This window comes from Xanthomonas bonasiae (genome assembly GCF_014836395.1).
Taxonomy (GTDB): Bacteria; Pseudomonadota; Gammaproteobacteria; order Xanthomonadales; family Xanthomonadaceae; genus Xanthomonas_A; species Xanthomonas_A bonasiae.
Window position 1 is genome coordinate 266391 of the sequence record NZ_JACSQX010000005.1, and the last position, 57671, is coordinate 324061.

The 57671-nt window shown below is 69.7% G+C and carries 46 protein-coding genes (1 of these 46 only partly in view); 39 read left to right on the forward strand and 7 right to left on the reverse strand.

All coding sequences use genetic code 11. The features are described 5' to 3' along the window. Positions 1-499: 499 nt before the first annotated feature. Positions 500-1723, reverse strand: coding sequence for a pyridoxal phosphate-dependent aminotransferase (locus tag H9658_RS09980; protein WP_191825225.1), 1224 nt, complete (start codon positions 1721-1723; stop codon positions 500-502). Positions 1724-1931: 208 nt separating this feature from the next. On the opposite strand from H9658_RS09980, the gene H9658_RS09985 reads away from it, so the two are divergent. The 9 genes from H9658_RS09985 to hslU all read left to right on the forward strand — a co-directional run bounded on the left by H9658_RS09985 (position 1932) and on the right by hslU (position 10085). Continuing rightward, entirely contained in the window at positions 1932-4019 is a 2088-nt protein-coding gene (locus H9658_RS09985) for a S9 family peptidase (protein ID WP_191825330.1), read from the forward strand. Positions 4020-4458: 439 nt separating this feature from the next. Next, positions 4459-4842 (forward strand): YbaN family protein, encoded by a 384-nt coding sequence (locus tag H9658_RS09990; protein ID WP_179567427.1) that lies wholly within the window; start codon positions 4459-4461, stop codon positions 4840-4842. A gap of 100 nt (positions 4843-4942) precedes the next feature. Beyond that, positions 4943-5194, forward strand: coding sequence for an LPS translocon maturation chaperone LptM (lptM, locus tag H9658_RS09995; protein WP_179567425.1), 252 nt, complete (start codon positions 4943-4945; stop codon positions 5192-5194). Further along, positions 5187-6041 (forward strand): diaminopimelate epimerase, encoded by an 855-nt coding sequence (gene dapF / locus H9658_RS10000; protein WP_179567423.1) that lies wholly within the window; start codon positions 5187-5189, stop codon positions 6039-6041. Before lptM ends, dapF begins: the two co-directional genes overlap by 8 nt. Next, positions 6038-6709: a DUF484 family protein gene (locus H9658_RS10005; RefSeq protein ID WP_179567421.1), complete on the forward strand. Its 672-nt coding sequence runs from the start codon at positions 6038-6040 to the stop codon at positions 6707-6709. The genes dapF and H9658_RS10005 overlap by 4 nt, the downstream gene beginning before the upstream one ends. Then, positions 6706-7680: a tyrosine recombinase XerC gene (gene xerC / locus H9658_RS10010; protein WP_225209869.1), complete on the forward strand. Its 975-nt coding sequence runs from the start codon at positions 6706-6708 to the stop codon at positions 7678-7680. The genes H9658_RS10005 and xerC overlap by 4 nt, the downstream gene beginning before the upstream one ends. 40 nt (positions 7681-7720) lie before the next feature. Further along, entirely contained in the window at positions 7721-8017 is a 297-nt protein-coding gene (locus H9658_RS10015) for a DUF3079 domain-containing protein (RefSeq protein WP_225209870.1), read from the forward strand. A 48-nt stretch (positions 8018-8065) separates the two neighbouring features. Continuing rightward, positions 8066-8617: an ATP-dependent protease subunit HslV gene (gene hslV / locus H9658_RS10020; protein ID WP_003465879.1), complete on the forward strand. Its 552-nt coding sequence runs from the start codon at positions 8066-8068 to the stop codon at positions 8615-8617. 100 nt (positions 8618-8717) lie between these two features. Next, positions 8718-10085 (forward strand): ATP-dependent protease ATPase subunit HslU, encoded by a 1368-nt coding sequence (gene hslU, locus H9658_RS10025; protein WP_179567417.1) that lies wholly within the window; start codon positions 8718-8720, stop codon positions 10083-10085. Positions 10086-10258: 173 nt separating this feature from the next. Here the strand turns inward: hslU and H9658_RS10030 are convergent, their stop codons facing one another. Together H9658_RS10030 and H9658_RS10035 are read right to left on the reverse strand one after the other, a co-directional pair. Next, positions 10259-11623, reverse strand: a complete 1365-nt coding sequence (locus H9658_RS10030) for a DUF2252 domain-containing protein (RefSeq protein ID WP_191825227.1) — start codon at positions 11621-11623, stop codon at positions 10259-10261. 94 nt (positions 11624-11717) lie between these two features. Then, positions 11718-12893, reverse strand: a complete 1176-nt coding sequence (locus H9658_RS10035; protein ID WP_191825228.1) for a DUF1624 domain-containing protein — start codon at positions 12891-12893, stop codon at positions 11718-11720. Between the two features lie 60 nt (positions 12894-12953). On the opposite strand from H9658_RS10035, the gene H9658_RS10040 reads away from it, so the two are divergent. Then, positions 12954-15122: a TonB-dependent siderophore receptor gene (locus H9658_RS10040; RefSeq protein WP_191825229.1), complete on the forward strand. Its 2169-nt coding sequence runs from the start codon at positions 12954-12956 to the stop codon at positions 15120-15122. A 13-nt stretch (positions 15123-15135) separates the two neighbouring features. Here H9658_RS10040 and H9658_RS10045 read toward each other — a convergent pair whose 3' ends face one another. After that, the gene (locus H9658_RS10045) at positions 15136-15591 is read right to left on the reverse strand and encodes a nucleoside deaminase (protein WP_179567409.1); all 456 of its coding nucleotides are present in this window, start codon (positions 15589-15591) and stop codon (positions 15136-15138) included. Between the two features lie 270 nt (positions 15592-15861). Here H9658_RS10045 and H9658_RS10050 point away from each other — a divergent pair, with 270 nt between their 5' ends. The 12 genes from H9658_RS10050 to H9658_RS10105 all read left to right on the forward strand — a co-directional run bounded on the left by H9658_RS10050 (position 15862) and on the right by H9658_RS10105 (position 32560). Beyond that, positions 15862-17010, forward strand: coding sequence for a porin (locus H9658_RS10050; protein WP_191825230.1), 1149 nt, complete (start codon positions 15862-15864; stop codon positions 17008-17010). Positions 17011-17142: 132 nt separating this feature from the next. Continuing rightward, a complete protein-coding gene (gene ubiE / locus H9658_RS10055) occupies positions 17143-17904 on the forward strand; it encodes a bifunctional demethylmenaquinone methyltransferase/2-methoxy-6-polyprenyl-1,4-benzoquinol methylase UbiE (protein ID WP_179567405.1) in 762 nt (253 codons plus the stop codon). A 131-nt stretch (positions 17905-18035) separates the two neighbouring features. Next, the gene (locus H9658_RS10060) at positions 18036-19973 is read left to right on the forward strand and encodes a M1 family metallopeptidase (RefSeq protein ID WP_191825231.1); all 1938 of its coding nucleotides are present in this window, start codon (positions 18036-18038) and stop codon (positions 19971-19973) included. 211 nt (positions 19974-20184) lie between these two features. Next, positions 20185-21174, forward strand: coding sequence for an alpha/beta fold hydrolase (locus H9658_RS10065; RefSeq protein WP_191825232.1), 990 nt, complete (start codon positions 20185-20187; stop codon positions 21172-21174). Then, positions 21171-21890 (forward strand): outer membrane protein assembly factor BamD, encoded by a 720-nt coding sequence (locus H9658_RS10070; RefSeq protein WP_053838437.1) that lies wholly within the window; start codon positions 21171-21173, stop codon positions 21888-21890. Before H9658_RS10065 ends, H9658_RS10070 begins: the two co-directional genes overlap by 4 nt. After that, the gene (locus tag H9658_RS10075) at positions 21881-22507 is read left to right on the forward strand and encodes an HAD family hydrolase (RefSeq protein WP_191825233.1); all 627 of its coding nucleotides are present in this window, start codon (positions 21881-21883) and stop codon (positions 22505-22507) included. Before H9658_RS10070 ends, H9658_RS10075 begins: the two co-directional genes overlap by 10 nt. 1034 nt (positions 22508-23541) lie before the next feature. Continuing rightward, on the forward strand, positions 23542-25551 hold the full coding sequence (locus tag H9658_RS10080; protein WP_191825234.1) for a methanol/ethanol family PQQ-dependent dehydrogenase: 2010 nt from the start codon (positions 23542-23544) through the stop codon (positions 25549-25551). Next, positions 25548-27305: a quinoprotein dehydrogenase-associated putative ABC transporter substrate-binding protein gene (locus tag H9658_RS10085; protein WP_191825235.1), complete on the forward strand. Its 1758-nt coding sequence runs from the start codon at positions 25548-25550 to the stop codon at positions 27303-27305. Before H9658_RS10080 ends, H9658_RS10085 begins: the two co-directional genes overlap by 4 nt. Positions 27306-27382: 77 nt before the next feature. After that, complete coding sequence (locus H9658_RS10090; protein WP_191825236.1) at positions 27383-27970, forward strand: c-type cytochrome; 588 nt, start codon at positions 27383-27385, stop codon at positions 27968-27970. Beyond that, positions 27967-28992: a beta-propeller fold lactonase family protein gene (locus H9658_RS10095; protein ID WP_191825237.1), complete on the forward strand. Its 1026-nt coding sequence runs from the start codon at positions 27967-27969 to the stop codon at positions 28990-28992. Before H9658_RS10090 ends, H9658_RS10095 begins: the two co-directional genes overlap by 4 nt. A gap of 46 nt (positions 28993-29038) precedes the next feature. Then, entirely contained in the window at positions 29039-30148 is a 1110-nt protein-coding gene (locus H9658_RS10100; RefSeq protein WP_179567391.1) for an S-(hydroxymethyl)glutathione dehydrogenase/class III alcohol dehydrogenase, read from the forward strand. Positions 30149-30163: 15 nt separating this feature from the next. Next, positions 30164-32560 carry a TonB-dependent receptor gene (locus tag H9658_RS10105; RefSeq protein WP_191825238.1) on the forward strand — a complete coding sequence of 799 codons (2397 nt, stop codon included), beginning with the start codon at positions 30164-30166 and terminating at the stop codon, positions 32558-32560. Positions 32561-33000: 440 nt separating this feature from the next. Here the strand turns inward: H9658_RS10105 and H9658_RS10110 are convergent, their stop codons facing one another. Next, positions 33001-34986, reverse strand: coding sequence for a sigma-54-dependent Fis family transcriptional regulator (locus tag H9658_RS10110; RefSeq protein ID WP_191825239.1), 1986 nt, complete (start codon positions 34984-34986; stop codon positions 33001-33003). Between the two features lie 255 nt (positions 34987-35241). Then, a complete protein-coding gene (locus H9658_RS10115; protein WP_179567385.1) occupies positions 35242-36174 on the reverse strand; it encodes a carbohydrate kinase family protein in 933 nt (310 codons plus the stop codon). A 262-nt stretch (positions 36175-36436) separates the two neighbouring features. On the opposite strand from H9658_RS10115, the gene H9658_RS10120 reads away from it, so the two are divergent. The 13 genes from H9658_RS10120 to H9658_RS10180 all read left to right on the forward strand — a co-directional run bounded on the left by H9658_RS10120 (position 36437) and on the right by H9658_RS10180 (position 53105). Continuing rightward, positions 36437-37483: a rod shape-determining protein gene (locus H9658_RS10120; protein ID WP_003465837.1), complete on the forward strand. Its 1047-nt coding sequence runs from the start codon at positions 36437-36439 to the stop codon at positions 37481-37483. Positions 37484-37652: 169 nt separating this feature from the next. After that, entirely contained in the window at positions 37653-38780 is a 1128-nt protein-coding gene (gene mreC / locus H9658_RS10125; protein ID WP_191825240.1) for a rod shape-determining protein MreC, read from the forward strand. Next, positions 38777-39262 carry a rod shape-determining protein MreD gene (gene mreD, locus H9658_RS10130; RefSeq protein ID WP_179567381.1) on the forward strand — a complete coding sequence of 162 codons (486 nt, stop codon included), beginning with the start codon at positions 38777-38779 and terminating at the stop codon, positions 39260-39262. Before mreC ends, mreD begins: the two co-directional genes overlap by 4 nt. 1 nt (position 39263) lies before the next feature. Then, positions 39264-41321, forward strand: a complete 2058-nt coding sequence (gene mrdA / locus H9658_RS10135; RefSeq protein ID WP_191825241.1) for a penicillin-binding protein 2 — start codon at positions 39264-39266, stop codon at positions 41319-41321. Next, positions 41318-42436: a rod shape-determining protein RodA gene (gene rodA, locus H9658_RS10140; protein ID WP_191825242.1), complete on the forward strand. Its 1119-nt coding sequence runs from the start codon at positions 41318-41320 to the stop codon at positions 42434-42436. The genes mrdA and rodA overlap by 4 nt, the downstream gene beginning before the upstream one ends. A 340-nt stretch (positions 42437-42776) precedes the next feature. Further along, on the forward strand, positions 42777-44111 hold the full coding sequence (locus H9658_RS10145) for a virulence factor family protein (RefSeq protein ID WP_191825243.1): 1335 nt from the start codon (positions 42777-42779) through the stop codon (positions 44109-44111). Positions 44112-44547: 436 nt separating this feature from the next. Continuing rightward, positions 44548-45690: an NAD(P) transhydrogenase subunit alpha gene (locus H9658_RS10150; RefSeq protein ID WP_191825244.1), complete on the forward strand. Its 1143-nt coding sequence runs from the start codon at positions 44548-44550 to the stop codon at positions 45688-45690. Between the two features lie 3 nt (positions 45691-45693). Then, positions 45694-46020 (forward strand): NAD(P) transhydrogenase subunit alpha, encoded by a 327-nt coding sequence (locus H9658_RS10155; RefSeq protein ID WP_179567371.1) that lies wholly within the window; start codon positions 45694-45696, stop codon positions 46018-46020. Positions 46021-46024: 4 nt separating this feature from the next. Continuing rightward, complete coding sequence (locus H9658_RS10160) at positions 46025-47431, forward strand: NAD(P)(+) transhydrogenase (Re/Si-specific) subunit beta (RefSeq protein WP_179567369.1); 1407 nt, start codon at positions 46025-46027, stop codon at positions 47429-47431. A gap of 67 nt (positions 47432-47498) precedes the next feature. After that, the gene (locus H9658_RS10165; RefSeq protein WP_191825245.1) at positions 47499-48890 is read left to right on the forward strand and encodes an NAD-dependent succinate-semialdehyde dehydrogenase; all 1392 of its coding nucleotides are present in this window, start codon (positions 47499-47501) and stop codon (positions 48888-48890) included. 225 nt (positions 48891-49115) lie between these two features. Further along, positions 49116-50252 (forward strand): lytic murein transglycosylase B, encoded by a 1137-nt coding sequence (mltB, locus tag H9658_RS10170; RefSeq protein ID WP_179567365.1) that lies wholly within the window; start codon positions 49116-49118, stop codon positions 50250-50252. Then, a complete protein-coding gene (locus H9658_RS10175; protein ID WP_191825246.1) occupies positions 50249-51700 on the forward strand; it encodes a septal ring lytic transglycosylase RlpA family protein in 1452 nt (483 codons plus the stop codon). Before mltB ends, H9658_RS10175 begins: the two co-directional genes overlap by 4 nt. 193 nt (positions 51701-51893) lie before the next feature. Then, complete coding sequence (locus tag H9658_RS10180; RefSeq protein WP_191825247.1) at positions 51894-53105, forward strand: D-alanyl-D-alanine carboxypeptidase family protein; 1212 nt, start codon at positions 51894-51896, stop codon at positions 53103-53105. A gap of 120 nt (positions 53106-53225) precedes the next feature. Here the strand turns inward: H9658_RS10180 and H9658_RS10185 are convergent, their stop codons facing one another. Continuing rightward, positions 53226-54287 carry a lipid A deacylase LpxR family protein gene (locus tag H9658_RS10185; RefSeq protein WP_191825248.1) on the reverse strand — a complete coding sequence of 354 codons (1062 nt, stop codon included), beginning with the start codon at positions 54285-54287 and terminating at the stop codon, positions 53226-53228. Between the two features lie 281 nt (positions 54288-54568). Between H9658_RS10185 and H9658_RS10190 the strand changes: the two genes are divergently transcribed. The 4 genes from H9658_RS10190 to H9658_RS10205 all read left to right on the forward strand — a co-directional run. Beyond that, on the forward strand, positions 54569-54847 hold the full coding sequence (locus H9658_RS10190; RefSeq protein WP_009606261.1) for a DUF493 family protein: 279 nt from the start codon (positions 54569-54571) through the stop codon (positions 54845-54847). A gap of 53 nt (positions 54848-54900) precedes the next feature. Continuing rightward, positions 54901-55548, forward strand: coding sequence for a lipoyl(octanoyl) transferase LipB (gene lipB, locus H9658_RS10195; RefSeq protein WP_191825332.1), 648 nt, complete (start codon positions 54901-54903; stop codon positions 55546-55548). 22 nt (positions 55549-55570) lie between these two features. Beyond that, positions 55571-56587, forward strand: a complete 1017-nt coding sequence (lipA, locus tag H9658_RS10200) for a lipoyl synthase (RefSeq protein ID WP_191825249.1) — start codon at positions 55571-55573, stop codon at positions 56585-56587. A 238-nt stretch (positions 56588-56825) separates the two neighbouring features. Continuing rightward, positions 56826-57671 carry the beginning of a carboxy terminal-processing peptidase gene (locus H9658_RS10205; protein ID WP_179567353.1) on the forward strand. 1332 nt of this gene lie beyond the right edge of the window, so only the first 846 of its 2178 coding nucleotides appear in the window; it begins with the start codon at positions 56826-56828; its stop codon lies off the right edge, out of view.

Here is a 57671-nt window from a genome sequence, read left to right on the forward strand (position 1 = left end):
ACGGCCGGAGCAACAGCAACGGCCGGAGCAACAGCAACGGCCGGAGCAACAGCAACGGCCGGAGCAACAGCAACGGCCGGAGCAACAGCAACGGCTTTCGCGCCCTTGGCGCGAGTTACTTTTGTCTTGGCAAAAGTAACCAAAACCGCTGTCGCCGACGCGAGCCGATGCGATAAGGCCGCATCGGTTCCCTGCGCTCCTCGGCGCAAGCGGCACGGCGCCCAAACTCGCTTCGCTCAAACAAGGGCGCCTCTTCGGCCGCTTGCGCCTGCGGTGCTCGGCTCGCTCTAAGGCGAAGACAATCAAAAGCCACAGCAACAGCGACAGCCAAAGCCACAACCACAACCACAACCAAAGGCACAACCATAGCCAAAGCCACAACCACAACCAAAGCCACAGCCACAGCCACAGCAGTGTTGGCTATGCGATGTGGCCGCTGACGATGCTGTGTTTGGTTTCGGTCTGCAGGGTCATTGTGATCGGCAGTGCCTGAAGGCGTTTACGGTTCAGCGTGGCGATCCCACCGCGCCAGCCCGCGCGCGATGCGTGCCACCGCTTCCTGCAACCGCGGCAGGCTCTGCGTGTAGGCGACGCGCACGTGTTGGCGCGCGCGGTGGTGGCCGAAGTCCACGCCCGGGGTGAACGCCACGTGCTCGGTCTCCAGGAAATGCGCGCAGAACGCCTGCGCGTCGTCGGTGAAGGCGCTCACGTCCGCGTACAGGTAGAACGCGCCCTGCGGTTCCACTTCGATGCGGAAGCCTAGCGCGCGCAGCGCCGGCAGCAGGTAGTCGCGGCGCTGGCCGAATTCGGCGCGGCGCGCTTCCAGGATCTGCAGGGTTTCCGGCAGGAAACAGGCCAGCGCCGCATGCTGGGCGATGCTCGAGGCGCTGATGTACAGGTTTTGCGCCAGCTTCTCCAGCGACGGCACCGCCGCGCGCGGCGCCACCAGCCAGCCCAGGCGCCAGCCGGTCATGCCGAAGTACTTGGAGAAGCTATTGAGCACGTAGGCGCTGTCGTCGACCTCGAGCACGCTGGGCGCGTCGATGCCGTAGCTGAGGCCGTGGTAGATCTCGTCGACCACCAGGTGGCCGCCGCGCGCCTGCAGCGCCTGCGCCAGCGCGGCCAGTTCGGCGCGGTCCAGCAGGGTGCCGGTCGGGTTGGCCGGCGAGGCGACCAGTGCGCCGACGCTGTCGGCGTTCCAGTGCGCGTCCAGCAAGGCCGGGGTCAACTGGTAGCGGCTGTCCGGACCGACCGGCACCAGCTGCGCCGCGCCTTCGACCAGGCGCAGGAAATGCCGGTTGCACGGATAGCCGGGGTCGGCCATCAGCCAGTGCTTGCCCGGATCCACCAGCAGCGCGCTGGCCAGCAGCAGCGCGCCGGAGCCGCCGGGGGTGATCATGATCCGCGCCGGGTCCAGGTCCACGTCGTGGCGTTGCCGGTAGAACCCGGCCAGCGCCTCGCGCAGCGCCGGCAATCCGCGGGCGGCGGTGTAGCGGGTGTGGCCGGCCGCGAGCGCGGCCTGGCCGGCGGCGACGATCGGCGCGGCGGTGGTGAAGTCCGGTTCGCCGATCTCCAGGTGGATCACGTCGTGGCCGGCGTGTTCCAGTTCGTTGGCGCGGGCCAGCAGCGCCATCACGTGGAACGGCTCGATGTCGCGGCTGCGTTGGCTGTAGGCGGGCAGCGCGTGCGGCGCGGTACGGGGTTCGGTCGGAAGCGGGTTCATGGCCCGATGATAGAGGAGCGCGGCGCACGAAATCGTTGCGCGCGCTTGCCAGGATGCGGCGTCTCGCGGAGACTCGGCCGGCACCGTGCGGCGCCGCGCCGCATGCCTGCCGTCTCCCGGCCCGGGCGGCGCGTCCTTGCTTGCGTTACTGCCGCCGGAGCCCCATTAGATGCATCATCGTTCCCTGCTAGCGAGCTTTCTGCTGCTCATGACCGCGCCCTTCGCTTCCGCCCTCGCCACTGACGCCACCCCGCCGCATCCGGCCAAGCAGCCGCACACGGTCGCCGCGCCGTTCGGCGCCACCCGCCAGGACGACTACTACTGGCTGCGCGACGACAAGCGCGAGAATCCGCAGATGCTGGCGTATCTCAATGCCGAGAACGCCTACGCCGACCAGGTGCTGAAGCCGCTCAAGCCGCTGGAAGACACGCTGTACAAGGAGATCGTCGGCCGCATCAAGCAGGACGACAGCAGCGTGCCGTACCGCGAGCGCGGCTACTGGTACTACACCCGCTTCGAGAGCGGCAAGGACTACCCGGTGCATGCGCGGCGCAAGGGCAGCATGGAGGCGGCGGAGGAAATCCTGCTCGACGTCAACGCGATGGCCGCGGACAAGGGCTATTTCAGCCTGGGCGATGCGGTGGTCAGCCAGGACAACCGCCTGCTGGCCTGGACCGAGGACGATGTCGGCCGCCGCCAGTACGTGGTGCGCTTCAAGAACCTGGACACCGGCGAGATCTACGCCGACCGCGTGCCGGGCGTGTCGCCGGAGGTGGTCTGGGCCGACGACAACAAGACCTTGTTCTACGTCGAGAACGACCCGGAAACCCTGCTCACCGTGCGCGTCAAGAAGCATGTGCTGGGCACGCCGGCCGCGCAGGACGTCCTGGTCTACGAGGAGAAGGACGACAGTTTCTACATGGGCGTGGGCCGTACCCGCGACGACAAGTACATCGTCATCGGCGTGGAGAGCACGGTGTCCTCCGAGCAGCGCTACGCGCCGGCCGCCGACCCGCAGCGCTTCACCGTGCTGGCGCCGCGCGAGCGCGACGTCGAGTACAGCGCCGACCATTTCGACGGGCGCTGGGTGATCCGCACCAACTGGAAGGCCAAGAACTACGCGCTGATGACCGCGCCCGACGGCGCCACCAAGCGCTCGCAGTGGCAGGCCTGGCTGCCCTACGACGAGAAGGTGTTCATCGACGGCTTCGAGCTGTTCGACGGCTTCACCGCGATCGCCGAGCGTTCCGACGGCCTGGAGCGGATCCGCCTGCACTTCGCCGACGGCAAGGAGGACTACGTCAAGGCCGACGAGCCGGCGTATTCGATGGGCCTGTCGGTCAATCCCGAGCCGGACACGCCGTGGCTGCGCTACAGCTACACCTCGCTGACCACGCCGGCCACCACCTACGAACTCAACACCCGCACCGGCGAGCGCAAGCTGCTCAAGCAGCAGCCGGTGATCGGCTACGACGCCGACAAGTACCAGACCGAGCGCGTGTGGGTGACCGCGCGCGACGGGGTCAAGGTGCCGGTGTCGCTGGTGTACCGGAAGGGCTTCAAGAAGGACGGCACCGCGGCGCTGTACCAGTACGCCTACGGCAGCTACGGCATGTCCACCGATCCCAACTTCAACCTGCCGGTGGTCAGCCTGCTCGACCGCGGCGTGGTCTACGCCATCGCGCATATCCGCGGCGGCCAGGAGATGGGCCGCGACTGGTACGACCAGGGCAAGCTGCTCAACAAGAAGAACACCTTCACCGACTTCATCGACGTCACCCGCGGCCTGGTCAAGCTGGGCTATGCGGCGCCGGACCGCGTCGCCGCGGCCGGCGGCAGCGCCGGCGGCCTGCTGATGGGCGCGGTGGCGAACATGGCGCCGCAGGATTACCGGGTGCTGGTGGCACAGGTGCCGTTCGTCGACGTGGTCACCACCATGCTCGACCCGAGCATTCCGCTGACCACCAACGAATACGACGAGTGGGGCAATCCGGAGCAGAAGCAGTACTACGACTACATGCTCGGCTATTCGCCGTACGACAACGTCACCCGCCAGGCGTATCCGGCGCTGTTCGTCGGCACCGGCCTGTGGGATTCGCAGGTGCAGTACTGGGAGCCGGCGAAGTGGGTGGCCAAGTTGCGCGACGACAACACCGGCACCCGCCCGATCGTGTTCCGGGTCAACATGGAAGCCGGCCACGGCGGCAAGTCCGGGCGCTTCCGCCGCTATCGCGAGCAGGCCGAGTCGTACGCGTTCATGCTCGACCAGCTGGGTGTGGAGCAGGCGGCGAAGTAGCGCCGGCTGGTCTGGCATCCTGTCGCGGCTGAAGCCGCTCCTACAGTGCACCCGGCCGGTGCGCCGCCAGCGTTCTTTAGGACCGGCTTCAGCCACGACGGTTCCCAAGGTCAGCCAGGCTTCCGGCTTGGCTCGTCGCGACTGAAGTCGCTCCCACAGTGGCGTGCGCTCGGCTGGCTGGGTGCACTGTAGGAGCGGCTTCAGCCGCGACCACGAGGTTCCGGAGCCGGCCCGGTTTCCGGCTTCGTTCGTCGCGACCGACGTCGCTCCTGCAAGAGGCCGCTGCGGCGAGTGCCGGTGGGTGCACCGTGGGAGGGACTTCAGTCCCGACGGCATCCAGCTTCGGCCAGCGCGCTGCGTCGTTCCGGGCGCACGAAGCGACGGCGTCCGGCACCGCGAGGTCCGCGTCGCCATCCGGCCGCGGCTTTATCATGCGCCGATGGAACCCCCTTCCCGTTTCCGCTGGGCCTGGTGGCTGCTGGCCTACGTCAGCCTGGCGACGGGCATCGTCGGCATCTTCGTGCCGGGCTTGCCGACCACGGTGTTCGTGCTGATCTCGGCCTATGCCGCCTCGCGCGGCTCCGAGCGCCTGCGCCGGCGGTTGCTGGAGGATCCGCGTTTCGGCGCCAGCATCCGCGACTGGGAAGCGCACGGTGCGGTCAGCCGCCGCGGCAAGTGGATGGCCACGCTGACCATGGCGGTGTGTGCGCTGGTGCTGCTGCTGTTCGTGCACACGCCATGGGTGCAGGTGGTGGCGATCGGCTGCATGAGCTGCGTGGCGCTGTGGCTGTGGCTGCGCCCGGAGCCGCCGCCGCGCGATTGAAGCGGGAGCGCGCGTCTGCATCGGCCCAGGCGTGGCTGCGCCTGGCCGCAGCGTGGCAGGCGGCACAGCCGGTTCATGCCCTTCTGGCTATACTCGGCGCATGAGCACATCGTTCCGTCATCCGATCCGTATCGCCCTGTTCGGCGCCGCCCTGCTGGCGCTGTCCGGGTGCGGCAACAAGGGCCCGCTGGTGATGCCGCAGAAGCCGGTTCCGGTGGAAGCCGCACCGGCCGCCGCGCCCGACGCGACGCCGCCCGCCACCACCGATCCGGCCGGCCAGGCGCAGCCGGTCGATGGCCAGCAGAAGCCGGCCGACGACACCAGCACCACGCCCACCGATGGGAATGAGTGAGGCCAGCGTCGCGGCGCGCCTGCGCTTTTCCAAGATGCAGGGCGCGGGCAACGATTTCGTGGTGCTCGACCTGCGCGACGGCACCCCGCCGCCGGACGCCGCGCTGGCGGTGCGCCTGGCCGACCGCCATTTCGGCGTCGGCTGCGACCAGCTGCTGACCATCGAGGCGCCGCGCACTGCCGAGGCGGTGGCCAGCTACCGGATCTGGAATACCGACGGCAGCCTGGCCGGGCAGTGCGGCAACGGCGCGCGCTGCGTCGCCGCCTGGCTGGTGCGCGACGGCGCCGCCGGCAGCGATCCGTTCGTCATCGACAGTCCGTTCGCTTCGCATCGCATCGAACGCGGCGCCGACGGCCAGTTCGCGGTGGCGATGGGGGTGCCGCGCTTCGCCCCGGAGGACGTGCCGCTGATCGGCTTCCCGCGCATGCGCGAGGAATATGTGCTGCCGCTGCAAGGCGGCAGCGTGCGCTTCGGCGCGGTGTCCATGGGCAATCCGCATGCGGTGCTGGAAGTGGGCCTGGTCGATGCGGCGCCGCTCGAACGGCTGGGGCCGTTGCTGCAGCAGCACGCGTCGTTTCCCGATTCGGTCAACGTCGGCTTCGCCCAGGTGATCGACCGCGGCCATGTGCGCCTGCGCGTGTACGAGCGCGGCGTCGGCGAGACCCTCGCCTGCGGCAGCGGCGCCTGCGCGGCCGCGGCGGTGCTGATCCAGCGCGGCCGCGTGGACCGCGACGTGCGCGTGGTGCTGCCCGGCGGCGAGCTGCGCATCCGCTGGCCGCACGACGCGGCGCCGGTGGTGATGTCCGGGCCGGCCGCATTCGTTTTCGATGGGGAGTGGATCCGATGAGCGAGACCCAGGACAAGATCGGCGCGCACGAAATCGCCGCATGGCTGCGCCGCCATCCGGCGTTCCTGAAACAGTTCCCCGACCTGGCGCTGACCCTGGTGGTGCCGCGCGACGACGGCCCGACCGCGTCGCTGGCGAGCTATCAGCTGGAAGTGCTGCGCGACAAGAACCGCGAGCTGTCGCGGCGCCTGTCCGAGCTGGCCGGCAATGCCCAGGTCAACGAGCGCCTGGCGGTGCGGACCCATCAGCTGACCCTGGCGCTGATGCGGCAGACCAGTGCCGCCGACAGCGTGCGCGCGATGGCCGCGTCGCTGCAGGAGGATTTCCAGGGCGACCTGGTCAGCATCGTGCTGCTGCGGCCATTGCCCGGGCTGGAGCAGGCGCCGTGGCTGCAGATCCTGGCGCAGGACGATCCGCGGCTGGCGCCGTTCCGCGACTGCCTGAAGGACGGCGAGCCGATCTGCGGCCGCCTGCAGCCGGAAAAGCAGGCGCTGCTGTACGCCGAGCGCGTCGAGGACGTGCAGTCCACCGCGCTGCTGCCGTTGCCGGGCGTGGGCCTGCTCGCGGTCGGCAGCCGCGATCCGAACCGCTTCTATCCCGGCATGGGCACCTTGTTCCTGCGCATGATGGGCGAGTCGCTGACGGTGGCGCTGCAGCGCTTCGCATGAAGGGCGGGACGCGGGACGCGGGACTCGGGACCCGGAAAAAGCGGGCCGACGCGCGCGCCGAGACTTCGGCCGACGCAGCCGAATCCCGAATCCCGAGTCCCGAGTCCCGCTTCCTCGCCTATCTGCAGGTCGAACGGCGCATGTCCGCGCACACCCTGGACGCCTACCGCCGCGATCTCGCTGCGCTGGCGGCCTGGGCGGCGGACAATGCCGGGGTCGACATCGCCGCGCTCGGCGCCGAGCAGCTGCGCCATTTCATCGCCGCCGAGCACCGCCGCGGGCTGTCGCCGAAGAGCCTGCAGCGGCGCCTGTCGGCGTGCCGCAGTTTCTATGCGTGGTTGCTCAAGCATGGGCAGATCGCCGCCAGTCCGGCCGCCGCGCTGCGTGCGCCGAAGGCGCCGCGCAAGCTGCCGCAGGTACTGGACGCCGACGAGGCGGTGCGCCTGGTCGAAGTGCCGACCGACGTGCCGCTGGGCCTGCGCGACCGCGCACTGCTGGAACTGTTCTATTCCTCCGGGCTGCGCCTGAGCGAGCTGTGCGCGCTGCGCTGGCGCGACCTGGATTTCGCCAGCGGCCTGGTCCGCGTGCTCGGCAAGGGCAACAAGCAGCGGCTGGTACCGGTCGGCTCGCACGCGCGCAAGGCGCTGCTGGAATGGCAGGCGGAGACCAAGGCGGCGGCCGAGGCGCCGGTGTTTCCGGGCCGCGGCGGCGCGCCGATCGGCGCGCGCGCGGTGCAGATCCGGATCAAGCAGCTGGCCGGGCGCCAGGGCCTGTTCAAGCACGTGCACCCGCACATGCTGCGGCACAGCTTCGCCAGCCACATCCTCGAATCCTCCGGCGACCTGCGCGGCGTGCAGGAGCTGCTCGGCCACGCCGACATCGCCACCACGCAGATCTACACCCACCTGGATTTCCAGCATCTGGCCAAGGTCTACGACGCCGCGCACCCGCGCGCCAAGCGCAAGTCCTGACCGGCCGGAACGGAGACGGCGCGGGCGTCCGTTCGCGCGCTTGTTCTGGATCAAGGCGCGCGCCGCTGCGGGCGGGAACACTGTCCGCCGGAACATGCAGCGAGGCAGGTCGATGGCGAAACCCTTTCCGTTGCAACCCGCACATCCCGAGCGGATCTGTTGGGGGTGCGACCGCTACTGCGCGGCGGCGGACCTGGCATGCGGCAACGGCTCCGGACGCGTCATGCATCCGATCGAGATGCAGGGCGAGGACTGGTACCTGCTGTGGGGCATCGAGCCGGAGCCCGAGCACCCGGGCCGCGCGAAGATCGGCGGCGATCGGCAAACCCATGCTTGAACCGGCCGCGGCATGCCCCCACACCTGAAGAACCGCTCAGGAGGCCGCATGGACCCCAGTCAGAATCCCAACGTTTTCCACGCCACCACGATCCTGTCGGTGCGCCGCAACGGCCATGTCGCCGTGGCCGGCGATGGTCAGGTGACGCTGGGCCACACCGTGATGAAGGGCAATGCGCGCAAGGTGCGCCGGCTCGGCCGCGACGGTCAGGTGCTGGCCGGCTTCGCTGGCGCCGCCGCCGATGCGTTCACCCTGTTCGAACTGTTCGAGGCCAAGCTCGAGAAGCACGGCCAGCTGACCCGCGCAGCGGTGGAACTGGCCAAGGACTGGCGCACCGAACGCCGCCTGGGCAAGCTCGAGGCGTTGCTGGCGGTGGCCGACAAGGAAACCTCGCTGATCATCAGCGGCACCGGCGACGTGATCGAGCCGGAGGACGGCATCATCGCCATCGGCTCCGGCGGCTCCTACGCGCTGTCGGCGGCGCGCGCGCTGCTCGGCCACACCGAACTGGACGCCAAGACCATCGCGGTCGAAGCGCTGAACATCGCCGGCGACATCTGCATCTATACCAATCGCAACGTGGTGGTCGAGGAGCTGTGATTCGGGAGTCGGGATTGGGGATTCGCAAAAGCGCTCCTTTCCCTGTGCTCGGACACGCCTCGATCGTTCCTACTCCGCTCTTACGAATCTCCAATCCCCAATGCCCAATCCCGACACCTCAACCATGACCCCGCGCGAAATCGTGCAGGAGCTGGACCGCCACATCGTCGGCCAGCACGACGCCAAGCGCGCGGTGGCGATCGCGCTGCGCAACCGCTGGCGGCGCATGCAGCTGCCCGATGCGCTGCGCAACGAAGTGATGCCCAAGAACATCCTGATGATCGGCCCCACCGGGGTCGGCAAGACCGAGATCGCGCGGCGCCTGGCGACGCTGGCCAACGCGCCGTTCGTCAAGGTCGAGGCCACCCGCTTCACCGAGGTCGGCTACGTCGGCAAGGACGTGGAGCAGATCGTGCGCGACCTGGCCGACACCGCGGTCAAGCTGTATCGCGAACAGGCCAAGACCCGCGTGCGCACCCAGGCCGAGGAGCGCGCCGAAGACCGCATCCTCGACGCGCTGCTGCCGCGGCGCAGCGCCGGCATCGGCTTCGATCCGGAAGCCGCGCGCAACGAGCCCTCGGCGCAGGACAACGACACCCGCAGCAAGTTCCGGCGCATGCTGCGCGCCGGCGAACTGGACGAGCGCGAGATCGAGCTGGACGTGGCGGTCAACGTCAGCATGGACATCATGACCCCGCCGGGCATGGAAGAAATGGGCCAGCAACTGCGGCAGATGTTCTCCAACCTGGGCGGCAGCAAGTCGCAGTCGCGCAAGCTGACGATCAAGGCGGCGCGGCCGCTGCTGATCGAGGAAGAGGCGGGCAAGCTGGTCAACGAGGAAGACGTGCGCGCCGCGGCGATCGAGGCCTGCGAGCAGCACGGCATCGTGTTCATCGACGAGATCGACAAGGTCGCCAAGCGCGGCGAGGCCGGGTCGTCCGGCGGCGACGTGTCGCGCGAAGGCGTGCAGCGCGACCTGCTGCCGCTGGTCGAAGGCTCCAACGTCAGCACCAAGTACGGCACGGTCAAGACCGACCATATCCTGTTCATCGCGTCGGGCGCGTTCCACCTGGCCAAGCCCAGCGACCTGATCCCGGAGCTGCAGGGCCGCTTCCCGATCCGCGTGGAACTGTCGGCGCTGTCCAAGGACGATTTCATCCGCATCCTCACCGAGCCCAAGGCGGCGCTGAGCAAGCAGTACGAAGCGCTGCTGCTGACCGAAGGCGTGACCCTGAGCTTCACCGAGGATGCGATCGACCGCCTCGCCGAGATCGCGTTCCTGGTCAACGAGCGCCAGGAGAACATCGGCGCGCGGCGCCTGCACACGGTGCTCGAGCGCCTGCTCGATACGTTGAGCTTCGAGGCGCCGGATCGCGACGGCCAGAGCGTCGTCGTCGATGCCGCCTACGTCAACACGCACCTGGGCGAGCTGGTGCAGGATCCGGATCTGAGCCGTTACATCCTGTAACTCCGGCGTGCCGGCTGGGCGCAGGCGAGCCTGCGCCGCAGTGCGCGCAACTGCTTGCTTGCGGTCGGTACAGTTGTGGGAGCGACTTCAGTCGCGACGGTCTTTCCCGGGAAAGCTGCGTCGCGGCTGAAGCCGCTCCTACAGGGTTCGTGGCGGTGCCCCCCCCCCCACGCTCAGTACAGCGGCGTCCCCGCCTGGTACGCAGCCACGAATCCCTGCCAGTCCAGCTGCACCTGCGCCGCATAGTCGAACGCGAACTGGCGCAGTTCCGACTTCAATCCGCTCTTGCTGCTGGCCGCGGCATCGATCTGCTTGTCGATGCTGTAGCTCACCACCGCCGGATCGTAGTCCTGGTCGGACAGCGCGTGCGCCGAGGCCAGCGCCTGGCCCAGGTAGGTGGCGGCGGTGGTCAGCTTGCCGGCGCTGCTCAGCGCGGTCGGGTCCAGGTCTTCCTGGAACGGCGATTTCTCGTGCACGTAGAACGGCACGCCGGCGACGCTGGCGTAGCCGATCAGCACGTCGGCATCCAGGGTCTGCGCCTTGGCGGTGCGCGCCACGCGCTCGCCTTCGTGGTTGTCGTAGCTGGAGGCGGGCATCTGCGACGGCGCGGCGACGGCGACCACGCTGGCCGCTTCCTGCTTCCATTCCAGGATCACGTCGTCGCCGGTCGCGCTGCTCGCGCCTTCGACCAGCACGTACAGGCGCTGCCGGCCCAGGCTGCCGGTGCCCGAGCCGAGCTTCTGGCGCACGTCCTTGATCGTGTAGTAGCTGGTCGCGTAGCGCTTGGATGCCGCGATCGACGCCACATAGCCGTTCATCGCGCTGGCGACCGCCGCGTAGGTGGCGCTGTCCACCGCGACCAGGTTGTCCAGATTCTGGAACGTGCGCTTGCCGCCGCTGACCGCGGTGTATTTGCCGAGCAGGCTGCTGCGGCTCTTGCCGTCGGCGCTGTCGATGGCCTTGGCCACCACGCCGCTGGTGTTGCTCTTGGCCAGCTGGAAACTCTTCTCGGCGTCGCTGCCCTTGAAGTCGCCGATCTTGTCCAGGTAGGCGCCGACCATGGTCTCGATCGCGCTGCCGATGTCGCTGTCGGACAGGCCGTTGTCGCGCCCGGCCAGGACCATGCTCGCCGCCAGCCGGCGCAGGTCCCACACGTACTGGCCGAGATGGCCTTCGTCGAAGTCGGCGACCTTGAACACCGCCTTGCCGCTGCTGTCGCGCGCGGCGTCGAAGTTGCCGATGTGGGTGTCGCCGCCGAGCCAAGTGTAGCCGGTCTGCGGGCTGGTCCACAGCGAGGCCGGCAGGGTCTTCATGTCCTGGTAGAACAGATGGTCGGTGCCGCGATAGAACGCGTAGGCGCTGCCGGCCATCGTCGCCATCTTGGTGTCCAGCTCGGCCTGCTGCGCGGCATAGGGATGGTTGTAGTCGTGGATCTGCTGCACCACCCAGGCGTCGCGCTGGCTTGCGGCGGTGGCGCAGCCGGCGGTGGCGGCGAGGATCAGGCCGATCAGCAGCAGGCGCGGCAGGCGGGTGGGCATCGCAGGTCTCCAGGCGCGGACAGGGCGACCAGTCGAGCATGCCGGCATTGCACGGCGATGAATCCGGGGCCGGGCCGGCCCGGTGCGGGCGTCGCTACAGATAGCGCAGCCAGGCCAGGTCGCGGCGGCGCGCCTTCAGTCGCGCGAACGCCGCCACCGGCCAGTACAGCGCCACGCCCAACACCGCGGCGATCGCCCACAGCGCCGCCACATTGTCCACGCCGAACAATGCGCCGTGGTTCGCGCCCCAATACGCCAGCGCTGCCAGGTACAGCAGCCTCAGCACGTACAGATGCAGCAGGTAGAAGAACATCGGCGCCGCGCCGATCACCGCCAGCGGCGCCAGCGGCGCCAGCGCCCGCGCCAGCCGCGGTTGTTCGTACAGGCGCAGCAACAGCAGGCCCACGCCCAGGGTCAGCAACAGGAACAGCAACGACGGCGGGTACTTGGTCAGGTTGAAGAAGCTCATCGCGGTGTGCGCCACATCGGCCTGGTCGCGCCAGGGCGCATCGCCGTAGCCGTTGTGCCAGCGCAGCAGGTGGAACAGCGCCAGCGCGCCGAGGCCGCAGGCCAGCAGGCGCTGCCGGCGTTGCGCCGGCGCGGTGCCGGCGCCGTACCAGGGGCCGGCCGCATAGCCCAGCGCGATCACCCCGATCCACGGCAGCAACGGATACGAGGTGCGCACGCGCATGTCGCCCAGTTGCAGCCAGCCGCGGTCGTGCAGGACGGCCCAGGCCGTGGCCAGCGGACCGTCGCCGGGCACGTGCACGCCGTCGAGCAGGTTGTGCCCGGCCACCAGCAGCGCGCCGAGCAGCGCCAGCAGCGGCCGCGGCAGCCACAGCAACGCCGCCAGCGCCAGCATGCTCAGCCCGATCGCCCAGATCACCTGCAGGTACAGCACCTGGGGCGGGAACGAGAGGGTCCAGGCGAAGTTGACCAGGGTCAGTTCCAGCACGATCAGGAACAGCCCGCGCTTGAGCAGGAACGCCGCCGCCGCGGTGCGGCCATGCGGCTGCCGCGCCGCGTACAGCCACGCCGACAGCCCGGTCAGGAACACGAACACCGGCGCACACAGGTGCGCCAGCACGCGCGCCACGAACAGCGCCGGGGCGGTGGTTTCCACGTCCACCGGATCGCCGATCGGGTGGTGCAGGTAGAACGTCTCGCGCACGTGGTCGAGCAGCATCAGCGACATCACGGTGCCGCGCAGCAGATCGATCGAGGCCAGGCGCGAGGAGGTGGGGGAAAGAGCGGGGGAAGCGGAAGACATGCGCTGCGGTTCGTGCCAGTATTGAAATAATATAACATTTCTTTTTGGGTGCTTCGCTCCATGCCGCCACGTTCGCCGCAGTCGCTGTCCTTCGTCGCCGCCTTGCTGGCCGGCCTGAGTGCCGGTCCGGCCGATGCCGATGCGGTGCTCGACGCCGCGTCCGAGCCCGCCGAACTGGACACGGTGCGCGTGGTCGGGCGCCGCGATTCGGGCACCTACTACGCCGATGCCACCCAGGGCAGCAAGACCGAGCTGAGCCTGCGCCAGCTGCCGCAATCGGTGCGGGTGCTGCCGCGGCAGGCGATCGACGACCTCGGTGCGACACATCTGGACGGCACCCTGGACTACGTCGGCGGCATCTCGCGGCAGAACGGCTTCGGCGGGCTGTGGGACAACTTCGCGGTGCGCGGCCTGCCCGGCAACGAGAACACCGGCAGCGCGACCCTGCTCAACGGCCTGGCCGGCAACCGCGGCTACAACGCGCCGCGCGACACCGCCAACATCGAGGCGATCGAGTTCCTGAAAGGGCCGGCCGCCGCGCTGTACGGCAGCAGCGAGCCCGGCGGCACGCTCAACATCGTCACCAAGCTGCCGCAGTGGCGGCCGGCGACCGCGCTGGAACTGTCCGCCGGCAGCCACGACGCCTACCGCGTCGCGGCCGACAGCACCGGGCCGCTGGGCGACAGCGTCGCCTACCGGCTCAACCTCGCCGCCGAGGACAGGCACAGCTTCCGCGACGTCGTGCGCACGCAGCGCCGTTTCCTCGCGCCGGCGCTGACCTGGCGGCTGGGCGAGGCCACCACGCTGGACTACAACGGCGAATGGCTGCGCCACCGCGCGCCGCTGGACCGCGGCGTGGTCGCGGTGCGCGGCAACCTGCGCGCGCTGCCGCGTTCGCGCTTCCTCGGCGAGCCGGGCGATGGCGACGTGCAGGTCGAGAACCGCAATCACCAGCTGCTGCTGCGGCACGCGTTCTCCGACACATGGAGCGGGCTGCTCGCCGCGTCGCGGCGCGACGCCAGCCTGCGCGGCTACTCCACCGAACCCAGCGCGGTGCAGGCCGATGCGCGCACGCTGTGGCGGCAGCGGCGCTGGCGCGACTTCGCCTCGCGCGACAGCGCGCTGCAGGCCGAACTGCGCGGCCAGGTGCGCAGCGGGGCTTGGCGCCACGACCTGCTGGTCGGCATGGAGGCCTACGACTTCGTGCTCGATCAACGCATGCTGCGAGTCCGCCCCAGCGCCGCCGCACCGGATGCGCTGGACCTGTTCGCGCCGGTCTACGGCCAGGCGCCGCCGACGCCGCTGCCGTTCGTCGATACCCACGAGCGCCAGCGCAACCTGGCGCTGTACCTGCAGGATGCGGTGGCGTTGAACGCGCAGTGGACGCTGCTGCTCGGCCTGCGCCACGACCGCTACCGGCAGGCGCTGGAGGATCGCCGCAGCGGCGGCCGCTACGCGCAGACCCCGGCCAGGACCACGCCGCGCATCGGGCTGAGCTATGCGCCGGGCGAGCAGTGGTCGTGGTACGTCAATGCGGGGCGTTCGTTTCGCCCCAACAACGGCTCCGACGTCTGGTACGGCACCGGCACCAGCACCACCCCGGCGCCGGAGAGCGGCCGCGCGCTGGAGCTGGGCGGCAAGTGGCAGGCGCGCGACGGACGCCTCGGCGGCACGCTGGCGCTGTACGAGATCGTCAAGGACAACGTGCTCACCGGCGATCCGCTCAATCCGGGCAACCAGATCGCCGCCGGCCGCGTGCGCAGCCGCGGCGCCGAGGCCGATCTGTCCGGCCAACTGAGCGCGCACTGGCGGCTCAACGCCAGCGCGTCGTGGAACCGGGTGCAGGTGCTGCGCGACAACACGCTGCAGGTCGGCGGCAGCCTGATCAACGTGCCCAAGCTCAACGGCAGCGTGCTGGCGGTGCACGAGACGCCGCTGCCCGGCGGTGGCCTGCTCGGCCTCGGCGGCGGCATCACCCATACCGGTGCGCGGCTGGCGTCGGCCTACACCCAGGCGCAGGCCGACGCCGGTATCGCACCGGCGCGGTTGCCGGCCTACACCGTGGCCAAGCTGCTGGCGTACTGGCGCATCGACGACCGGCTGCGCGTGTCGCTGGACGTGGACAACGTGTTCGACCGGACCTACTACACCAGTTCGGTCGCGGCGACGCCGTGGGTGGCGGTGGGCGCGGCGCGCACGGTCAGCGCCGGCGTGCAGTACCGGTTCTGAGCGCGGCGGCGCTTCAGTCCTCGCCGATGTCCTCGTTCCACACGTCCGGATTGGCCGCGATGTAGCCGCCGAGCAGGTCGATGCATTCCTGGCTGTGCAGGTCGATCACGGTGACCCCGCTGTCGCGCAGCCAGTCGATGCCGCCCTGGAAGGTCACCGATTCGCCGACCACCACGGTGCCGATGTTGAACTGCCGCACCAGGCCGCTGCAGTACCAGCACGGCGCCAGCGTGGTGACCATGATGGTGTCCTTGTAGCGGCGCTGGCGCCCGGCCTTGCGGAACGCATCGGTCTCGCCGTGCACCGACGGGTCGCCTTCCTGCACGCGGCGGTTGTGGCCGCAGCCGAGCAGGCGGCCGTCGTTGTGGTACAGCGCCGCGCCGATCGGGATGCCGCCTTCGGCCAGGCCCTGGCGGGCCTCGGCGATGGCGGTGTCGAGCAGGGCGCGGTAGTCGGGCGTGGCGATCATCGGATGCGTTCCTTGGCGGGAGAGCGCCATAGTGCGCATGGCGGCGCGGGCTGTCATCACCGCAAGCCGGGCGTGGGGCAGGGCGCCTGCGGCGGCGGCGTCGTTGCGAGCGCCGGCCCGCGCGCCGCATCAGCGTTCCGGTGGCGCGCGCATGCGGCTTTACTTACCGCGCGAATGGGTCTATGAACGCTCTACCCCCATCCCCCGCATCACCGGCTCGGCGCAGGCCTGGCTGCAGAAACGCTGTTGTCCGATTGCAGGAGACACGCGATGCGCACCACGATGTGGAAAGGGCTCGGCGGGCTGGCCGTGGCCGCGGCAGGGGTGGCGACCGGCGCGCAGGCGCAGGCCCAGGACCAGGAAAAGGCGCAGGGACTGCAATGGAGCGACGGCGCGGCCAGCGCCTCGCTCTACGGCACGCTGGATATCGGCTACGTCGGCCGCCGCGGCGGCAACGGCGCGGTTGCCGACATGGGCACCCAGAACGACCTGCAGAGCGCCGCCGGTTCCGACGGCAGCAATGTCGGCCTCAAGCTCGGCTACGACCTGGGCAACGGCACCCGCCTGATCGGCGAGGTCGAGGTCGGCGTGGACCTGACCGGCGACAAGGACGCCGGCAGCGGCGGCGATACGTTCTACACCCGGCATGCCTGGCTGGGCGCGACCGGCGGCTGGGGGACGCTGCTCGGCGGCACCGTCGACGGCGGGCGCGCCACGGTTCTCAAGCAGTACGATCCGTTCAAGGGCCGGTCGGTCGCCAGCGCCGGCTCCCTGCAGGTGGTGGTGTCCCGGGCCAAGGACGCGGTGGTCTACGTCACTCCCACCTGGCGAGGCCTCAACGCCACCTTCGCCTATACGCCGAATCTGCTCGGCGTCAGCGACCGCGACAGCCGCAGTCCGCTGTATGCGGTGATCCTGGCCTACAGCAACGGACCGCTGAGCCTGGGCTACGACCACGAAGAGGAATGGTGGAACGACGTGCCCGGCCTGACCCGGCTCAGGATCAACCTGTTTGGGGCCAGCTACGACGCCGGCCCGATCAAGCTGTACGGGTTCTACGAACGCATCGACATCCAGCAGCCGTTCGACGTCGCCGCGCTCGGCTTCTATCACGAGCACAAGGGCTATCTGCTGGGCTTCACCGCGCCGATGGGCGCCAACGGCCTGTGGAAGGCGGCCTGGAGCCGGCGCGATTCGTCCTACGTGGACAACACCTGCAACAAGTGGGGCGTGGGCTACCAGCACGCGCTGTCGCCCAAGGCCTATCTCTACGCCGACTACGCGCGGATCGACAACGGCGCCGGCGGCACTTGCACGATCGCCTACAGCAACGAGCAGACCTCGGCCGACCTCGGCCAGGGCGACGCGGGCGGCTACGGCATCGAGGGCGTGGACGTCGGCCTGGTGCTGAAGTTCTGAGGGTCGCGCCCAGCGGCCGCGCGCGCGCCGGGCGGCGGCCGCGTAGCCGGCGGGCCGGGTCGGTCGGCGCAGCGGCGGCTGCGACCGGACGCCGCAGACCATGACGGCGCCAGCAGTGCGATAATCCCCGCCATGAGCGAATCCCCCTACAAGTCCGGCACCACCCATTTCGGCTTCCGCGACGTCGCCGCCAAGGACAAGCAGAAGCTGGTCGGCGAGGTGTTCACCTCGGTCGCCGGCAACTACGACCTGATGAACGACCTGATGAGCCTGGGCATCCACCGGGCCTGGAAGCGCTATTTCGTGGCCACCGCGCAGGTCAAGCCGGGCGACCGCGTGCTCGACCTGGCCGGCGGCACCGGCGACATCGCCGCGCTGCTGAAGGAGCGGGTCGGCGACGACGGCGCGGTGGTCCTGGGCGACATCAACGCCGGCATGCTGTCGGTGGGCCGCGACCGGCTGACCAACCGCGGCCTGGTCGCGGGCCTGGACTACGTGCAGTGCAACGCCGAGGCGCTGCCGTTCCCGGACCAGAGCTTCGACCTGGTCACCATCGCCTTCGGCCTGCGCAACGTCACCGACAAGGACGCGGCGCTGCGCGAGATGTACCGGGTGCTGAAGGTCGGCGGACAGGCGCGGGTGCTGGAGTTTTCCGAGGTCACCGCCGACTGGTTCAAGCCGATCTACGACTTCCATTCGTTCAAGATCCTGCCGCGCCTGGGCAAGCTGTTCGCCAAGGATGCCGACAGCTACCAGTACCTGGCCGAGAGCATCCGCAAGCATCCGCCGCAGGACGCGCTGAAGGGCATGATGGCCGAGGCCGGCTTCGCCCGCAGCCACTACAAGAACCTGACCGGCGGCATCGTCGCGATCCATTCGGGCTACAAGATCTGACGGCCGGGATTGGGCATTCGGGATTCGGGATTCGCAACAGCAGCGCACGCTTTTACGAATCCCCAATCCCCAATCCCCAATCCCGGCTGTCAAGGTAAACTTCCGGTTTCCCCGAACCGGTGCTGTCCGCCATGCGTTCCCCGTTCCTGTTGTTGTCCCTGGCCGCGGTCATCGCGACCGGTTGTTCCCGCCAAGCGCCCACCGAGGCCGCCGCTCCCGCCGCCAAGCCCGCGCCCGCCGCCGTGAAACCCGCCGACCGCAGCCACGACGAAAGCTCCTACGCCGAGCCGGGCAAGGTCGTGATCAAGGACCTGGCGCTGGACCTGAAGCTGGATTTCGACAGCAAGCAGATCGGCGGCACCGCCACCTACACGCTGGACTGGAAGGACAAGAGCGCCAAGCAGCTGCTGCTGGACACGCGCGAGCTGACCATCGAGAACGTGCAGGGCGACGACGGCAAGGGCAACCTGGCGCCGCTGCAGTACGCGCTGGCGCCGGCCGACAAGATCTACGGCAGCAAGCTGACCATCGAAGCGCCGAACCAGCCGCAGAAGGTCACCATCGCCTACCACACCGCCGCGACCGCCTCGGGCCTGCAGTGGCTGGCGCCGTCGATGACCGAGGGCAAGAAACTGCCCTTCATGTTCAGCCAGTCGCAGGCGATCCACGCGCGCAGCTGGGTACCGCTGCAGGACACGCCGAGCGTGCGCTTCACCTACAGCGCGCACGTCGTGTCGCGTCCGGACGTGATGGTGCTGATGAGCGCCGACAACGACCCGAAGGCGGCGCGCGACGGCGACTACACCTTCAAGATGCCGCAGCCGATCCCGTCCTACCTGCTGGCCATCGCCGCCGGCGACCTGGTGTTCAAGCCGATCTCCGAGCGTTCGGGCGTGTGGGCCGAGCCGACCATGGCCGACAAGGCGGCCAAGGAGTTCGAGGACACCGAGAAGATGATCGTCGCCGCCGAGACGCTGTACGGTCCGTACCGCTGGGGCCGCTACGACATGCTGGTGCTGCCGCCGTCGTTCCCGTTCGGCGGCATGGAGAACCCGCGCCTGACCTTCGCCACCCCGACCGTGATCGTCGGCGACAAGTCGCTGGTGTCGCTGATCGCGCACGAGCTGGCGCATAGCTGGTCCGGCAACCTGGTGACCAACGCCAGCTGGAAGGACATCTGGCTCAACGAAGGCTTCACCACCTACGTGCAGGCGCGCATCACCGAAGCGCTGTACGGCGCCGAAGCGGCGGAGATGGAGCGCGAGATCGACCAGACCGACCTGCTCGCCGAGGTCAAGGACATGAGCCCGGCCGACCAGGCGCTGGCGCTGCCGGCGCTGACCGAGCGCGATCCGGACGATGCGCTGAGCCAGGTCGCCTACGTCAAGGGCGCCTGGTTCCTGCAGTTCCTGGAGCAGCGCTTCGGCCGCGCCACCTTCGATGCGTTCCTGCGCGGCTGGTTCGACGACCACGCGTTCCAGAGCGCCAACACCGACCAGTTCGTCGCGTATCTGAAGAAGAACCTGCTGGCCAAGAAGCCCGATGCGGTCAGCGAGGCCGAACTGCACGCGTGGCTGGACGAGCCGGGCATCCCGGCGTTCGCGCAGAAGGCGCGTTCGCGCAACTTCGCGATGGTCGATACCGCGCGCATCGCCTGGGCCGGCAGCGGCACCCTGCCGGGCAAGCAGGTCACCGACGCCTGGAGCACGCAGGAGTGGACGCGCTTCCTCAGCGGCCTGGGCGCCACGTTGAAGCCCGAGCAGCTCAAGCAGCTCGACGCCGCCTACCACTTCACCGGCACCGCGAACGGCGAGATCGCCATGCGCTGGTATCCGCTGGCGATCCGCAGCGGCTACGTCGACGCGCGCCCGGCCGCCGGCGAGTTCATCGCCCGCGTCGGCCGCCGCAAGCTGATCCTGCCGATCTACGCCGAACTGGTGAAGACCCCGGACGGCCTGGCCTTCGCCAAGCAGGTCTTCGCCCAGGCCAAGCCCGGCTACCACCCGATCACCACGGTGTCGGTGGAGGACATGCTGGCCAAGGCCGACAAGGGCGCCGCCGCGCACTGAGGCGGCGCTGCGTGCGAACGCACGGCACGGATCGCGGCGCCGGGAGCAGTCCCGGCGCCGTTTTCGTTTTCGTTTGCGCAACGGCGACGGCCGCCGCGCACTGCCTGCGGCGCGCCGACCCGAGCGCACTGCGCCAGCGTGCAGGGCTTGGCGCAAACCGGGCCGCATGCGAAGGTAGGCGCATGGCACGTTTCCGGTTCCCGGCTCTTCCATGTTGCTGCTGACGTTGTTGCTGCTGCTGGCGTTCACCGCGCTGGCCGTGGGGTTGACGCTGCTGGTGGGCGCGGTGCTGTTGTTGCGCAGCAAGCCGTTCCTGCTGGTGCGCCTGGAAAGCCTGCGCCTGCGCCGGGGCAGCGGCCTGCGGCGCTGCCAGACGCAGGTCGCCGGGCATCGCTGGATCTACCTGCACCGCGCCGCGGCCGATCCCGCCGCTCCTGCGCTGCTGCTGGTGCACGGCTTCACCGGCAGCAAGGAGAACTGGTTGCCGCTGGCGCGCGCGCTGGGCGACCGCTATCACCTGTTCATTCCCGATCTTCCCGGCTGGGCCGAGAGCCAGCGCATCGACGGGCAGGACTACGGCTTCGTCGCGCAGGCCGAGCGCGTGGCCGCGTTCGCCGCGCAGTGCGTGCGCGGGACGGGCAGCGAATGCGTGCTGGTCGGGCATTCGATGGGCGGCGGCATCGCCGCACTCGCCGCCGCGCGCCATCCGCCAGTGTTCGATCGCGTCGGCCTGCTCAACGCCGCCGGCGTGCGCTTCGCCGACAACGCCTTCGGCCAGGCGGTGCTGGACGGCGACAATCCGTTCGCGGTGTACGACGCCGACTCGCTGCGCCGCTACATCGACACGGTCTTTCTGCTGGAGCCGAGCAAGCCGCGCATCCCGTCCTGGGCGGTGTCGTCGATCGTCGCCTGGCGGCGCAGCGAGGCCGGCTTCGAACAGCAGGTGCTGGCGCGGATCGGACGCAGCGAGGAAGCCTTCCTGCCGTTCGAGGAAGCCGCGCGCATCCGCCAACCGGCGCTGCTGCTGAACTGCGTGCAGGATGCGGTGATCGATGCCAGCGCGCTGGCGCTGTACGCGCAGCGCGTGCCGCAGGCGCTGCAGGTGCTGCTCGACGGCAGCGGCCACATGTCCATCGTCGAGAAGCCGGCCGAGGTCGCGCAGGCGATCGATACGTTGATCCAACGAGGAGTCCCCCGATGAAACGCATTCTGCTCGGCGCGCTGTGCGCCGTCGCCCTCGCCGGTTGCGGCGACCACGAGGCCGAGCGCAAGGCGCAGGCCGCCGCCGAGGCGCAGGCCAAGGCGCAGGCCGCCGACGACCTGGCCAAGCAATACGACGCCGCGGTGAAGTCCGGCAACTGGGACCTGGCGCGCATCCATGGCGCGGCGCTGCTGGAGCAGTACCCCGGTTCGGACGCGGCCGAGCGCATCGAGCCCGGCTATGCCGAGGTCAAGGCCAAGGGCGAGGCGGCGCGCGAGCTGCGGCGCATGCAGGCTGCCTGGGAATATTCGCAGGTGCCGGCCGGCAAGGGCACGCAGCGCTCGGCGATGCTGTACAGCCGCGACAAGGTCGATGTGGACGGCAGCGGCCCCAAGCCGGTGCAGCTGGTGTTCCGCGACCATCCCGAATGGAAGCGCAGCGCCTACCTGGTGCTGCAGGCCGGCGATTTCCGTTGCGCCGGCGGCTGCAAGGTGCAGTTGAAGGCCGACGCTGCCGCGCCGCGCGCCGCCGCGGCATGGCGTCCGAACACCGACGAGGCGATCGCGATGTTCATCAGCGACGACAAGGCGCTGTGGAAGCTGGCGCGCAAGACCACGGTGCTGCAGATCGAGTTCCCGGTGAAGGCCGGCGGCACCCGTACCGCGGTATTCGAGACCGGCGGCCTGGACGGGTCGCAGATGCCGGGATGGGATTGAGCGCGGCGGCACCCGGCGCGCGCCTGCGCCAGGTGCGGCACTGGGTGTTCGACATGGACGGCACGCTGACCCGTGCGGTGCACGATTTCGCGCTGATCCGCCGCGAGCTGCAGATTCCGCAGCAGGCCGACATCCTGCAGCACCTGGCCGCGCTGCCGGACGGGGAGGGCGCCGCCAAGCACGCCTGGCTGCTCGAGCACGAACGCGAGCTGGCCTTGGGCGCCGTCGCCGCGCCCGGCGCGCCGGCGCTGCTGCGGACGCTGCATGCGGCAGGTTGCCGGCTGGCGGTACTGACCCGCAACGCGCAGGAGCTGGCGCAGCTGACGCTGCGTGAGATCGGGGTCGAGGATCTGTTCGAGGACGCCAGCATCCTTGGCCGCGACGAGGCGCCGCCCAAGCCGCATCCTGGCGGTCTGCAGCAGTTGGCTGCGCACTGGGGCGTGGCGCCGCATTCGCTGGCAATGCTCGGCGATCACGAATACGACCTGCAGAGCGGGCGCCATGCCGGCGCGACCACGGTGCTGCTGCATGCGGACAATCTCTGGCCGGCGCTGGCCGATTTGCATTTCGCCGATTGCGCGGCGCTGCTGGACTGGTGGCGTGACGCGGCCGGGTAGGGCGTCTTCTCTATGGGAGAGGCTTCAGTCCCGACGCTTTGTCGCTGAAGCCCCGTCGGGACTGAAGTCCCTCCCACAAAGGTGAAAAGCGCGCCAGCTGCGGTCGTTGCCTCTGGCATGCAGATCCGGTTTCTTGTGCGCGTGCGTCGCTTGGCGTGTTGCCGATCTCTGCATCCTTCTGATTCCCCTGCCACGGCCACGGCGAAGGCAAAAGCTGAAGACAAAAGCAGAGCTTTCGCCTTGCGGCGAGTCACTTTTCTTTGCTTGTGCAAAGAAGCGCTTCACAGCAGCCGAAGGCTGATCAAAGTAACCAAAAGAAGCGCTTTACCACAGCCGAAGGCTGGTCAAGCACACCCTGCTTTCGCGCCCTCCGCGCTGCGCGCTCAGGGTCCGCGAATAGGCCGGGATTCGCGGAAGGGGCATCCTGCCCCTGCCGCGAACGGCGCACATCCCTGTGCGCCGCCCCTTCGGGGTTTTTCCCGACCTATTCGCCGCTGCGTAAGGGACCCGGAAAGTCCAAAGCAACAGCAAGAGCAAAGGCAACAGCACGACGAGCACGGGCTGGGGAGTTTGCCGCCGCGGATGCAGCGGTTTGCCGCTCGCGCCGGTGATCTGCGGTGCCGCATTTCCAACAACTGCTGTGCGATGCAATAGCGTCGGGACTCAAGTTCCTTCAAGGAGTCTCGGGCGCCAGTACCCCAACGCGCACCGGCAGCACGGCGACGGATCGGTCCGGGATCTGTCCTGGAGTCTGCCAGGTACGCCCGTCGCTGCCGCGCATGGCGCCTCTGCCCCCGCTGCGCCAATCGCGATACAGGCGGGTGGCGCAAAGTGTGCCGTTCTCGATACAGCGCTGCGGCGCGACAGGGGCGCGGCGGTGTCCATGCCGCGGCCGATGCTTGCGGCTCAACGATGGCGCAGTGCAGCAGCGTGCTGGCACGTCGATTGCTCCCTTTCTCCCGATGTTTCCACATCCCGCCGCGCAGGCCGTTCGACGGTAAGCGCCACGGCTCTTCAACGAGGGGAGTAGAACGATGCACAGTCATCCATGTCGTACCCGTGCCTGGACGCTGCTCGCGCTGGCAACCGCGCTGGTGCTGGCAGGCTGCAAGAAGCAGGAAGACGCCGCGGCACCGGCCGCACCCGCCGCCGCGCAGCAACCCGCCGCTGCGGCGCCGGCCGCGGTGGCCGACACCGACAGCGAGTTCGCCGCCACCGCCAGCAATCCCGACAACTGGGGCGGCATCGGTCGCGACTTCGGCCTGAACCGGCACAGCCCGCTGGCCGAGATCAATCGCGACAACGTCAAGAACCTGAAGATGTCGTGGGAAATGAAGACCGACGCCACCCGCGGCCACGAAGGCCAGCCGCTGGTGATCGGCAGCATCATGTACATGGTCAGCGCGTATCCGAACAACGTGTTCGCGATCGACCTGGCGCAGGAAGACGGCGGCAAGGTGCTGTGGAAATACACCCCGCAGCAGGACGAGCGCTCGGTGGCGGTGGCGTGCTGCGACACGGTCAACCGCGGCGCCTCCTACGCCGACGGCAAGCTGGTGTTCGGCAGCCTCAGCGGCGACGTGATCGCGCTCGATGCCAAGACCGGCAAGGAAGTGTGGAAGCAGAAGCTCGCCTATCCGGAAAAGGGCGAGACCATCACCATGGCGCCGATCATCGCCGACGGCAAGGTCGTGGCCGGCATCAGCGGCAACGAGTTCGGCGTGCTCGGCCGCGTCGCCGCGTTCGCGCTGGGCGACGGCAAGCAGGTGTGGTCCTGCGATGCGGCCGGCAGCGACAAGGCGATCTGCCTGGGTCCGGACTTCAACAAGGCCAATCCGCAGCACGGCCAGCTCGGCGACCTGGGCATCAAGACCTTCCCGGAGGACGGCTGGAAGCGCGGTGGCGGCGCGGCGTGGGGCTGGTACAGCTACGACCCGAAACTGAAGCTGGTCTACTACGGCACCGGCAATCCCGGCCTGTGGAGCCCGTCGTACCGCTGCGGCAAGACCACGCAGAAGGAATGCGATACCGGCGAATACGACAACAAGTGGTCGATGACCCTGTTCGCGCGCAAGATCGATACCGGCGAAGCGGTGTGGGGCTACCAGAAGACGCCGTTCGACCAGTGGGACTACGACGGCATCAACGAGCCGATCCTGGTCGACCTGACCATCGATGGCAAGCAGGTCCCGTCCGTTGTGCAGTTCGACCGCAACGGCTTCGCCTACGTGCTCGACCGCCGCGACGGCACCCTGCTGCGCGCGCACAAGTTCGTGCCGGCCAACTGGGCCGAGAGCATCGACATGAAGACCGGCCGCCCGATCAAGGTCGCCGCGCATTCGCCGCTGGAGCGCGGCAAGAAGGTCGAGGCGTTCCCGTCGGCGATGGGCGGCAAGGACCAGCAGCCGTGCTCCGTGGATCCGGCCAATTCGGCGGTGTTCTTCTGCGGCACCAACAACTGGCACATGGAACTGGAACCGCAGGAACGCGGCAACACCATGATGGGCCTGCCGTACGTGTTCGCCAACGTGATGATGAAGCCGAACGAACCCGGCGCGCTGGGCATCGTCAAGGCGTTCGACGTGGTCGAAGGCAAGTCCAAGTGGGAGATCAAGGAGAAGTTCCCGGTGTGGAGCGGCACCCTGGTCACCGACGGCGGGCTGGTGTTCTACGGCACGCTCGACGGCTGGTTCCGCGCGGTGGACAAGGACACAGGCAAGAAGCTGTGGGAAACCAAGTTGCCGTCGGGCATCATCGGCAACCCGATCGCCTACAAGGCCAACGGCCACCAGTACGTGGCGGTGTTCTCCGGCATCGGCGGCTGGATCGGCCTGCCGGTCGCCGGCGGCCTGGATCCGGGCGATCCGTACGGCGCGTTGGGTGCGGCGGGCCTGGCCTTCAGCAACGGCTTCGACAAGATCCCGTTGGGCGGCATGGTGCATACCTTCCGCATCGACGGCGCCGGCAAGACCGTCACCGCCAGCGCAACCGCCACCGCTGCGGCGGGTGGCGCACCGGCCGCCGCGGCCAAGACCGCGCGATGAGTCGGCGGCGACGCGTCCATGTTGCGAGCGACCGCCCGGGGGAGGCGGTCGCCCCGCGGCGCTTGTATCGGGGCGCGCGCGCCGTGGTGTTGCTTTGCAGCCTCGGACTCGTCGCCGCAGGTTGCACGCGCGAGCCGTCGTCCGCGACGGCTCGCGTTCCTGAGGCCGCCTCCAGCGCGGCCGCCAAGCCAGCGGCGGGCACCACGCCCGCGCCCGCGCTCCCCGCCGATGCGGCGGTGCTGCGGGTCTGCGCCGATCCGGGCAACATGCCGTTGTCCAATCGCGCCGGCGAAGGCTTCCAGAACAAGATCGCGCAGGTCCTCGCCGAGGCGATGGGCCGGCGCCTGGAATACGAATGGCGCACCTACTATCAACGTGGGTTGGCGCGCAGCACGATCAACGCCGGGCGTTGCGACGTGCTGATGGACATGAACAGCGATTTCGAGATGGGCTTGCCCACGCAGCCGCTGTACCGCTCCACCTATGTGCTGGTGACCCGCAAGGGCCTGGCGTTGCAGCCGGCGTCGCTGGACGATCCGGCGCTGAAGAAACTGAAGATCGGCGTGTTCCAGAGTTCGCCGGCGCGGCAGGCGCTGTTCGACCACGGCGTGTCCGGCGATGTGCAGTATCTGTTCTACGATTCGGCGACCTCGCCGCAGGACCATCCGGGCAAGCTGGCCGAACGCGTCGCCGGCGGGCAGCTCGACGCCGCCGAATCCTGGGGCCCGGTCGCCGGCTACTACGCCGCGCGCGGCGGCCTGGGCGTGGTGCCGCTGAACGTCATCGACGACGAAGTGCTGGAGTATTCGATGGCGTGGGCGGTGTCGCGCAAGAACGCCGACCTGCGCGATGCGCTGAACGCGGCGATGCAGCGCAACGCCGGCAAGATCGGCGCGATCCTGCGCGAGTACCACGTGCCGCTGGTGGCCTGCGCCGACTGCATCGTCAACGGCGATCTGCGCTCGCACGGCAGCTACGACACGCCGGCCGACGATGTCACCACGCCGAGCCCTCAGGCTTCCTCGGAGATGCTGGCGCAACTGCAGCTGCGCATCGCCGGCGGTGCCGATCCCAACCAGGAACTGGCGCATGCGCTGGATGCCGGCGATGGCGTGCGCGTGGCCTGGCTGCTGCGCCACGGCGCCAGCGCCGACCGGCCCAACCTGCTGGGCGAGCCGCCGCTGCACCAGGCGATCCGCAACCAGGCGCCGCCCCTGGTCGGCGAGTTGCTGGCGGCCGGCGCCAACGTGGAAAGCCGCGACGGCAGCGGTTGGACGCCCTTGATGAAGGCGGCCTGGGGCAACGACGCGCAGAGCACCAAGCTGCTGCTGGCGCGCCGGGCCAAGGTCGATGCGGTGTCCAAGGACGGCTGGACCGCGCTGGACCTGGCGATCTCCTATGCCGATGTCGAACTGGTGCAGGCGCTGCTCGGCGCCGGCGCCAACGTGCGCCGCAGCAATCCGGCCGGCTTCACCCCGGTGATGTTCGCGGTGGCGCGCAACGATCCGCAGATGCTCGATGCCTTGCTGGCGCGCGGTGCCGAGGCCGACCGGCCCAACCGCGCCGGCGTCACCCCGCTGATGCTGGCCGCCGCGGCCGGCCGCGAGGCCGCCAGCCGCCGCCTGCTCGCCGCCGGCGCCAACGCGGCCACCCGCGACGCCGACGGCAAGACGCCGGCGGCGCTGGCGCAACAGCGCGGCGATGCGTCGCTGGCGCAACTGCTGACGGAGGCCGAACACCGACGCACGCAATGACCGCCACGCCTTACCTGCTCGTGCCGCCGCCGCGGCGTTCACGTCCCCACAGTCCGTCCCGCAAAGGTTCTTTTCCCATGCGCAATGCCGTCGTCCGCCGCTCCGTCGTGCCGAAGCTGCTGCACCTGTCCCTGTTCGCGTTGACCCTGGCCCTGTCCGCTTGCGGCAAGGAGGCGCCGCCCTCCGCCCCCGCCGCCGCCACACCTGCCGCTCCGTCGGCGGCACCCGCGCCCGCAGCTGCGCCCAGCACCGCTCCGGCCGCCCCGGCCGCTGCGCCGGCCGCCGCCGCCGCGACCCCGCCGCCGGCCGCGGTCACCCCGATTCCGAAAGGCCCGCCGGTGAAGGTGACGCCGGAGCTCGCCGCCGAAGGCAAGAAGATCTTCCTGTCCGCCGGCTGCAGCGCCTGCCACGGCGGCACCGGCGGTGGCGGCATGTGCCCGCCGCTGACCAACGACATCTGGGTCTACGGCCACGACGACGACACGCTGCGCACGCTGATCAGCGAAGGGACCGCCGGCATGACCGCGCACGGCAAGGTCCGCGTCGGCCACGAGAAGGTGGTCGGGCAGATGCCGCCGTTCGCGCCGGTGCTCAAGGACGGCGACACCGAGAAGCTGCTGGCCTTCATCCACTCGATCAACAAGACCGCGGGCGCGGCGCCATGATCCCAGGCGCGCGCCGCACGCTGGGTGCTGCTGCGCTGGCGCTGCTGTTGGCCGGTGTGGCCTGCCAGCGTGCGGCGGCGCCTGCCGCGGAGGCGAACGCCGACGCCACGCCGTCCGCCACGCCGGCGGCGGCACTGGCGTACGTGCCCAACCAGCGCGCCGGCACCATCTCGGTGATCGACACCGGCACCGACGCGGTGCTGCGCACGCTGTCCGCGCAGGGCCAGCTCGGCAAGCGCCTGCAGCAGATCCTGCCCGGACCCTCGGGGCGCCTGTACGTGATCGATGCGCAAGGGCACCGGCTGCTGGAACTGGATACGGTGCAGGACCGGGTGCTGCGCAGCGTGGACATCGGCGAGAACGCCGAGGGCATCGCCGCGTCGCCGGACGGCCGCCAGTTCGCAGTCTGCGTGGAAGGGCAGAACCAGGTGATGCTGATCGATCCGGCCAGTTTCGCGATCGGCGCGCGCATCGCCACCCAGGGCCAGGCGCCGGAGCACTGCGTGTACAGTCCCGACGGCGCGCTGCTGCTGACCAGCAACGAAGGCTCCAACGACCTGGACGTGATCGACCTGAAGGCGGGCAAGTCCACCGGCATCATCGCCACCAGCGGCCATCCGCGCGGCATGGCGTTCGCCCCCGACGGCAATACCGTGTACGTGGCGCAGGAAGCGGCCAGCGTGGTCGATGTGATCGATCTGGTCGCACGCCGGCGCGTGGCCAGCATCCCGGCCGGGCAGCGCACCGCCGGCATCGCCATTTCGCGCGACGGCAGCCGCGTCTACGCCTCCAACGGCGGCGCCGGCACGGTCAGCGTGATCGACCCGGCCGCGCGCGCCAGCCTGGCCGAGATCCCGGTCGGGCAGCGCCCGTGGAATCCGGCGCTCAGCGCCGACGGCAAGAAGCTGTACGTGGCCAACGGCCGCTCCAACAGCGTGAGCGTCATCGACACGACCACCATGAAGGAGATCAAGCAGATCGCAGTGGGCGACATGCCCTGGGGTGTGGTCATCGCGCAGTGAGGCGAGGAGCGCATGCGGCACAGCGAGAGGATGCGGGGAGAGGGGAATGAAGACGCGAGCCGCGGTCGCCTGGGCGGCGAACCAACCGCTGGCCATCGAGGAAGTGGACCTGCAACCGCCCAAGGCCGGCGAGGTGCTGGTGCGCCTGGTCGCCAGCGGCGTGTGCCACAGCGACGCCAGCACCCTGTCCGGCGCCGATCCGGATGCCGCGTTCCCGGTGATCCTGGGCCAGGAAGGCGCCGGCGTGGTCGAGGAGGTCGGCATCGGTGTCACCAGCGTGCGCCCCGGCGACCATGTGATCCCGCTGTACATGCCCGAATGCGGGGTGTGCAAGTTCTGCCGTTCCGGGCGCACCAATCTGTGCCAGGCGATCCGCGCCAGCCAGGACCGCGGGTTGATGCCCGACGGCAGCAGCCGCTTCTCGCTGCGCGGGCGGCCGATCCTGCACTACATGGGCACCAGCACCTTCGCCGAGTACACCGTGCTGCCGGAGATCGCGGTGGCCAAGATCCATCCCTCCGCGCCGCTGGACAAGGTGTGCCTGCTCGGCTGCACGATCACCACCGGCATCGGCGCGGTGCTCAACACCGCGCGGGTGCGGCCCGGCGACAGCGTGGCGGTGTTCGGACTCGGCGGCATCGGCCTGTCGGTGGTGCAGGGCGCGGTGATGGCGCGCGCCGGGCGCATCATCGTGGTCGACATCAACCGCGACAAGTTCGAGCTGGCGCGCGCGCTGGGCGCCACCGACTGCCTGGATCCGAAGGACTTCGGCGCGCCGGTGCAGCAGGTGATCGTCGATCTCACCGACGGCGGCGCCGACCACAGCTTCGAGTGCGTCGGCGACGTGCGCGCGATGCGCGCGGCGCTGGAGTGCTGCCACAAGGGCTGGGGCGAAAGCATCATCCTGGGCGTGGCGCCGAGCGCGCAGGAGATCAGCACGCGGCCGCTGCAACTGGTCACCGGCCGCGCCTGGCGCGGCAGCGCGTTCGGCGGGGTCAAGGGCCGCAGCGAACTGCCGGCCTACGCCGAGCGCTACCTGGCCGGCGAGATCCGCATCGACGAACTCATCAGCGAGACGCTGCCGCTGCAGGACATCAACCGCGCCTTCGATGCGATCCGCGCGGGCAGGGGCATCAAATCGGTCGTACTGTACTGACACGTAGGAGCAAACATGGCTTGCAACAAGGAGCGTGGTACTTCGCTGGCAAGCGCGCATGCGCTGGCCGTCGCCATCGTCATCGCCTTGGCCGCCGCGCCGGCCTGCGCGCAGACCACGGTCAATGCCGGCGATGCGCAGATCACCGCGCTGGACCGGGTCGAGGTCACCGCCACGCCGATCCCCGGCACCCTGATCGATGCCGACCACCTGCCGTACACGGTGCAGACCGCCAACGCCGACGACATCGCGCGCAGCCAGGCTAGCAACCTCACCGATTTCATGCTGCGGCAGATGAACGGCGTGGACACCAACGAGGTGCAGGGCAGCCCGTTCCAGACCGATCTCACCTTCCGCGGCTTCCGCGCCTCGGCGTTGCCGGGCGCCTCGCAGGGCGTGTCGGTCTACCTGGACGGGGTGCGCATGAACGAACCGTTCGCCGATATCGTCAGTTGGGACATGATGCCGGAGGCGGCGATCCGCAGCGTGGCGCTGATGCCCGGCTCCAACCCGTTGTTCGGCCCCAACACGCTCGGTGGCGCGCTGGCGTTCACCACCCAGTCGGGCCTGACCGCGCCGGGCCTGCGCGCGGATCTGTCGTTCGGCAGCGGCGCACGCAAGCGCCTGGACGCGTCCTACGGCTATGCCGGTCGCGATGGCCTGCATGCCTTCGTCGCGGTCACCGGTTTCGACGAGGACGGTTGGCGCGACGCGTCCGAAGGCCGCCTCGGCACCGTGTTCGGCAAGCTCGGGCGGCAGGGCGAAAACACCGACTGGGACGTGTCGCTGCTGCACGGGCGCAGCCGCCTGATCGGCAACGGCCTGCTGCCCGGCAGCCGCTACACCGACGACGGCATCGAGCCCGGTCTGTACGAGGCCGATCGCGACGCGGTCTACACCTCGCCGGACCTGACCCGCAACCGCAACACCCTGCTGACCGCGCAACTGGACCACCGCTTCGACGCGGACACGTCGCTACATCTGTTGGCCTATTACCGCGACGGCCGCCGCGACACCGTCAATGGCGACATCAACGAGGACTACGAGGAATTCGTCGAGGACTGCGCCGACGGCTACGCCGCCGACGGCACGCCGCTGGACGACGACTGCACGGTGTCGCGCGCCGAGGCCGACGCCCTGCACAGCGGCGTGCTCAACACCACGCAGATGCGCCAGCACGCCGAGGGCGTGGCGCTGAACTTCAGCCGTCAGGCCGGCGCGCATGCGCTCAGCCTCGGCGCCACCTACGATCGCAACCGGGTGCGCTACCGGCAATACGCACAAGAAGGCTTCGTGGAGGACGACCGCGCCGTCGTCGCCGATCCCGACGAGGAGCGCGAATTCTTTTCCGGGGTCAGCGGCCGCAGCAGCACGCTGGGCGTGTTCGCCGCCGACACCTGGGAAGTGAGCGAGGCCACCCACGTGACCGGCGCGCTGCGCTGGAATCGGGTCGAGGTCAGCAACGTGCTGTCCACCGCCGAGGACGGCGCGCTGCCGCGCGAGCGCTTCGTGTTCGCCAAGGCCAATCCGTCGCTGGGCATCACCCAGCGCCTGGGCGGCGGCTTCACCGCTTTCGCCTCGGCCTCGCAGAACAGCCGCGCGCCGACCGCGATCGAACTGGGCTGCGCCGACCCGGAACAGCCGTGCCGGCTGCCGACCGGGCTGCAGGCCGACCCGCGCCTGGAGCAGATCGTCTCGCGCACCTACGAAGTCGGCGTGCGCTGGAACCCGTCGCCGGAGCAGGCCTTCAACGCCTCGCTGTACCGCGCCGACAATCGCAACGACATCCTGTTCCTGCGTGCGCCGAATACCCAGCTGGGCTACTTCGACAACGTCGATCGCACCCGCTACCAGGGCGCGGACCTGAGCTGGCGCGCCAGCAGCGGCCCGCTGCGCTGGTTCGCCGCCTACAGCTACCTGGACGCGACCTACCGCAGCGACGGCGAACTGCTGTCCGGCGAGCGCACCATCGAGCTGCATCCGGGCATGCGCATCGCCGGCCTGCCGCGCAACACGCTGAAGCTGGGCGTGGAGTGGCAGGCGCTGGCGCAATTGGCATTGGGCGCGGACCTGCGCGCGATCTCGCGGCGCGTGGCCAGCGGCAACGAGGACGGCCTGGTCGAGGATCCCGAGGACGGCGAAGACGCGGTGCGCCACGACCTGTCCACCGGCGGCTACGCGTTGATCGACGTGCACGGCACCTGGCAGATCGCCGACGGCCTGTCGCTGTACCTGCGCATCAACAACCTGTTCGATCGCCGCTACGAGACCTATGCGGCGGTCGCCGAGGACCTGTTCCCGGACGGCGCGCTGGCGCGCCCGCAGGACGCCGCGGTCGAGGACGGCCCCTCGCGCTTCGTCGCCCCTGGCGCGCCACGGCAGTACCAGGTCGGTTTGCGCTGGCGGTTCTAGAGTGGCCGGTGATCTGTGCAGCGCAGCGCATGGCGCCGCGCCGCCTGCTCCGGGCGAATGCTTTTTGTAGGAGCGGCTTCAATCGCGACACCGAAGCCGGAAAGTTTCAGGCTTCGACAGCAGTCGGGGCTGAAGTCCCTCCTACAACGGCACGGATGTGCATCGCCGCACCATGCCACGGTTGTTTGTAGGAGCGGCTTCAGCCGCGACATCGAAGCCGGAAATTCTCAGGCTTCGGAGGCAGTCGAGACTGAAGTCCCTCCCACAACAACGGCATGGATGCGCATCGCCGCACCAGGCGGCAGCTTCTTTGTCGGAGCGACTTCAGTTGCGACACCGAAGCCGCTAGGTATCCGGCTTCGATGTCGCGGCTGAAGCCGCTCCTACAGAGAGCGTTGGTGTACGCGGGATGGCGTGATCGAGCAGCTTCGCGCGCGCACTCAGGCCGTCGCCAACCCATGCTTGCGCAGCTTGCGGTACAGGGTGTTGCGGCTGATGCCGAGCGCGTCGGCGGTGCGGCTGACGTTCCAGCGGTGGCGTTCGAGCTGCTGCTGCAGCACGCTGCGCTCGGCGCTGTCCAGGGCCACGCGGCCGGGCATGTCGTCGGCGGCGACCGCATCGCCGTTGACCAGGCACGGGCCGCTGTCGGCATCGACGATTTCCTGCGGCAGGTTGGAGATGCGGATCATGCCGTCGGCGCACAGCACCGCGGCGGTGCGCAGCACGTTGCGCAGTTGCCGTAGGTTGCCCGGCCAGGCGTAGCTGAGCAGCTTGTGCAGCGCGTCTTCGTTGATGCGCACGTGATGCTCGCCGCTCTCCTCGCGCAGCAGGGTGCGGATCAGTTCGGCCTTGTCGCTGCGCTCGCGCAGCGGCGGCAGGTGCAGCACCACGCCGTTGAGGCGGTAGTACAGGTCCTCGCGGAACTCGCCGGCCGCCACCATCTGCATCAGGTCGCGATGGCTGGCGCTGATCACGTGCAGTTCCAGCGGCATCGCCCGGTCGCTGCCCAGCGGGGTCACGCTCTGTTCTTCCAGCACGCGCAGCAGCCGCGTCTGCAGCGGCAGCGGCATGTCGCCGATCTCGTCCAGGAACAGGGTGCCACCGCTGGCCTGCAGCAGCTTGCCGTGGCGGCCTTCGCGCGCGGCATCGGTGAACGCGCCGCGCGCGTAGCCGAACAGTTCGCTCTCGATCAGCGCCTCCGGGATCGCCGCGCAGTTCACCGCCACGAACGGCCGCGCCGCCCACGGCGAGCCGCGATGCACCGCCTTGGCGAATTCCTCCTTGCCGGTGCCGGTGGCGCCGCACAGCAGGATCGACACCCGATGCGCGGCCAGCTTCAGCGCGTTGTCCAGATTGTGGCGCATGCGCGGATCGGAGCCGACGTGTTCGCGCGAATAGGCCGCCTCGCCGCTGTCGGCACTGGCGGCGCGCGCGTGGCCGGCGGCAGCGTCGCGGCGCGGCGGCTGCGCCAGGGCGAAGAAGCGGCGCCCGTGGCAGGCGCAGCGGATCGACCACAGCGTGCTGGCGTCGTTGCGCGCGCGCTGCTCCACGGTGTCGAAGTCCAGCTGCATCACCTGCGAGATGTCGCGCCCGACCAGCAGGCCGCGGTCGCCCTTGCCGAGCTGTTCCAGCGCGGCATCGTTGACGGCCAGCACGCAGCCGTCGTCGCCGATCGCCATCAGCGCCTCGTGCAGCAGGCCGGCGAACTCCGGGCGGCTGTGGAAGCGCAGGATCCACGCATGCCGGTACTGCTCCAGGAAATACGAACGCGCGATCTGCGCCGCCGACATGCGCACCAGCGCGCTGGTGTGGCGCTGTACCAGCTTGGTGTCGCGCGCGTCCGGGGTGGAAGCATCCAGTACCGCCAGCAATTGTCCGTGCGGGTCGAGGATCGGCGCGCCGCTGCACGACAGCGGCAGATGCCGGACCAGATAATGCTCCCCGCGGTGCACGCCGAGCGCGCTGCGCTCCACCGCGCAGGTGCCGATGCCGTTGGTGCCCTGGTAGCGCTCGGCCCAGCTGGCGCCGCAGAACAGCCCGGTCTCGCGGAATTCGCGCAGCAGCGCCGGGTCCTGCACGCTGTGCAGGAGTGTCGCCTCGGCGTCGGCGAACACCACCGCGTAGCCGCCGCCGGCGATCTGCTCGTAGAGGTTCTCCATCTCCACCTTGGCGATGCGCAGCACCTCTTCGAGCCGCTGCTGGCGCTCGCGCAGCCCGCTGCCGTCGTGGACCATCGGCGAAGGGGGGGCGTCCGGACTCAGGCCGTACTCGTCCAGGCAGCGCTGCCAGGAGCGCGCCAGCGCCGGCGGCAGCGGTTCGATCTGGCGGAAACGGCGCATCCGCGCCAGCAACGCGGATTCCGCCTCGGCAGCGGACGGCGGCCCAGCCGTGGCCTGCGGGAGGTTGGCGACAGTCAGTTCCGACACGTGGCGCATCCTCGGTCCCCACCCGGGACCAGAGTGGCAGTGACGCACAAACCGGGCCTTGGCTCAAACTGCAGTGCAGCAAAAGCCGGGAGTGGGGAGTCGGGATTGGGGATTGGCAAGAGCGGCTTGCCTGGGTCGGATCCCTTCCCGCCCTGGGCCAAAACGAAAAAACCGCGCGATCGCGCGGCTTGTCGTGGCATCAAGGCGCCAGAACCCTGCTTTTACGAATCCCCAATCCCGACTCCCCAATCCCGGCTACAAGGCATACCCGAACTGCTGCTTGAACTGGTCGTTGAACTCGTCGAAGTCGAAGCGCTGGTTCTGGGTGCCCGGGTGTTCCACCTTCAGCGCGCCCATCAGATTGCCCATGCGCCCGATCGTCAGCCAGTCGCAGCCGCGCTCGATGCCGAAGATCAGGCCGGCGCGGAACGCGTCGCCGCAGCCGGTCGGGTCGACCACGCGGCGCTCGTGCGCCGGCGGGACGTCGTAGGTCTTGTCGGGGGTGTACACCAGCGCGCCCTTCGGGCCCTGGGTGGTGATGTAGGCCTGCACCCGCGAGACGATGTCCTGCTCGTTCCAGCCGGTGCGCTCCTGCAGCAGGTTGGACTCGTAGTCGTTGACCACCACGTAGTCGGCCTGTTCGATGAAAGTGCGCAGCTCCGGGCCGTTGAACAGCGGCATCGCCTGGCCGGGATCGAAGATGAAGGGGATGCCGCCGGCGGCGAACTCCTCGGCGTTCTGGATCATGCCCTCGCGCCCGTCCGGGCCGACCAGGCCCAGGGTCACGCCCGGCACGTCGCGCACGTGGTTCTCGTAGCTGCGCATCATCGCGCCGGGATGGAACGCGGTGATCTGGTTGTTGTCGTGGTCGGTGGTGATGAACGCCTGCGGGGTGAACAGCTCGTCGATCACCTTGACCCGCGACAGGTCGATGCCCAGCGTCTCGAAATGCTCGCGGTACGGGCCGAAATCCTGGCCCACGGTGCCCATCGGGATCGGATCGCCGCCCAGCAGGTGCAGGTTGTAGGCGATGTTGCCGGCGCAGCCGCCGAACTCGCGGCGCATCCGCGGCACCAGGAACGACACGTTCAGGATGTGCACCTTGTCCGGCAGGATGTGGTTCTTGAACTGGTCCGGGAACACCATGATGGTGTCGAAAGCGAGGGAACCACAGATCAGTGCGGACATCGGGCAGGCCTTGGCGGAGGGATGAGCCCGCATTCAGGCGGGCAGCGTGCGGGGTCGCCGCGGCGCAAAGGGTAACGGCTGCGGCCGGGCAGGGCCACAAGCACGATGCACGGCGCCCCCTGCGAGTGCATGCAAGGCGCGGTTTTAGCGAGAATTTTCCTTGCTCGCACCCAGGTGGGTTGTTACGCTAGCAGACTTCGTTTTCTGCCCATTTTTTCGCCATTCGGCGACGGCACGCGACTCCCCAGGACTCAATTCCCCGATGTTCAAGAAACTCCGCGGCATGTTCTCCAACGACCTGTCCATCGATCTGGGCACGGCCAACACCCTCATCTACGTGCGTGGCCAGGGCATCGTGCTGAACGAACCGTCGGTGGTCGCGGTGCGCCAGGACCGGGCGATCGGCGGCACCCGTTCGGTGGCCGCGGTCGGCGCCGAGGCCAAGCAGATGCTCGGCCGCACCCCGGGCCACATCACCACCATCCGCCCGATGAAGGACGGCGTCATCGCCGACTTCACCTATACCGAGGCGATGCTGAAGCACTTCATCAAGAAGGTGCACAAGTCGCGCTTCCTGCGTCCGAGCCCGCGCGTGCTGGTCTGCGTGCCGGCCGGCTCGACCCAGGTCGAGCGCCGCGCGATCAAGGAATCGGCCGAGGAGGCCGGCGCGCGCGACGTGTACCTGATCGAGGAACCGATGGCCGCGGCGATCGGCGCCGGCATGCCGGTCACCGAGGCGCGCGGTTCGATGGTCATCGACATCGGCGGCGGCACCACCGAGGTGGCGGTGATCTCGCTGAACGGCATCGTCTACTCGCAGTCGGTGCGCATCGGCGGCGACCGCTTCGACGAGTCGATCACCAACTACGTGCGCCGCAACCACGGCATGCTGATCGGCGAGGCCACCGCCGAGCGGATCAAGCTGCAGATCGGCTGCGCCTATCCGCAGGAAGAGGTGCAGGAGATGGAAATCTCCGGCCGCAACCTCGCCGAGGGCGTGCCGAAGATGATCAAGATCAACTCCAACGAGGTGCTGGAGGCGCTGCACGAGCCGCTGTCGGGCATCGTCTCGGCGGTCAAGCTGGCGCTGGAACAGACCCCGCCGGAGCTGTGCGCCGACGTCGCCGAGCGCGGCATCGTGCTGACCGGCGGCGGTGCGCTGTTGCGCGACCTGGACCGGCTGATCTCCGAGGAGACCGGCCTGCACGTGCAGGTCGCCGACGATCCGCTGACCTGCGTGGCCCGCGGCGGCGGCCGGGCGCTGGAGCTGGTGGATATGCACGGCAACGAGTTCTTCGCGCCGGAGTGATCGTGAAGCCGGGAATGGGGAGTGGGGAATGGGGAATCGAACGGCCCCTCCGCACCGACATTGCCGGCTCCGCAGCCGCTCCCTTGCCTGCGCCCCGGCCTGATCAAGCCGGGGATGCGCTGTTGCTTTCCGATTCCCCATTCCCGATTCCCCAATCCCGGCTTTAACTGTGCCTCCCTACGCCGGTCCTCCCGTCACTGCCCGCCCGGGCGAAGCCGCCAGCACGCCGCGCCTGCTGGCGTACCTGGCCCTGGCGGTGGTGCTGATCGTGCTCGATGCGCAGGCCGGCTGGCTGGCCCAGCTGCGCAGCCAGACCAACCTGCTGGTGCAGCCGCTGTGGGCGCTGGCCGGGCTGCCGGGCCGGCTCGGCTCGCAGGTGCAGGAGAACGCCGCCAGCCATGCGCAGCTGGTCAGGGAGAACCGCGCGCTGCGCAACGAGCTGCTGATCGCCAAGGCGCGGCTGACCCGGCTGCAGACCGCGGCGCTGGACAACGCGCAGCTGCGCGAGCTGCTGGGCGTGGCCGAGCGCCGCGGCCTGGACGTGCAGCTGGCGCCGATCCTGGACATCGACCTGGACCCGACCCGGCAGCGCCTGGTGCTCGACGCCGGCGGCCGCGACGGCGTGCACGTCGGCCAGGCGGTCATCGACGCCGGCGGGCTGATGGGCCAGGTGATCGAGGTGACCCCGCTGCACTCCACCGTGCTGTTGCTGACCGACCCGGACCACGCGGTGCCGGTGACGGTGGCGCGCAACGGCGTGCGCCTGATCGTCTACGGCCGTGGCGACACCCTCGAACTGCGCGACGTGCCGCTCAGCGCCGGGGTCGAAGTCGGCGACGAGATCGTCACCTCCGGCCTGGGCGGCCGCTTCCCGGCCGGCTTCCCGGTCGGCACGGTGGCGACGCTGCGCCCGGACGACACCCACGCCTTCCTGGTCGGCAACCTGAAGCCGGCGGCGAAGCTGGATCGGGGGCGGGATGTGTTGTTGTTGAAGAGCCGGGAGTGGGGAATCGGGAATCGGGAATTGATGAAGCCGGCGGCTGCGGATGCAGCGCCTGTGCCTGCGGCTGGCTCGGCGGCCGGCGCCGCCGCTGATTCCGCCCATGCGGCGCCGCCCACCGCTCCCCACCCCGCGCCGGAAGGCAACCGCGCCAGGGCCGCTACGCCTCCGTCGACGCAAACCACCCCCGCCGGCGCCACCGCTGCTCCCGCACCGGCCAAGCCGGCAAGCGCAGCACCCGATTCCCGATTCCCGATTCCCGATTCCCGTCCGTCTCCACAGGAGACGGACCAATGAGCCGCCCCCGCAGCAAAGGCTGGGTGCTGCCGGTCAGCGTGATCCTGGCGCTGGTGCTGGGCCTGTTGCCGTTGCCGCTGTTGCTGCAGCCGCTGCGGCCGTACTGGCTGGCGCTGGTGGTGGCGTACTGGGTGATCGAGACCCCGGACAAGGTCGGGCTGGGGTTCGCCTTCGCCATCGGCGTGGTCGCCGACCTGCTGTACGGCGGGGTGCTCGGCGAGCAGGCGCTGCGGCTGGTGATCCTGAGCTTCATCCTGCAGCGCTTCCGCGCGCGGATCCGCTTCTTCCCGATGTCGCAGCAGGCGCTGGCGATCGGCGGCCTGCTGGTCAACGACCGCATCGTCGCCGCGGCGGTGCATCTGGCGGTGGGCGAGCCGACGCTGCCGTGGAACTACTGGTGGGCGCCGCTGCTAGGCATGGCGCTGTGGCCGCCGCTGTTCGTGCTGCTGGACGCGCTGCGGCTGGGCCGGCGGAGCAAGTAGCGTGGCCTTCACCCGCCGCACGCAGAAGAACCCGCACGCCGAGGCCGAGCAGTTCCGGCGCCGCGCGGCGCTGGGCTTCTTCGGCGTGCTGGTGGCGCTGGTCGGCCTGGGCGCCTGGTACTTCAAGCTGCAGGTGCTGGACCACGACATCTACGCCACGCGCTCGGACGCCAACCGGATCAAGCCGCGGCCGGTGGTGCCGGGGCGCGGCATGATCTACGACCGCAACGGCCGCCTGCTGGCCGAGAACGTGCCCGCGTTCCGGCTCGACGTGACCCCGGACAAGGTCGAGGACATGGACGCGCTGCTGGCCGAGCTGGGCAAGGTCATCGCGCTGTCGGCGGAGGACATCGAACGCTTCCAGGCCGCGCGCAAGGCCAGCCGCAGTTTCCGCCCGGTGACCCTGAAGCTGCGGGTCAGCGAGGAGGAGCGCGCGCGCTTCGCGGTGGACCGTTGGCGCTTCCCCGGGGTGGAGCTGGAGCCGTACCTGACCCGCCACTACCCCTACGGCGACCTGTTCGCGCACATCATCGGCTACGTCGGCCGCATCGACGAGAAGGACCTGGAGATGCTCGGCGAGGGCAATGCCGCGCTGACCCACATCGGCAAGTCGGGGCTGGAGCGCTATTACGAAGAGGAACTGCGCGGCAAGGTCGGCTACGAGCAGGTCGAGACCAACGTGCAGGGCCGCGCGATCCGCACCGTCGGCCGGGTCCCGGCGCAGTCCGGCGCCGACCTGCGCCTGTCCATCGACGCCGACCTGCAGCGCGCGATGGTCGCCGCGTTCGGCGACTACCAGGGCGCGGCCATCGCGATCGATCCGCGCACCGGCGAGATCCTGGCGATGGTCAGCCTGCCGTCCTACGATCCCAACCTGTTCGTCAACGGCATCTCGCACGCCGATTTCCAGGCGCTCAACAGCGATCCGTCGCGGCCGCAGTTCAACCGCCTGGTGCTCGGCGGGGTGGCGCCCGGTTCGACGATCAAGCCGTTCATGGGCCTGGCCGGTCTGGACAGCGGCACGCGCCGGCCGGAGGACAAGATCCTGTCCACCGGCATGTTCTACCTGCCCGGGGTCAGTCGCGGCTGGGGCGACTCGCACCGCGGCGGGCACGGCTGGACCGACCTGCGCAAGTCGATCGCGCAGTCGGTCAATACGTACTACTACAAGCTGGCCGTCGACATGGGCATCACCAAGGTCGACCAGTACATGAACCGCTACGGCTTCGGCGCGCCGACCGGCATCGACCTGATGGGCGAGATCGGCGGCATCGTGCCGTCGCCGGCCTACAAGGCCAAAAGCCGCAAGGAAGCGTGGTATCCCGGCGACACGGTCAACATCGCCATCGGCCAGGGCGACTGGAAGGTGACCCCGCTGCAGCTGGTGCGCGCGGTGGCCGGCATCGCCGATGGCCAACTGCGCACCCCGCACCTGGTGATGGCCCAGCGCGGCGCGTTCGACCAGCCATGGGCGCCGGTGGCGCTCGGCCCGGGCAAGCCGATCAGCGACAATCCCGGCAATCTGCAGGCGGTGCGCGAGGGCATGATGGACACCATGCGTCCCGGCGGCAGCGGGCATGCGATCGCGGTCAGCGCGCCGTACCAGATGGCCGGCAAGACCGGTACCGCGCAGGTGGTCAGCCGCAAGGGCCTGGCCGCGGTGGATCCGCGCAGCCTGCCGATGCACTTGCGCCATCGCTCGCTGTTCGAGGGTTTCGCCCCGGCCGAGCAGCCGACCATCGCGCTGGCGGTGGCGGTGGAAGGCGGCGGCTACGGCGCCAGCACCGCCGCGCCGATCGCGCGCAAGATCTTCGATGCCTGGCTGCTCGGGCGCCTGCCCGCCGGCATCGAGCCGCTGGACAGCCTGCGCGGCGCCACCGCGTTCGGCAGCCAGCTGTACTACGCCGAGGACCCGGGCTCGCGCGGCGCCGCCGACGCGGTGGCACTGGCCGCCGGCGAGCGCCCGGTGCTGATCGGCCCGGTCGAAGTGGAGGCCGCCGCGGTGCCGCTGCCGGCGGCGCCGCCACCGATCCCCGACGAGATCCCGGACGAACGATGAAGGATTTCCTGCGCTGGCTGGCCGATCTCGGCGGCCGTTTCGCCCGCACCCTGGACTGGCCGATGTGCCTGGCCCTGGGCGCGCTGATGGTGATCGGCCTGGCGGTGCTCAAGAGCGCCGGCGGCCAGGCCGGCGGCAACCACCTGATGCTGGCGCAGGCCATCCGCTTCGCGATCGGCGCGGCGGCGATGTGGGGCCTGTCGCGGGTCTCGGCGCTGCGCCTGCGCGCGTGGACGCCGCTGATCTACGCGCTGTCGATGCTGCCGCTGCTGGCGGTGTTCGCGCTGGGCACCGGCAAGTACGGCCGGCAGTGGCTGGACCTGAAGGTGTTCTACCTGCAGCCGGCCGAGCTGCTGAAGATCAGCATGCCGATGATGGTGGCCTGGTACCTGCACCGCGTGCCGCTGCCGCCGCGCGTGCCCACGGTGCTGGTCAGCGCGGTGATCATCGGCATTCCCACCGCGCTGATCATGCTGCAGCCGGACTTCGGCACCGGCGTGCTGATCGCCGCCAGCGGCGGTTTCGTGCTGCTGCTGGCCGGGCTGCCGTGGTGGTGGGTGGGCATCGCGGTGGGCGGCGTCGCCGCGGCCGCGCCGGTGGCCTGGCTGTGGCTGCTGCGGCCATACCAGAAGGACCGGATCATGATGTTCCTCAATCCGGAGAACGATGCGCTCGGCGCGGGCTGGAACATCATCCAGTCCAAGATCGCGATCGGCTCCGGCGGCCTGCACGGCAAGGGCTGGGGCCTGGGCTCGCAGTCGCATTTGAACTTCATTCCCGAACAGACCACCGACTTCGCGTTCTCGGTGCTCAGCGAGGAGTTCGGCTGGATCGGCGTGGCCACGGTGCTGACCCTGTACCTGGTGGTGATCGCGCGCTGCCTGTGGATCGCCGCGCAGGCGCGCGACACGTTCTCGCGCCTGCTCGCCGGCGCCACCGGCCTGGCGTTCTTCGTCTACGTGCTGGTCAACGGCGGCATGATCTCCGGGCTGCTGCCGGTGGTCGGCGTGCCGATGCCGCTGATGAGCTATGGCGGCACCTCCGCGGTGTCGCTGCTGGCCGGGCTGGGCCTGGTGATGGCGGTCAAGGCGCACCGCCCGGTGCACGGCTACTGAGCCGCACGCACCGCCGGCGCGCGCTGGCTTAACCGCAAGTATGCGGTGATGTGGCAGACGATTGCGGCATGTGTCGGCGCTGCGCACAATTTGCGTCGATGCCACGTCGCGGCGCCGGATTTTCCGGTCCGCTGCGAGCGCAGGATCCGTTCCGGGTGAGCCACGCGCGGCCTCGATGCCGCCCAGCCGACCCGCGTCCACCGAGGGGAGCCAACGCAGCGCAGCGTCGATCCGGGCCAGGCCCGTGTCGTGTCCTTGCGTCCGTCCGTCTGCACCAGTTCCTCTCTCGTCTTCCCCGTGGTTCCTGTCCGCTCGGCTGTGCCGACATGGATGTGTGTCGATGAAATTCCTGAAATTCCTGCTGCTGCTGAGCGTTGCGCTCGGCCTGAGCGGCTATGCGTTGATCCGCTACTACTTTCCTGTCGGCGCGATGCACAGCCACGGCTACGGCCGGGTCGCGCTGACCCAGCCGCCCGGCCCGCCGCAGGGCATGGTGATCCTGTTCGCCAGCGGCAACCGCGCGCAGCGCCAGGCCGCGGCGGCGCGCATCGCCGCGACCGGTGCGGTGGTCGCGACGGTCGATGGCGATCGCTACCTGACGCGCCTGCAGCGCGCCGGCACCGGCTGCGGCCATGCCTGGCACGATGCCGAGCAGTTGAGCCGGCACCTGCAGCGCGACCTGCACGGGGACCGCTACTTCCTGCCGATGCTGGCCGGGACCGGCGCCAGCGCGACCCTGGCCGAGCGCATCGTCGGCGCCGCCCCGGCGGCGACCCTGGGCGGCGCGATCGGTATCGCGCCGGCGCCGACCGAGGTCTGCGCCGGCACCGCCCAAGCCAACAGCGCGCAGGGCTTCGTCGATCTGACCGCGGCACCGGTGGGCGCTGCGCCGGAGACGATGCTGGCCGCGCGCGTGGCCGCTCACCTGCACATGCCGGGCAGCGGCGGTGCGCTCGACGACCTGCCGTTGACCGAATTGCCGGTGCGCGTGCCCGGCGCGCCGCTGGCGATCGTGCTGTCCGGCGACGGCGGCTGGCGCGACATCGACAAGGGCATGGCCGAGGCCTTGCAACGGCGCGGCATCGCGGTGGTCGGCTGGGACAGCCTGCGCTACTTCTGGCGCGACAAGCCGCCGGCGCAGGCCAGCGCCGACCTAGCGCGGGTCATCGACCACTACCAGCAGCGCTGGCACCCGCAGCGCATCCTGCTGGTGGGCTATTCCTTCGGCGCCACCGCGATGCCGTTCATGTACAACCGGCTGCCGCCGGCGCAGCGCGCGCAGGTCGGCCTGCTGGCCCTGTTCGGCGTGGACCACAAGGCCGATTTCCAGATCCGCGTGCGCAACTGGTTCGACCTGGGCGATGCCGACGACGCCAAGCCGGTGCTGCCGGAAATCGCGCGCATCGCGCCGTCGCAGCTGCTGTGCGTGTATGGCGACCAGGAGAAGGACACGGTGTGCCCGCAGCTGCGCGACAGCGGTGCGAAGATCGTCGCGCTGCACGGCGGCCACCATTTCGACCAGCATCCGGCCGGATTGGCGACGATCGTCGACGCGCGTTGGCAACAGCTTGCAGAAGACGCGCGGCATCCTGTCGCGGCGCTCGATGCCGGGCATCCTCGCGCAGGCGCGGTGCAACCCGCGCCGCTGCGCACTCCGCCCGGCGCGCTGCAATAGCGTTATCCGCCCCGGCCTCGGCGCTGCCGATGCCGGGGCGGATGACGCTCCAGACCTCCGTCGCGCCCGGCGATGCGCGCATGGCCGTCGCGTCCGCCTCCAACGCGTCCCCTGCGTCGCTGCGCTGAAGGCAGGCAGCGCGCGTATCCGCGTGCACGGCTGTGACCCGCAACGCTCCACCGGCAGCGTTGCCGGCGCCTGGGCGACCACGTGTCCGGTGCGCTGCCCGCGTGCAGCGGCGAGCCGGTCGTTCCCGCGTCGTAGCCGCCGTCGGCGCGGCGAGGCGCCAGCACAGCAGCGCTGACGGGCGCTATCGCTACCGGAATCGTCCCGCGCCTGTACCGCAGGCCACTGCGCCGGCCGCAATTGATCGCAATCAATGTTCGCGGCGCGCCGCGCGCGCATCGTGCCTGCAGTTCCCCACAGGCACCGACCCATGGCGTTCACCGTAGCGGTAGTGAAGGAAGAGCAGACCGGCGAGCGCCGCGTGGCGATGGTGCCCGCGGTGCTGCCGAAGCTGGCGAAACTGGGTGCGCAATTGCGCCTGCAGGCGGGGGCCGGTACGGCCTCGCGCTTCGACGATGCCGCCTATGCCGGCGCCACCGTGCTCGACGACGCGCAGGAAGTCGTCGCCGGCGCCGATCTGGTGCTGGCGGTGCAGGCGCCGTCGCTGCAGACGCTGGCGGCGATGCGTCCGGGCAGCGTGCTGGTGGCGATGCTGTATCCGGCCAAGGCGCCGGGCTTGCTGGAGGTGCTGTGCGAACGCCGCATCACCGCGTTCGCGATGGAAACCGTGCCGCGGATCAGCCGCGCGCAGGCGCTGGACGTGCTGTCCAGCCAGGCCGCGCTGGCCGGCTACTACGCGCCGCTGCTGGGTGCGGTGCACCTGCCGCGGATCCTGCCGATGATGACCACCGCGGTCGGCTCGCTGCGCGCCGCGCGCGTGCTGGTGATGGGCCTGGGCGTGGCCGGCCTGCAGGCGCTGGCCACCGCGCACCGGCTCGGCGCGATCACCGAAGGCTACGACGTGCGGCCGGAGACGCGCGAACAGGCGCAATCGGTCGGCGCCAAGTTCGTCGATACCGGCATCGATGCGCGCGGCGAGGGCGGCTATGCGCGCGAACTCACCGCAGAGGAGCGGGCCAAGGCCGCCGCGGTGCTGACCCAGCACATCCAGCAGGCCGACATGATCGTCACCACCGCCAACGTGCCCGGCCGCACCGCGCCGATCCTGATCGACCGCGCGCAGATCGCCGGCATGAAATCCGGTGCGGTGATCGTGGACCTGGCCGCCGACAGCGGCGGCAACTGCGAGGGCAGCGTGCCCGGGCAGACCGTGGAAGTGGGGCCGGTGACCATCGTCGCGCCGTTCAACGTGCCCTCGGCATTGGCCCAGCACGCCAGCGAGCTGTACGCGAAGAACCTGCTGAACCTGCTCGAGCTGCTGGTCCGCGACGGCGCGCTGGCGCCGGACTTCGACGACGAGGTCGTGGCCGGCACCCTGCTCACCCGCGACGGCCAAGTCTGCCATCCCACGCCACGCGCGGCGCCGCCTGCGCCCGCCACCAAGGAGTCCTGAGCGATGAATCTCGATCTGTCGATGAGCTGGATGATCGCGTTGTACGTGTTCATGCTCGCTGCGTTCACCGGCTACGAAGTGATCGGCAAGGTGCCGTCGATCCTGCACACGCCGCTGATGTCCGGTTCCAACTTCATCCACGGCATCGTCGTGGTCGGCGCGATGCACGCGCTGTTCAACGCCGACACCGTCGCCGGCCAGGCGATCGGCTTCGTCGGCGTGCTGCTCGGCGCCGGCAACGCTGCCGGCGGCTACGTGGTCACCGACCGCATGCTGGCGATGTTCAAGCCCAGCGCCAAATCCGTCTCCGCCTCCGCCCCGAAGGAATAGCGCCATGTTGCAGCTACTGGTGGAAGTCAGCGGGTTCGCCGCCGCCCTGTTGTTCATTCTCGGCCTCAAGCACATGTCCTCGCCGGTGACCGCGCTGCGCGGCATCGTGCTGGCCGGCATCGGCATGCTGGTCGCGGTCGCCGCCGCGTTCGGCTATCTGGCCGACCTGCAGCCCAGCGCGCAGCCGCACGCGCTGACCAATCTCGCCCTGGCGCTGCTGGCGCTCGCGCTCGGCGGCGCCTGGGCCTGGCGCAGCGGACGCAGCGTGGCGGTGACCGCGATGCCGCAGATGGTGGCGCTGTACAACGGCATGGGCGGCGGCGCCGCGGCCGCGGTGGCCGCGGTCGCGCTGACCTCGCGGCAGCCGCAGCACGGCGGCCTGCACCTGGCGGTGACCGTGCTCGGCGCGTTGATCGGCGCGATCTCGCTGTCCGGTTCGGTCATCGCCTGGGCCAAGCTCGACGGCCGCATCAACAGCGCCTGGCGCTTCAAGGGCCAGAGCGTGTTCAACGCGGGCGTGTTCGTCGCGGCGCTGGCGCTCGGCGCGCTGGTGGTTGCGCAGATCGGCGGCGGCTGGGCGGCACTGGCGTTCTTCGTCGCCGCGCTGGGCTTCGGTGTGCTGATGACGCTGCCGATCGGCGGCGCCGACATGCCGGTGGTGATCTCGCTGTACAACGCCTTCACCGGCCTGGCGGTGGGCCTGGAAGGCTTCGCGCTGCAGAACCCGGCGCTGATGATCGCCGGCATGGTGGTCGGCTCGGCCGGCACGCTGCTGACCGTGCTGATGGCCAAGGCGATGAACCGCTCGCTGGCCAACGTGCTGTTCAGCAATTTCGGCGACGGCGCCGCGGTGGCGCAGGGCGACGTGCAGGGCCGCATGACCGCGGTGGAAGCCGGCGATGCGGCGGTGGCGATGCGCTATGCCTCCAGCGTGATCATCGTCCCCGGCTACGGCCTGGCGGTAGCGCAGGCGCAGGCGCGGCTGTACGAACTGGTCAAGCTGCTGCAGGCCGCCGACGTCGACGTGAAGTTCGCGATCCATCCGGTCGCCGGGCGCATGCCCGGGCACATGAACGTGCTGCTCGCCGAGGCCGGCGTGCCCTACGACCTGATCTTCGACATGGAAGACATCAACGACAGCTTCGCCAGCACCGACGTGGCGCTGGTGATCGGCGCCAACGACGTGGTCAATCCGGCCGCGCGCACCGACAAGGCCTCGCCGATCTACGGCATGCCGATCCTCAACGCCGACCAGGCGCACCAGGTCTACGTGATCAAGCGCGGCCAGGGCAAGGGCTACGCGGGCGTGGAGAACCTGCTGTTCTACGGCGACAACTGCGACATGGTCTACGGCGATGCCGCCGCGGTGCTCAACCGCATGGTGCAGGCGGTCAAGGAACTTGCCGGCTGACCGAACCGATTCCCGTGCCGGCGCAGCCACGCGCCGGCGCTTTCCCACCTTCCACGAGGACACGACCATGGCTTATGCGACCCGCAATCCCTACACCGGCGAACTGCTCGCCAGTTTCCCCGAAGCCACCGATGCGCAGGTGCTCGCCGCGATCGGCGCTGCCGATACCGCCTTCCAGCACTGGAAGAACGCCTCCTTCGCCGAGCGCGCCAAGGTCATGCACGCGGCGGCGCAGCTGTTGCGCGCCGATGTGCGCGGCTACGCCAAGTTGCTGACCCTGGAAATGGGCAAGCTGATCGGCGAGGCCGAAGCCGAGGTGACCCTGTCGGCCGACATCTTCGAGTACTACGCGGTCAATGCCGAGCGCCTGCTGGCGCCGGAAACATTGCCGGTGGCCGATCCGGCCGAGGGCGAGGCGATGGTGGTGCACGAACCGCTGGGTGTGCTGCTGGCGATCGAGCCGTGGAACTTCCCGTACTACCAGATCGCGCGGATCATCGCCCCGCAGCTGTCGGCCGGCAACACGGTATTGCTCAAGCACGCCTCCAACGTGCCGCAGTGCGCGGCCAGGTTCGAAGCGCTGATGGCCGAAGCCGGGCTGCCGGCCGGTGCGTTCGCCAACCTCTACGCCACGCGCACCCAGGTGGAGACCATCCTCAACGATCCGCGCGTACATGGCGTGGCGCTGACCGGCTCGGAAGGCGCCGGCGCCATCGTCGCCGCGCAGGCGGCCAGGGCGCTGAAGAAATCGACGATGGAACTGGGCGGCGCCGACGCCTTCGTGGTGCTGGCCGATGCCGAGCTGGACAAAACGGTGAAGTGGGCGGTGTTCGGCCGCCACTGGAACGGCGGCCAGGTGTGCGTGTCGTCCAAGCGCATGATCATCGTGCGGGAGGTGTACGAGCAGTTCCTGCACCGCTACGCGCAGGGCGTGGCCGCACTCAAGGCCGGCGATCCGATGGACGCGGCGACCACGCTGGCGCCGCTGTCCTCGCAGGGCGCGGCCGACGAGCTCAAGCTGCAGATCGCCGCGGCGGTCGACCATGGCGCCACCGCCACCGAGGTCGGCCCCAAGGTGCCGACGCAGGGCGCGTTCGTGCAGCCGACCATCCTGACCAACGTGACCAGGGACAACCCGGCCTACTACCAGGAGTTCTTCGGCCCGGTGTCGATGCTGTTCGAGGCCGCCGACGAGGACGAGGCGGTGCGTATCGCCAACGACTCGCCGTTCGGCCTGGGCGGTTCGGTGTTCACCGCCGACACCGCGCGCGGCGTCGACGTGGCCAGGCGCATCTCCACCGGCATGGTGTTCGTCAACCATCCGACCATGGTCAAGGCCGACCTGCCGTTCGGCGGCGTGCGCCGCTCCGGCTACGGCCGCGAGCTGATCGGGCTGGGCATCAAGGAGTTCGTCAACCACAAGCTGATCGACGTGGTGGACATCGACGCGCCGTTCTGAGCGTCGGCGCCGCGCAGCACTCCGGGCCGTCGGTGGGCAACCATCGGCGGCCTTTGCGTTCGTGCTGCGCGGCCGGCGATGGCGCCGATGCCGGCGCCGCGCCTCAGCGGGGCATCGCCGCGCTGCTCAGCATGAATACGCCAGGCGCACTTGATTCACGGCAAAGTTCTTTTGTTTCATGGCGTTATTGGTGGAAATTCATCTGGACTCTGTTAACCTGCCGGCATGATTCGACGCTCGCTGATTTGCCTGATCACGCTTGGCCTGGTCGCATGCGCGACCCAGCCCAAGGCTCCGCCGCCGCCGCCGCAGGCCAATGCGCTGCCGCAGCCCGCGCCGCGCCCGGCGTTGCCGGTGGAGGCGGCGCCCGAGGCGGTGCCCGCGCCGCCGGTCGACCTGACCCCGGTGCCGTTCGAGATCGCGCGCGCCAACTTCGTCCGCGACACCGCCGCCAAGTACGGCCTGGACCCGGCACAGATCGAGGCGACGCTGGCGCAGGCGCAGTTCAAGGACGCGATCGTGGCGGCGATGTCGCGCCCGGCCGAGCGGGTCAAACCGTGGAACGAATACCGGCCGATGTTCATCAGCCAGGCGCGCATCGACGGCGGTCGCGCGTTCCTGGCCACGCATCGCGAAGAACTGATGCGGGTGCAGGCGCGCACCGGCGTGCCGCCGGAGATCATCGTGGCGATCATCGGCGTGGAGACCAGCTACGGCAAGAACGCCGGCAGCTACCGCGTGCTCGACGCGCTGTACACGCTGGCGTTCCGCTATCCGCGCAGCGGCGATCCGGCCAAGCTCGAGCGCGAAGTGCGCCGCGAGCTGTTCTTCCGCGACGAACTCGGCCAGCTGTTCGCGCTCGGCCGCGAAGAGAACCTGGACATCGCCACGCTGATCGGCAGCTACGCCGGCGCGATGGGCCTGGGCCAGTTCATGCCGTCCAGCTACCGCCAGTTCGCGGTGGACGGCGATGGCGACGGCAAGCGCAACCTGTTCACCGACTACGACGACATGTTCTCCTCGATCGCCAACTACTTCGTCAAGAAGGGCGGCTGGGTCCGCGACGGCGCGGTCGCGGTGCCGGCCACGCTGCGTCCCGGCGCCGAGGAATTCAATCCGACCGACTGGACCCCGAGCTACACGCTGGCCGACCTGGCCGCGCGCGGCTACCAGCCGGCCGCACCGGTCCCGGCCGGCGCCACCGCCACCCCGATCACGCTCGACGGCAGCGCTGGCAAGCAGTACTGGCTCGGCTTCCAGAACTACTACGCGATCACCCGTTACAACATTTCCAAGATGTACGCGATGGCCGTGTACCAACTGTCCCAGGCCATCGCCGGCAAGGAGTTACCCCCGGCATGAACCCGAACGCGCTGCTCCGGATCGTTCCCGTCGTCGCCCTGCTGGCGCTGGCCGCCTGCAGCAGCGCCCCGAAGAAGACCGCCGCCGGCGGCGCCGCCGCGCCCGGGGTCAGGGTGGAAGGCCGCGGCCCGGCGCATGTCGCCACCGGCTGCCCGTCCACCTCGCCGTACGCGCCGGCCAAGGAAGACCCGTCCACGCGCGGCAACTACACCGCCGGCGGCCTGTACGCGCCGGGGGTCAGCGACAGCACGCCGGACTACGTGCCCAACGTGGCCTGCATCCCCGAGCCGCTGGTCACCAACGAGCCGCGCTCGGCGGTCGGCAACCGCTCGCCGTACATGGTGCTGGGCCGCGAATACAAGATCATCGACGACCCGCACAGCTACGTCGAACGCGGCACCGCCTCGTACTACGGCAGCAAGTTCCATGGCCGCCTGACCTCCAACCGCGAGGTCTACGACATGTACGCGTTCACCGCCGCGCACAAGACCCTGCCGCTGCCCAGCTTCGCCCTGGTCACCAACCTGGACAACGGCGAATCGGTGGTGGTGCGGGTCAACGACCGCGGACCGTTCCATGACGACCGGGTCATCGACCTGAGCTACGCGGCGGCGGTCAAGCTCGGCATCACCGGCAAGGGCACCGGCCGGGTCGAAGTGCGCGGGCTGACCCCGGCCGACAACGGCAACCTGCTCGCGTCGCGGCGGACCGGCAAGCAGGTCGCGACGGGCACCACGCTGGCCAGCGCGGCCGGAACGGGCAGTGCCGTGCAGACCGCGGCGGCGCGGCGCGCCACCGACATGGACAACCTGGTCAAGGCCTTGCCGGCCAAGCCGGCCACCGTCGTCGCCGCGTCCAGCGTGCCGGCGCGCAGCGCTGCCGCGTCCAGCACCGCTGCGCCCAGCGCCGCCAGTGCGACCGCGGCGGCAGCCGCTTTGCCGGAAGGTGAGCGCTGGCGCTATCGCGTGCAGGCCGATGCCGACACCGCGGCCAATGCCGACCATTTCGACGATTGGATGAAATCGCGCGGCGTGCGCGTGGCGACCGGCAAGCCGGCCAAGGTCGATGCGAGCGTCGCCACCACGCAGGTGCCGCCGCGACGCGCCACCGCTGCCGCGGCGCCGGCGTCCACCGCGACCACCGTCGCGGCTGCGGCACCGGCGCCGGCCGTGTCGGCGACCCGCGCGGCCGCCGACAACGCAGCCGCGCGCGGCCCGCTCGGCATCCTGTTGCAGGTGGCCAGCTTCGCCAGCCGCGAGAACGCCAACCGCGCGCTGTCGCAGCTGGCCTCGGCCGGCATCGTCGGCGCCAGCGTCAGCGACATCGTGTCCGGCGGACGCACGCTGTGGCGGCTGCGGGTCGCGGCCGAGGACCACGGCCGCGCCACCGAGTTGGCCAGCCGCATCGCCGGCCTCGGCTTCGGGCGTCCGCAGATCGTCAAGGACTGAAGCGCGCGGCGAACCCGCACGCCTGTCGCTCGCGCCGCCGCGTGCCGGCCGTCGCCAGGTTCGCGTGCCGCTCTCGCGCCGATGGCTTAACGCCGACTCCCGCCTGCGCCGCTGCGGCGCCTGGGCGGGCGCCGGCTGGCCCTACAATGCCTCGTTTACCATCGGCCCTCGGGCCTGCCAGGAGTCGTTTTAGATGAAATTCCGCTTCGCCGTCGCCGCCGTGGCCACCTTCGCCGTCGGCCTGGTTTCCGCGCAGACCCCCGGCCCGGTGCCGGCATCGCCTGCCGCCGCCGCCACCGCGCCCGCCGCCGTGGCGATCCCGCCGGCGCCCAAGCCGGCCGTGTCCAAGTCCTGGGTGTTGATGGACTACGCCACCGGCCAGGTGTTGGCTGGCGAGAACGAACATGTGCGGGTGGCCCCGGCCAGCATCACCAAGGTGATGACCTCCTACGTGATCGCCGCCGAACTGAAGCTGGGCAAGATCAAGCGCGACGACCAGGTCATGCTCAGCGAGCGCGCCTGGCGCGAAGGCGGCGCCGGCACCGACGGCAGCTACAGCGGCTTCCCGGTCAACCAGACCGCGCGCCTGGAGGACATGGAAAAGGGCATGGCGATCCAGTCCGGCAACGACGCGGCGATCGCGCTGGCCGAACACGCCGCCGGCAGCGAGGAAGCCTTCGCCTCGTTGATGAACAACTACGCGGAAAAGCTCGGCATGACCGGCTCGCACTTCGTCAACGCCCACGGCCTGTCCGCCGAAGGCCACTACACCACCGCCTACGATCTGGCGCTGCTGGGCCGGGCGATGGTGCGCGACTATCCGGAAACCTACGCCTACAACAAGATCAAGGAATTCAAGGTCGGCGACATCACTCAGCAGAACCGCAACCTGCTGCTGTGGCGCGACCCCAGCGTGGACGGCATCAAGACCGGGCACACCTCCGAGGCCGGCTACTGCCTGCTCAGCTCGGCGCAGCGCGGCGACCAGCGCCTGATCGCGGTGGTGATGGGCGACAGCTCCGAGAAGCAGCGCGCCGAGGACAGCCTGGCGCTGCTGAACTGGGGCTTCCGTTTCTACGAAACCCACCGCCTGTACGAGCCGGGCAAGCAGGTCGCGCAGCAGCGCGTGTGGAAGGGCACCGAGAAGGAAGTGCTGCTGGGCGTGGCGCAGCCGCTGCTGGTCGGCGTGCCGCGCGGCCGCTACAACGAACTGAAGCCGTCGATCGACGTGCCCAAGACCCTGGAAGCGCCGATCAAGCAGGGCCAGGCGATCGGCACGGTGAAGGTCTCGCTGGACGGCAAGGTGATCGCGCAGGCGCCGCTGGTGGCACTGAAGGCGGTCGACGAGGCCGGCTTCTTCAAGCGTCTGTGGGACAGCTTCTGGATGTGGTGGGAAGCCGAATGAGTTGAAAAAAAAGCCGGCTTGCGCCGGCTTTTTTTTGGGATTGGGAATTCGGGATTTGGGATTCGCCGAAGCCGGGGCGCTTTTTCCAATCCCCAATCCCCAATCCCCAATCCCGGCCTTTCACAGCCGCCGACTGATCGTAAAGCTGCCAAACACCGGCGTCTGCTTCTGCAGGTCGAATTCGCGGGTGCTCCAGTAGCGTGCCAGTGCGAACTTCCACTTGCCGCGCATCACCGCCAGGCCGAAACCGGCCTCGCCGACGAAGGGGCGCTTCTTCACGCTGTGGCTGTCGCGGAAGGTGTTGCCGTCCAGGGTGATGTCGCGCACGACCCAGCGTGCGTCGCTGGTCAGGAACAGATGCGCCGACCAGCCGCGGCCCAGGCCGTAGCGGGGCGGGGCGGTGTTCTCGCCGGCCGGGCGCAGCGGCGAGCTGCCGAAGTCGTCCGGCAATTTCCAGCCGAAGCGCACTTCGGCGCCGGCGTTGGCATGGGTCTCCAGGGTGCCGAGCGCACCGCCCCAGTGGCTGATCGCGTCCCAGCCCCAGCCGTCGGCATTTACCGTCGCGTCGCCGGGCCAGCGGCGCATGCGTTCGTGCAGCAGGCGGAACACCGGTTCGTCGTGCAGCTGGTTGTCCCAGCCGAGGAACTTCTCGTCGCCGAGCGCGTCGTGCACCGCATCCTGCACCTGCTTGCCCTGCGCCGACGGACCGACCATGCCCAGCAGCAGCTGGGTGGTGCGCAGGCGGTCCTGGTTGCGCGCGTTGTAGCCGAAGTTCACCGCCAGTATCGCGGCATAAGGGCGGTCGTCCTTGATCAGGTCGCGGCGGGTCTTGTCGGTCGGGGTGTAGATGGCCTGGCCGAAACTGAAGACCATGTTCTGCTGCTCGAACTCGCCCGGGTGCAGGCGCTCCAGGTAGCGGTTGACCGCCCGCGCCAGCCGCGGCAGGCAGGGGTCGTCGGTGAAGTCGACCAGGTTCGGCGACACCAGGGTCATGCCGAAGCCGTTGGTATAGCCCTGGTCCTGGCCGGCGCCGCCGAACAGGTCGTTGTCGACGCGGAAGTTCACCGTCGGCGGGGTGTCTTCCAGTGCGCTGCCGGCGCACCGGTCGGTGGCGGCAGCAGCGGGCAGCGAAGCGAGGGCGAGCACGACGGCGAAGGCGAGAGGCAGGCGCGATGACGGCATGGGCGACGTCCCTGGAGGGAAGGAGGAATGGGTGCACCGACGCTAGCGGGACGGATGCGCGCGTCCCGTGAAGCCTGCATTCATAAAATGCCGGGGCGAGCATAGGCCGCGGCGACGTTGGCGCGAAAGCCGTGTAGCCGTATCGCTTCGTCCTATTGGCATCGCTTGCCAACCGTGCCCACATGCTGACGCGGCGCGCCCCGGCGGCCGCCCCCCCCCCCCGCGGCCGGCGGGCGCGCCGCGGCCTTGGGTTTGCCCGGCGCCGGCCCGATAATGCAGCCATGGATATCACCTCGGACAACCCCGATCACGGCTTCCAGTTCCCCGGCGTCTTCGAGCTCAGCGCGATGGGCACCGCCAACACCGGACTGGAGACCGAACTGCCGCGCCTGCTCGCCCAGGCCGGCGTGGACGTGCTGGAAGAGCGCATCAGCTGGAAGCATTCGTCCAACGGCAAGTACGTGTCGGTGCGGATCGCCTTCCGCGCCGCCGACCGCGCCCAGTACGACGCCGCGCACCTGGCGCTGCGCGAGCATCCGGAAGTGAAGTGGACGCTGTAGCCGGCGCCGCGGTACCGCCGCCGGAACCGGCGCAGGCGCCGCCGCCGTGCCGGGTGCGCGATCTCGGCCGCCAGCCCTACGCGCCGGTGTGGCGGGCGATGCAGCGCTTCACCGATGCGCGCGAGGAAACCAGCGCCGACGAACTGTGGGTGGTCGAGCACGAACCGGTGTTCACCCTCGGCCAGGCCGGCAAGCCCGAGCACGTGCTGGCGCCCGGCGAGATCCCGGTGCTGCACGTGGACCGCGGCGGCCAGGTCACCTACCACGGCCCCGGCCAGCTGGTGGCGTATCCGCTGCTGGACCTGCGCCGGCTCAAGATCGGCGTGCGCGACTACGTGTGCCGGATCGAGCAGGCCATCATCGACACGCTGGACGAATGGAACATCCTCGGCCAGCGCCGCGACGGCGCGCCCGGGGTCTACGTCGGCGCGGCCAAGGTCGCCGCGCTCGGCATCCGCGTGCGCCGCGGCTGCACCTTCCATGGCCTGTCGTTCAACGTGGCGATGGACCTGGAGCCGTTCCACCGCATCAACCCCTGCGGCTACCAGGGCCTGCAGGTGACCTCGGTGCTAGACTTGGGCGGTCCCTCCGGCATGCAGGCCGTCAAACCGGTGCTGCTGGCCCAACTGGCACGCCAGTTCGGGCTGACCCTGCAGCCGCTCGACGCCTTGCCCGACCTCACGCTCACGCACGCGGCCTGACCGCCTGCCCGCCGACGACGCCATGACCCAGCCCAGCGCACGCACCATCCCCCTGCAGGTCCTTTCCGGCGACAGCGCGCCCGCGTCCGCGCCGCTGCAGGCCGGCGTCAAGCAACTGGGCGGGGACAAGATCAGCCGCTCGCCGGTGCAGTTCGCCGATGCGCCGGTGTTGCGCAAGCCGTCGTGGATCCGGGTGCGGATCCCGTCCGGCAACGCCGTGCAGACCCTCAAGGCCAAGCTGCGCGAGAACCGTCTGGTCACGGTCTGCGAGGAAGCCAGCTGCCCGAACATCCACGAGTGCTTCAGCCACGGCACCGCCACCTTCATGATCCTGGGCGAGGTCTGCACCCGCCGCTGCTCGTTCTGCGACGTCGCCCATGGCCGGCCCAAGCCGCCGGACGCCGGCGAGCCGGCCAGCCTGGCGCAGACCGTGGCCGACATGGGCCTGCGCTACGTGGTGGTGACCAGCGTCGACCGCGACGACCTGCGCGACGGCGGCGCCCAGCACTTCGCCGACTGCATCGGCGCGATCCGCGCCGCCGCGCCGGCCACCCGCATCGAGATCCTGACCCCGGACTTCCGCGGCAAGGGCCGCATGGACCGCGCGCTGGAGATCCTGGCGACCAATCCGCCGGACGTGTTCAACCACAACATCGAGACCGTGCCGGACCTGTACCCGAACGTGCGTCCCGGCGCCGACTACCAGTGGTCGCTGACCCTGCTGCAGAAGTTCAAGGCGCAGCACCCGTCCATCGCCACCAAGTCCGGGATCATGCTCGGCCTGGGCGAGACCATGGAGCAGGTGCAGGCCACGCTGCGCGACCTGCGCGCGCACGCCGTGGACATGGTCACCATCGGCCAGTACCTGCAGCCGACCGCGCACCACCACCCGGTGATGCGCTACTGGACGCCGGAGGAATACAAGGCGCTGGAGGAGTACGGCAACGCGCTGGGCTTCAGCCACGTCGCCTCCGGGCCGATGGTGCGCTCGTCCTATCACGCCGATCGGCAGGCGGCCGGCGCCGGCGTCGCCGCCTGAGTTCGCCCTGCGGCCCCGTTCCGGCCCTGCCGCCGCGTCCTGGCGATCGCCCAGGACGCCCGCCGTGCCGGCCGCGACGCCCGCCCGCAGCGCCTGCACCGGCACCATTCACACTTCGCTACCGGGCCCCGGCTAGTCTGGTTCAGGAACAGGTGACACGGCCTGCAACTTGCGGCACTGTCGTGTTGTCTCACGCGATCTGCAGCCCCCCTGACGGCCTCGTGCCGAGAGTACGTAGATGAAATTCAAAGCTTCCGTCTTCCTGCTGGCGTTCGCGCTGACCACGCCGCTGGCGCTGTTCGCCCGCACCGACGCGCCCGCGCTGCCGGCGGCCTCGACCGCCGACCAGTCCACCACCGCCAAGCTGGTGTACGGGCTGCTCTCCGACAGCCGCTACGCCTACCGGCCGCGCGCGCTCGACGAGGCGACCTCGAAGGAAGTCTTCAAGAAGTACCTGGAGACGCTGGACGGCAGCAAGCAGTTCTTCACCCAGGCCGACGTGGACAAGTTCGCCGCGTTCCAGGCCAACCTCGGCAGCAATATCGCCGCCGGCCAGCTGGAGCCGGCGTTCCAGGTGTTCGCCGTGTACCGGCAGCGCGTGGACGAGCGCATCGGCTACGCGCGCAAGCTGCTCAAGCAGGACTTCGATTTCAACGGCAGCGAGAAGTTCGAGTACGACCGCAAGGACGTGCCGTGGCCCAAGGACAACCAGGAGCTGGACGATCTGTGGCGCAAGTCGGTGATGAACGACTGGCTGCGGCTCAAGCTCGCCGGCAAGAAGCCCGAGGACATCCGCAAGACCCTGGACAAGCGCTACGCCAACCTCGCCGATTCGGTGAAGGAACTGAAGAGCGAGGACGTGTTCCAGTTCTTCATGAATGCCTACACCAACACCGTCGATCCGCACACCGACTACTTCACCCCGCGCACCGCCGAGAACTTCAACCAGCAGATGTCGCTGTCGCTGGAAGGCATCGGCGCGCAGCTGCAGAAGCAGGACGACATGGTGGTGATCCGCGAGGTCATCCCGGGCGGTCCGGCCGCGGTGGACGGCACGCTGAAGCCGGGCGACCGCATCGTCGGC

Excerpts from the sequence above, each read along its gene's own strand:
- H9658_RS09980 (WP_191825225.1), bottom strand. The coding sequence starts at position 1,723 with ATGAACCCGCTTCCGACCGAACCCCGTACCGCGCCGCACGCGCTGCCC.
- H9658_RS09985 (WP_191825330.1), top strand. The coding sequence starts at position 1,932 with ATGACCGCGCCCTTCGCTTCCGCCCTCGCCACTGACGCCACCCCGCCG.
- H9658_RS09990 (WP_179567427.1), top strand. The coding sequence starts at position 4,459 with ATGGAACCCCCTTCCCGTTTCCGCTGGGCCTGGTGGCTGCTGGCCTAC.
- lptM (WP_179567425.1), top strand. The coding sequence starts at position 4,943 with ATGAGCACATCGTTCCGTCATCCGATCCGTATCGCCCTGTTCGGCGCC.
- dapF (WP_179567423.1), top strand. The coding sequence starts at position 5,187 with ATGAGTGAGGCCAGCGTCGCGGCGCGCCTGCGCTTTTCCAAGATGCAG.
- H9658_RS10005 (WP_179567421.1), top strand. The coding sequence starts at position 6,038 with ATGAGCGAGACCCAGGACAAGATCGGCGCGCACGAAATCGCCGCATGG.
- xerC (WP_225209869.1), top strand. The coding sequence starts at position 6,706 with ATGAAGGGCGGGACGCGGGACGCGGGACTCGGGACCCGGAAAAAGCGG.
- hslV (WP_003465879.1), top strand. The coding sequence starts at position 8,066 with ATGGACCCCAGTCAGAATCCCAACGTTTTCCACGCCACCACGATCCTG.
- hslU (WP_179567417.1), top strand. The coding sequence starts at position 8,718 with ATGCCCAATCCCGACACCTCAACCATGACCCCGCGCGAAATCGTGCAG.
- H9658_RS10030 (WP_191825227.1), bottom strand. The coding sequence starts at position 11,623 with ATGCCCACCCGCCTGCCGCGCCTGCTGCTGATCGGCCTGATCCTCGCC.
- H9658_RS10035 (WP_191825228.1), bottom strand. The coding sequence starts at position 12,893 with ATGTCTTCCGCTTCCCCCGCTCTTTCCCCCACCTCCTCGCGCCTGGCC.
- H9658_RS10040 (WP_191825229.1), top strand. The coding sequence starts at position 12,954 with ATGCCGCCACGTTCGCCGCAGTCGCTGTCCTTCGTCGCCGCCTTGCTG.
- H9658_RS10045 (WP_179567409.1), bottom strand. The coding sequence starts at position 15,591 with ATGATCGCCACGCCCGACTACCGCGCCCTGCTCGACACCGCCATCGCC.
- H9658_RS10050 (WP_191825230.1), top strand. The coding sequence starts at position 15,862 with ATGCGCACCACGATGTGGAAAGGGCTCGGCGGGCTGGCCGTGGCCGCG.
- ubiE (WP_179567405.1), top strand. The coding sequence starts at position 17,143 with ATGAGCGAATCCCCCTACAAGTCCGGCACCACCCATTTCGGCTTCCGC.
- H9658_RS10060 (WP_191825231.1), top strand. The coding sequence starts at position 18,036 with ATGCGTTCCCCGTTCCTGTTGTTGTCCCTGGCCGCGGTCATCGCGACC.
- H9658_RS10065 (WP_191825232.1), top strand. The coding sequence starts at position 20,185 with ATGTTGCTGCTGACGTTGTTGCTGCTGCTGGCGTTCACCGCGCTGGCC.
- H9658_RS10070 (WP_053838437.1), top strand. The coding sequence starts at position 21,171 with ATGAAACGCATTCTGCTCGGCGCGCTGTGCGCCGTCGCCCTCGCCGGT.
- H9658_RS10075 (WP_191825233.1), top strand. The coding sequence starts at position 21,881 with ATGGGATTGAGCGCGGCGGCACCCGGCGCGCGCCTGCGCCAGGTGCGG.
- H9658_RS10080 (WP_191825234.1), top strand. The coding sequence starts at position 23,542 with ATGCACAGTCATCCATGTCGTACCCGTGCCTGGACGCTGCTCGCGCTG.
- H9658_RS10085 (WP_191825235.1), top strand. The coding sequence starts at position 25,548 with ATGAGTCGGCGGCGACGCGTCCATGTTGCGAGCGACCGCCCGGGGGAG.
- H9658_RS10090 (WP_191825236.1), top strand. The coding sequence starts at position 27,383 with ATGCGCAATGCCGTCGTCCGCCGCTCCGTCGTGCCGAAGCTGCTGCAC.
- H9658_RS10095 (WP_191825237.1), top strand. The coding sequence starts at position 27,967 with ATGATCCCAGGCGCGCGCCGCACGCTGGGTGCTGCTGCGCTGGCGCTG.
- H9658_RS10100 (WP_179567391.1), top strand. The coding sequence starts at position 29,039 with ATGAAGACGCGAGCCGCGGTCGCCTGGGCGGCGAACCAACCGCTGGCC.
- H9658_RS10105 (WP_191825238.1), top strand. The coding sequence starts at position 30,164 with ATGGCTTGCAACAAGGAGCGTGGTACTTCGCTGGCAAGCGCGCATGCG.
- H9658_RS10115 (WP_179567385.1), bottom strand. The coding sequence starts at position 36,174 with ATGTCCGCACTGATCTGTGGTTCCCTCGCTTTCGACACCATCATGGTG.
- H9658_RS10120 (WP_003465837.1), top strand. The coding sequence starts at position 36,437 with ATGTTCAAGAAACTCCGCGGCATGTTCTCCAACGACCTGTCCATCGAT.
- mreD (WP_179567381.1), top strand. The coding sequence starts at position 38,777 with ATGAGCCGCCCCCGCAGCAAAGGCTGGGTGCTGCCGGTCAGCGTGATC.
- rodA (WP_191825242.1), top strand. The coding sequence starts at position 41,318 with ATGAAGGATTTCCTGCGCTGGCTGGCCGATCTCGGCGGCCGTTTCGCC.
- H9658_RS10145 (WP_191825243.1), top strand. The coding sequence starts at position 42,777 with ATGAAATTCCTGAAATTCCTGCTGCTGCTGAGCGTTGCGCTCGGCCTG.
- H9658_RS10150 (WP_191825244.1), top strand. The coding sequence starts at position 44,548 with ATGGCGTTCACCGTAGCGGTAGTGAAGGAAGAGCAGACCGGCGAGCGC.
- H9658_RS10155 (WP_179567371.1), top strand. The coding sequence starts at position 45,694 with ATGAATCTCGATCTGTCGATGAGCTGGATGATCGCGTTGTACGTGTTC.
- H9658_RS10160 (WP_179567369.1), top strand. The coding sequence starts at position 46,025 with ATGTTGCAGCTACTGGTGGAAGTCAGCGGGTTCGCCGCCGCCCTGTTG.
- H9658_RS10165 (WP_191825245.1), top strand. The coding sequence starts at position 47,499 with ATGGCTTATGCGACCCGCAATCCCTACACCGGCGAACTGCTCGCCAGT.
- mltB (WP_179567365.1), top strand. The coding sequence starts at position 49,116 with ATGATTCGACGCTCGCTGATTTGCCTGATCACGCTTGGCCTGGTCGCA.
- H9658_RS10175 (WP_191825246.1), top strand. The coding sequence starts at position 50,249 with ATGAACCCGAACGCGCTGCTCCGGATCGTTCCCGTCGTCGCCCTGCTG.
- H9658_RS10180 (WP_191825247.1), top strand. The coding sequence starts at position 51,894 with ATGAAATTCCGCTTCGCCGTCGCCGCCGTGGCCACCTTCGCCGTCGGC.
- H9658_RS10185 (WP_191825248.1), bottom strand. The coding sequence starts at position 54,287 with ATGCCGTCATCGCGCCTGCCTCTCGCCTTCGCCGTCGTGCTCGCCCTC.
- H9658_RS10190 (WP_009606261.1), top strand. The coding sequence starts at position 54,569 with ATGGATATCACCTCGGACAACCCCGATCACGGCTTCCAGTTCCCCGGC.
- lipA (WP_191825249.1), top strand. The coding sequence starts at position 55,571 with ATGACCCAGCCCAGCGCACGCACCATCCCCCTGCAGGTCCTTTCCGGC.